46 protein-coding genes and 2 pseudogenes (2 of these 48 only partly in view) are annotated in these 57,671 nt (G+C 64.5%); 22 read left to right on the plus strand and 26 right to left on the minus strand.

Annotated features, from left to right (window positions below; genetic code table 11):
- From merT to EV671_RS00785, 11 genes and pseudogenes are all read left to right on the plus strand, one after another.
- Positions 1-267 carry the 3' portion of a mercuric ion transporter MerT gene (gene merT / locus EV671_RS00735; RefSeq protein ID WP_132569104.1) on the plus strand. It extends 84 nt beyond the left edge of the window, so 267 of the gene's 351 nt are visible here — the last part of the coding sequence; its start codon lies beyond the left edge, outside the window; its stop codon occupies positions 265-267.
- Positions 268-279: 12 nt separating this feature from the next.
- Positions 280-555, plus strand: coding sequence for a mercury resistance system periplasmic binding protein MerP (merP, locus tag EV671_RS00740; RefSeq protein WP_003131987.1), 276 nt, complete (start codon positions 280-282; stop codon positions 553-555).
- Between the two features lie 71 nt (positions 556-626).
- Positions 627-2,312 carry a mercury(II) reductase gene (merA, locus tag EV671_RS00745; protein ID WP_003156770.1) on the plus strand — a complete coding sequence of 562 codons (1,686 nt, stop codon included), beginning with the start codon at positions 627-629 and terminating at the stop codon, positions 2,310-2,312.
- Positions 2,313-2,329: 17 nt separating this feature from the next.
- On the plus strand, positions 2,330-2,695 hold the full coding sequence (gene merD / locus EV671_RS00750; protein ID WP_000995360.1) for a mercury resistance co-regulator MerD: 366 nt from the start codon (positions 2,330-2,332) through the stop codon (positions 2,693-2,695).
- Positions 2,692-2,928: a broad-spectrum mercury transporter MerE gene (gene merE, locus EV671_RS00755; protein ID WP_003132004.1), complete on the plus strand. Its 237-nt coding sequence runs from the start codon at positions 2,692-2,694 to the stop codon at positions 2,926-2,928. Before merD ends, merE begins: the two co-directional genes overlap by 4 nt.
- Positions 2,925-3,914, plus strand: coding sequence for a DUF3330 domain-containing protein (locus EV671_RS27145; protein ID WP_003132006.1), 990 nt, complete (start codon positions 2,925-2,927; stop codon positions 3,912-3,914). The genes merE and EV671_RS27145 overlap by 4 nt, the downstream gene beginning before the upstream one ends.
- Before the next feature lie 130 nt (positions 3,915-4,044).
- Positions 4,045-4,605 carry a recombinase family protein gene (locus EV671_RS00765; protein WP_003124096.1) on the plus strand — a complete coding sequence of 187 codons (561 nt, stop codon included), beginning with the start codon at positions 4,045-4,047 and terminating at the stop codon, positions 4,603-4,605.
- A gap of 2 nt (positions 4,606-4,607) precedes the next feature.
- Positions 4,608-7,573: pseudogene (locus EV671_RS00770) on the plus strand (Tn3 family transposase).
- A 20-nt stretch (positions 7,574-7,593) separates the two neighbouring features.
- Positions 7,594-8,841 (plus strand): Y-family DNA polymerase, encoded by a 1,248-nt coding sequence (locus tag EV671_RS00775; protein WP_338139927.1) that lies wholly within the window; start codon positions 7,594-7,596, stop codon positions 8,839-8,841.
- A gap of 8 nt (positions 8,842-8,849) precedes the next feature.
- Complete coding sequence (locus EV671_RS00780) at positions 8,850-9,218, plus strand: hypothetical protein (protein ID WP_132569105.1); 369 nt, start codon at positions 8,850-8,852, stop codon at positions 9,216-9,218.
- Between the two features lie 92 nt (positions 9,219-9,310).
- Positions 9,311-10,207, plus strand: a pseudogene (locus EV671_RS00785) (DUF72 domain-containing protein).
- Between the two features lie 29 nt (positions 10,208-10,236).
- Here EV671_RS00785 and EV671_RS00790 read toward each other — a convergent pair.
- Positions 10,237-11,577 carry a hypothetical protein gene (locus EV671_RS00790; RefSeq protein WP_132569106.1) on the minus strand — a complete coding sequence of 447 codons (1,341 nt, stop codon included), beginning with the start codon at positions 11,575-11,577 and terminating at the stop codon, positions 10,237-10,239.
- Positions 11,578-11,637: 60 nt separating this feature from the next.
- Here EV671_RS00790 and EV671_RS00795 point away from each other — a divergent pair, with 60 nt between their 5' ends.
- The 4 genes from EV671_RS00795 (at position 11,638) to EV671_RS00810 (ending at position 17,612) form a co-directional block, all read left to right on the plus strand.
- Positions 11,638-11,847, plus strand: coding sequence for a helix-turn-helix transcriptional regulator (locus EV671_RS00795; protein ID WP_165917430.1), 210 nt, complete (start codon positions 11,638-11,640; stop codon positions 11,845-11,847).
- 385 nt (positions 11,848-12,232) lie between these two features.
- Positions 12,233-15,076: a DDE-type integrase/transposase/recombinase gene (locus EV671_RS00800; protein ID WP_132569108.1), complete on the plus strand. Its 2,844-nt coding sequence runs from the start codon at positions 12,233-12,235 to the stop codon at positions 15,074-15,076.
- On the plus strand, positions 15,076-16,209 hold the full coding sequence (locus EV671_RS00805; RefSeq protein WP_132569109.1) for an AAA family ATPase: 1,134 nt from the start codon (positions 15,076-15,078) through the stop codon (positions 16,207-16,209). The genes EV671_RS00800 and EV671_RS00805 overlap by 1 nt, the downstream gene beginning before the upstream one ends.
- Complete coding sequence (locus tag EV671_RS00810; protein ID WP_132569110.1) at positions 16,206-17,612, plus strand: TniQ family protein; 1,407 nt, start codon at positions 16,206-16,208, stop codon at positions 17,610-17,612. Before EV671_RS00805 ends, EV671_RS00810 begins: the two co-directional genes overlap by 4 nt.
- A 226-nt stretch (positions 17,613-17,838) precedes the next feature.
- On the opposite strand, the gene EV671_RS26625 is transcribed toward EV671_RS00810, so the two are convergent.
- Positions 17,839-17,985, minus strand: a complete 147-nt coding sequence (locus EV671_RS26625) for a hypothetical protein (protein WP_165917431.1) — start codon at positions 17,983-17,985, stop codon at positions 17,839-17,841.
- Positions 17,986-18,149: 164 nt separating this feature from the next.
- Between EV671_RS26625 and EV671_RS26630 the strand changes: the two genes are divergently transcribed.
- The 4 genes from EV671_RS26630 (at position 18,150) to EV671_RS00825 (ending at position 21,365) form a co-directional block, all read left to right on the plus strand.
- Positions 18,150-18,323, plus strand: coding sequence for a hypothetical protein (locus EV671_RS26630; RefSeq protein ID WP_165917432.1), 174 nt, complete (start codon positions 18,150-18,152; stop codon positions 18,321-18,323).
- Between the two features lie 183 nt (positions 18,324-18,506).
- Positions 18,507-19,421 (plus strand): DNA-processing protein DprA, encoded by a 915-nt coding sequence (locus EV671_RS00815; protein ID WP_132569111.1) that lies wholly within the window; start codon positions 18,507-18,509, stop codon positions 19,419-19,421.
- A complete protein-coding gene (locus tag EV671_RS00820) occupies positions 19,405-20,052 on the plus strand; it encodes a hypothetical protein (protein WP_132569112.1) in 648 nt (215 codons plus the stop codon). Before EV671_RS00815 ends, EV671_RS00820 begins: the two co-directional genes overlap by 17 nt.
- Positions 20,053-20,159: 107 nt before the next feature.
- Complete coding sequence (locus EV671_RS00825; protein ID WP_165917433.1) at positions 20,160-21,365, plus strand: Druantia anti-phage system protein DruA; 1,206 nt, start codon at positions 20,160-20,162, stop codon at positions 21,363-21,365.
- On the opposite strand, the gene EV671_RS00830 is transcribed toward EV671_RS00825, so the two are convergent.
- Positions 21,349-26,799, minus strand: coding sequence for a DEAD/DEAH box helicase (locus EV671_RS00830; protein WP_207911061.1), 5,451 nt, complete (start codon positions 26,797-26,799; stop codon positions 21,349-21,351). The two genes, EV671_RS00825 and EV671_RS00830, sit on opposite strands and share 17 nt — an antisense overlap.
- Positions 26,800-26,957: 158 nt before the next feature.
- On the opposite strand from EV671_RS00830, the gene EV671_RS00835 reads away from it, so the two are divergent.
- Entirely contained in the window at positions 26,958-28,403 is a 1,446-nt protein-coding gene (locus EV671_RS00835) for an IS1182 family transposase (RefSeq protein ID WP_132569115.1), read from the plus strand.
- Positions 28,404-28,616: 213 nt separating this feature from the next.
- Here EV671_RS00835 and EV671_RS00840 read toward each other — a convergent pair whose 3' ends face one another.
- The 22 genes from EV671_RS00840 to EV671_RS00945 all read right to left on the minus strand — a co-directional run bounded on the left by EV671_RS00840 (position 28,617) and on the right by EV671_RS00945 (position 55,700).
- Positions 28,617-29,690 (minus strand): hypothetical protein, encoded by a 1,074-nt coding sequence (locus tag EV671_RS00840; protein ID WP_132569116.1) that lies wholly within the window; start codon positions 29,688-29,690, stop codon positions 28,617-28,619.
- Positions 29,678-32,548 carry a hypothetical protein gene (locus EV671_RS00845; protein WP_132569117.1) on the minus strand — a complete coding sequence of 957 codons (2,871 nt, stop codon included), beginning with the start codon at positions 32,546-32,548 and terminating at the stop codon, positions 29,678-29,680. The genes EV671_RS00840 and EV671_RS00845 overlap by 13 nt, the downstream gene beginning before the upstream one ends.
- Positions 32,549-33,059: 511 nt before the next feature.
- Positions 33,060-34,733, minus strand: a complete 1,674-nt coding sequence (locus tag EV671_RS00850) for a GTPase domain-containing protein (protein WP_132569118.1) — start codon at positions 34,731-34,733, stop codon at positions 33,060-33,062.
- A complete protein-coding gene (locus EV671_RS00855) occupies positions 34,730-36,976 on the minus strand; it encodes a GTPase (RefSeq protein ID WP_165917434.1) in 2,247 nt (748 codons plus the stop codon). Before EV671_RS00855 ends, EV671_RS00850 begins: the two co-directional genes overlap by 4 nt.
- 253 nt (positions 36,977-37,229) lie before the next feature.
- Complete coding sequence (locus EV671_RS00860) at positions 37,230-38,414, minus strand: potassium channel family protein (RefSeq protein WP_132569120.1); 1,185 nt, start codon at positions 38,412-38,414, stop codon at positions 37,230-37,232.
- A 474-nt stretch (positions 38,415-38,888) separates the two neighbouring features.
- Positions 38,889-39,296, minus strand: a complete 408-nt coding sequence (gene flgB, locus EV671_RS00865) for a flagellar basal body rod protein FlgB (protein ID WP_132569121.1) — start codon at positions 39,294-39,296, stop codon at positions 38,889-38,891.
- A 150-nt stretch (positions 39,297-39,446) separates the two neighbouring features.
- Positions 39,447-39,755 (minus strand): flagellar hook-basal body complex protein FliE, encoded by a 309-nt coding sequence (gene fliE / locus EV671_RS00870; protein ID WP_132569122.1) that lies wholly within the window; start codon positions 39,753-39,755, stop codon positions 39,447-39,449.
- A gap of 87 nt (positions 39,756-39,842) precedes the next feature.
- Entirely contained in the window at positions 39,843-41,468 is a 1,626-nt protein-coding gene (locus EV671_RS00875) for a methyl-accepting chemotaxis protein (RefSeq protein WP_132569123.1), read from the minus strand.
- A 24-nt stretch (positions 41,469-41,492) separates the two neighbouring features.
- A complete protein-coding gene (locus tag EV671_RS00880) occupies positions 41,493-43,592 on the minus strand; it encodes a putative bifunctional diguanylate cyclase/phosphodiesterase (RefSeq protein WP_132569124.1) in 2,100 nt (699 codons plus the stop codon).
- 281 nt (positions 43,593-43,873) lie between these two features.
- Entirely contained in the window at positions 43,874-44,203 is a 330-nt protein-coding gene (locus EV671_RS00885) for a hypothetical protein (RefSeq protein ID WP_132569125.1), read from the minus strand.
- A 57-nt stretch (positions 44,204-44,260) separates the two neighbouring features.
- Entirely contained in the window at positions 44,261-44,692 is a 432-nt protein-coding gene (locus tag EV671_RS00890; protein WP_165917435.1) for a CzcE family metal-binding protein, read from the minus strand.
- 40 nt (positions 44,693-44,732) lie between these two features.
- Positions 44,733-45,089 carry a CzcE family metal-binding protein gene (locus EV671_RS00895; RefSeq protein WP_132569127.1) on the minus strand — a complete coding sequence of 119 codons (357 nt, stop codon included), beginning with the start codon at positions 45,087-45,089 and terminating at the stop codon, positions 44,733-44,735.
- Positions 45,090-45,161: 72 nt separating this feature from the next.
- Positions 45,162-45,635 (minus strand): hypothetical protein, encoded by a 474-nt coding sequence (locus tag EV671_RS00900; protein ID WP_132569128.1) that lies wholly within the window; start codon positions 45,633-45,635, stop codon positions 45,162-45,164.
- Positions 45,636-45,756: 121 nt separating this feature from the next.
- Positions 45,757-46,161 carry a hypothetical protein gene (locus EV671_RS00905; RefSeq protein WP_132569129.1) on the minus strand — a complete coding sequence of 135 codons (405 nt, stop codon included), beginning with the start codon at positions 46,159-46,161 and terminating at the stop codon, positions 45,757-45,759.
- 194 nt (positions 46,162-46,355) lie between these two features.
- Entirely contained in the window at positions 46,356-47,522 is a 1,167-nt protein-coding gene (locus tag EV671_RS00910) for a hypothetical protein (protein ID WP_132569130.1), read from the minus strand.
- 113 nt (positions 47,523-47,635) lie between these two features.
- A complete protein-coding gene (cueR, locus tag EV671_RS00915; protein WP_132569131.1) occupies positions 47,636-48,100 on the minus strand; it encodes a Cu(I)-responsive transcriptional regulator in 465 nt (154 codons plus the stop codon).
- A gap of 82 nt (positions 48,101-48,182) precedes the next feature.
- A complete protein-coding gene (locus tag EV671_RS00920; protein ID WP_132569132.1) occupies positions 48,183-48,404 on the minus strand; it encodes a hypothetical protein in 222 nt (73 codons plus the stop codon).
- Positions 48,404-48,751 (minus strand): copper-binding protein, encoded by a 348-nt coding sequence (locus tag EV671_RS00925; RefSeq protein ID WP_132569133.1) that lies wholly within the window; start codon positions 48,749-48,751, stop codon positions 48,404-48,406. The genes EV671_RS00920 and EV671_RS00925 overlap by 1 nt, the downstream gene beginning before the upstream one ends.
- 93 nt (positions 48,752-48,844) lie before the next feature.
- Positions 48,845-49,195 (minus strand): CzcE family metal-binding protein, encoded by a 351-nt coding sequence (locus EV671_RS00930; RefSeq protein WP_132569134.1) that lies wholly within the window; start codon positions 49,193-49,195, stop codon positions 48,845-48,847.
- A gap of 414 nt (positions 49,196-49,609) precedes the next feature.
- Positions 49,610-52,786: an efflux RND transporter permease subunit gene (locus tag EV671_RS00935; protein ID WP_132569135.1), complete on the minus strand. Its 3,177-nt coding sequence runs from the start codon at positions 52,784-52,786 to the stop codon at positions 49,610-49,612.
- The gene (locus EV671_RS00940; protein ID WP_132569136.1) at positions 52,783-54,432 is read right to left on the minus strand and encodes an efflux RND transporter periplasmic adaptor subunit; all 1,650 of its coding nucleotides are present in this window, start codon (positions 54,430-54,432) and stop codon (positions 52,783-52,785) included. The genes EV671_RS00935 and EV671_RS00940 overlap by 4 nt, the downstream gene beginning before the upstream one ends.
- Positions 54,429-55,700 (minus strand): TolC family protein, encoded by a 1,272-nt coding sequence (locus EV671_RS00945; RefSeq protein WP_132569137.1) that lies wholly within the window; start codon positions 55,698-55,700, stop codon positions 54,429-54,431. Before EV671_RS00945 ends, EV671_RS00940 begins: the two co-directional genes overlap by 4 nt.
- 40 nt (positions 55,701-55,740) lie before the next feature.
- Between EV671_RS00945 and EV671_RS28095 the strand changes: the two genes are divergently transcribed.
- A complete protein-coding gene (locus EV671_RS28095) occupies positions 55,741-56,214 on the plus strand; it encodes a hypothetical protein (protein ID WP_481404365.1) in 474 nt (157 codons plus the stop codon).
- Positions 56,215-56,321: 107 nt separating this feature from the next.
- Here the strand turns inward: EV671_RS28095 and EV671_RS00955 are convergent, their stop codons facing one another.
- Positions 56,322-56,714 (minus strand): hypothetical protein, encoded by a 393-nt coding sequence (locus tag EV671_RS00955; protein ID WP_132569138.1) that lies wholly within the window; start codon positions 56,712-56,714, stop codon positions 56,322-56,324.
- A gap of 335 nt (positions 56,715-57,049) precedes the next feature.
- Between EV671_RS00955 and EV671_RS00960 the strand changes: the two genes are divergently transcribed.
- Positions 57,050-57,671: the start of a copper-transporting P-type ATPase gene (locus EV671_RS00960; RefSeq protein ID WP_243655526.1), read on the plus strand. 1,661 nt of this gene lie beyond the right edge of the window; only the first 622 of its 2,283 coding nucleotides appear in the window; the start codon lies at positions 57,050-57,052; its stop codon lies beyond the right edge, outside the window.

The following is a 57,671-nucleotide window of genomic DNA, read 5'->3' on the forward strand; positions in this document are numbered from 1 at the left end:
TTGGTTCTGATCGCCTTGGGGTTCAGCGGCGCTTGGATCGGCAACTTGGCGGTGTTGGAACCCTATCGCCCCATCTTTATCGGCGTGGCGCTGGTGGCGTTGTTCTTCGCCTGGCGGCGCATCTACCGGCAGGCAGCGGCCTGCAAACCGGGTGAGGTCTGCGCGATTCCCCAAGTGCGAGCTACTTACAAGCTCATTTTCTGGATCGTGGCCGCGCTGGTTCTGGTCGCGCTCGGATTTCCCTACGTCATGCCATTTTTCTACTGATCGGAGTTCACCATGAAGAAACTGTTTGCCTCCCTCGCCCTCGCCGCCGTTGTTGCCCCCGTCTGGGCCGCCACCCAGACCGTCACGCTGTCCGTACCGGGCATGACCTGCTCCGCCTGCCCGATCACTGTCAAGAAGGCGATTTCCAAGGTCGAAGGCGTCAGCAAAGTTGACGTGACTTTCGAGACACGCCAAGCGGTCGTCACCTTCGACGATGCCAAGACCAGCGTGCAGAAGCTGACCAAGGCAACCGCAGACGCGGGCTATCCGTCCAGCGTCAAGCAGTGAGTCACTGAAAACGGCACCGCAGCACAACGGACGTCATTGTCTGGCGCCACAAACGATAAAGGATCTGTTGCATGACCCATCTAAAAATCACCGGCATGACTTGCGACTCGTGCGCGGCGCACGTCAAGGAAGCGCTGGAAAAAGTGCCAGGCGTGCAGTCGGCGCTGGTGTCCTATCCGAAGGGCACAGCGCAACTCGCCATCGTGCCGGGCACATCGCCGGACGCGCTGACTGCCGCCGTGGCCGGACTGGGCTACAAGGCAACGCTAGCCGATGCGCCACTGGCGGACAACCGCGTCGGACTGCTCGACAAGGTGCGGGGATGGATGGCCGCCGCCGAAAAGCACAGTGGCAACGAGCCCCCGGTGCAGGTAGCGGTCATTGGCAGCGGTGGAGCCGCGATGGCGGCGGCGCTGAAGGCCGTCGAGCAAGGCGCGCAGGTCACGCTGATCGAGCGCGGCACCATCGGCGGCACCTGCGTCAATGTCGGCTGTGTGCCGTCCAAGATCATGATCCGCGCCGCCCACATCGCCCATCTGCGCCGGGAAAGCCCGTTCGATGGCGGTATTGCGGCAACTGTGCCTACGATTGACCGCAGTAAGCTGCTGGCCCAGCAGCAAGCCCGCGTCGACGAACTGCGGCACGCCAAGTACGAAGGCATCCTGGGCGGTAATCCGGCCATCACCGTTGTGCACGGTGAGGCGCGCTTCAAGGACGACCAGAGCCTTACCGTCCGTTTGAACGAGGGTGGCGAGCGCGTCGTGATGTTCGACCGCTGCCTGGTCGCCACGGGTGCCAGCCCGGCGGTCCCGCCGATTCCGGGCTTGAAAGAGTCACCCTACTGGACTTCCACCGAGGCCCTGGCGAGCGACACCATTCCCGAACGCCTTGCCGTAATCGGCTCGTCGGTGGTGGCGCTGGAGCTGGCGCAAGCCTTTGCCCGGCTGGGCAGCAAGGTCACGGTCCTGGCGCGCAATACCTTGTTCTTCCGTGAAGACCCGGCCATCGGCGAGGCGGTGACAGCCGCTTTCCGTGCCGAGGGCATCGAGGTGCTGGAGCACACGCAAGCCAGCCAGGTCGCCCATATGGACGGTGAATTCGTGCTGACCACCACGCACGGTGAATTGCGCGCCGACAAACTGCTGGTTGCCACCGGTCGGACACCGAACACGCGCAGCCTCGCGCTGGACGCAGCGGGGGTCACTGTCAATGCGCAAGGTGCCATCGTCATCGACCAAGGCATGCGCACGAGCAACCCGAACATCTACGCGGCCGGCGACTGCACCGACCAGCCGCAGTTCGTCTATGTGGCGGCAGCGGCCGGCACCCGTGCCGCGATCAACATGACCGGCGGCGATGCGGCGCTCGACCTGACCGCAATGCCGGCCGTGGTGTTCACCGATCCGCAAGTGGCGACCGTGGGCTACAGCGAGGCGGAAGCCCACCACGACGGGATCGAGACCGACAGCCGCACCTTGACCTTGGACAACGTGCCGCGTGCGCTCGCCAACTTCGACACACGCGGCTTCATCAAGTTGGTTATCGAGGAAGGCAGCCATCGGCTGATCGGCGTACAGGCGGTCGCGCCGGAAGCGGGTGAACTGATCCAGACGGCGGCTCTGGCCATTCGCAACCGCATGACGGTGCAGGAACTGGCCGACCAGTTGTTCCCCTACCTGACGATGGTCGAGGGGTTGAAGCTCGCGGCGCAGACCTTCAACAAGGATGTGAAGCAGCTTTCCTGCTGCGCCGGGTGAGAAAAAGGAGGTGTTCAATGAACGCCTACACGGTGTCCCGGCTGGCTCTTGATGCCGGGGTGAGCGTGCATATCGTGCGCGACTACCTGCTGCGCGGATTGCTGCGCCCGGTGGCGTGCACACCAGGCGGCTACGGCTTGTTCGATGACGCCGCCTTGCAACGGCTGTGCTTCGTGCGGGCGGCCTTCGAGGCGGGCATCGGCCTCGACGCGCTGGCGCGGCTGTGCCGGGCGCTGGATGCGGCGGACGGCGACGAAGCGGCCGCGCAGCTTGCCCTGCTGCGTCAGTTCGTCGAGCGTCGGCGCGAAGCGTTGGCCGATCTGGAAGTGCAGTTGGCCACCCTGCCGACCGAGCCGGCACAGCACGCGGAGAGTCTGCCATGAACAACCCCGAGCGCTTGCCGTCCGAGACGCACAAACCGATCACCGGCTACCTGTGGGGCGGACTGGCTGTGCTGACTTGCCCCTGCCACCTGCCCATCCTCGCTGTCGTGCTGGCCGGCACAACCGCCGGTGCTTTCCTCGGCGAGCATTGGGTCATCGCGGCGCTCGGTTTGACCGGCCTGTTCCTTCTGTCCCTGTCGCGGGCGTTGCGGGCATTCAGGGAAAGAGAATGAGCGCTTTCCGGCCGGATGGATGGACGACGCCGGAACTGGCCCAAGCGGTCGAGCGCGGGCAGCTTGAACTGCACTACCAGCCCGTCGTCGATCTGCGCAGTGGTGGGATTGTCGGCGCGGAAGCCCTGTTGCGCTGGCGTCATCCGACGCTTGGACTATTGCCACCGGGCCAGTTCCTGCCCGTGGTCGAATCGTCCGGCCTGATGCCTGAAATCGGCGCTTGGGTGCTGGGCGAAGCCTGCCGCCAGATGCGTGACTGGCGAATGCTGGCATGGCGACCGTTCCGGCTGGCCGTCAATGTTTCGGCGAGCCAAGTGGGACCGGACTTCGACGGGTGGGTAAAGGGCGTGCTGGCTGATGCCGAGTTGCCCGCCGAGTATCTCGAAATCGAGCTGACCGAATCGGTCGCGTTTGGTGATCCGGCGATCTTCCCCGCCCTGGACGCCTTGCGGCAGATCGGTGTGCGCTTCGCCGCCGATGACTTCGGGACGGGGTATTCCTGTCTGCAACATCTGAAGTGCTGCCCAATCAGCACGCTCAAGATCGACCAATCGTTTGTCGCCGGGCTCGCCAACGACCGCCGCGACCAAACCATCGTGCACACCGTGATTCAGCTTGCGCACGGGCTGGGCATGGATGTGGTGGCTGAAGGCGTGGAAACATCGGCGAGTCTTGATCTATTGCGACAAGCGGACTGCGACACAGGACAAGGCTTCCTGTTCGCGAAGCCAATGCCGGCGGCGGCATTCGCCGTCTTCGTCAGTCAATGGAGGGGTGCCACCATGAATGCAAGTGACTCGACCACCACCAGTTGCTGCGTGTGCTGCAAGGAAATCCCGCTCGATGCCGCCTTCACCCCGGAAGGCGCGGAATACGTCGAGCACTTCTGCGGGTTGGAGTGTTATCAACGCTTCGAAGCGCGTGCCAAGACAGGGAACGAAACCGATGCCGATCCGAACGCCTGCGACTCGCTACCGTCAGATTGAGGCATACCCTAACTTGGCGTCAGACCATCCGGCGCTAAATCGTCAGAATAGAGTTGCCTTCCGAATTGATTGACATACGCCGTCAAGGGTCATAGATTTCTTCCTGACACATTTCCCTCAGGAGGATACCTTGCACGGTCAGCGCATCGGTTACGTCCGCGTCAGCAGCTTCGACCAGAACCCAGAACGGCAGCTCGAACAGATCCAGGTGGATAAAGTGTTCACCGACAAGGCGTCGGGCAAGGACACACGGCGGCCCGAACTGGAACGGCTGCTCGCCTTCGTGCGCGAAGGCGACACGGTCGTGGTGCACAGCATGGATCGTCTGGCGCGCAACCTCGACGACCTGCGCCGCCTGGTGCAGGGCCTCACCCAGCGCGGCGTACGCATCGAGTTCCTTAAGGAGCATTTGACCTTCACCGGCGAGGACTCGCCGATGGCGAACCTGATGCTGTCGGTAATGGGCGCGTTCGCCGAGTTCGAACGCGCCTTGATCCGCGAGCGGCAGCGCGAGGGCATCGCGCTCGCCAAGCAGCGCGGGGCCTACCGTGGCAGGAAGAAATCCCTGTCGTCTGAGCGTATTGCCGAACTGCGCCAACGTGTCGAGGCTGGCGAGCAAAAGACCAAGCTGGCTCGTGAATTCGGAATCAGTCGCGAAACCCTGTATCAATACTTGAGAACGGATCAGTAAATATGCCACGTCGTTCAATCCTGTCCGCCGCCGAGCGCGAAAGCCTGCTGGCGTTGCCGGACACCAAGGATGAGTTGATCCGTCACTACACGGACGCGAAACCGACCTCTCCATCATCCGGCAGCGGCGCGGCCCGGCCAACCGGCTGGGCTTCGCCGTGCAGCTCTGTTACCTGCGCTTTCCTGGTGTCATCCTGGGCGTCGATGAGCCGCCGTTTCCGCCCTTGTTGAAACTGGTCGCCGACCAGCTCAAGGTCAGCGTCGAAAGCTGGGACGAATACGGGCAGCGGGAGCAGACCCGGCGCGAGCACCTGGTCGAACTGCAAACGGTGTTCGGCTTCCAGCCCTTTACCATGGGCCACTACCGGCAGGCCGTCCAGTTGCTGACCGAGATGGCCTTGCAGACCGACAAGGGCATCGTGCTGGCCAGCACCTTGATCGAGCACCTGCGGCAGCAGTCGGTCATTCTGCCTGCCCTCAACGCCGTCGAGCGGGCGAGCGCCGAAGCAATCACCCGCGCCAACCGGCGCATCTACGATGCCTTGGCCGAACCGCTGTCGGACGCGCATCGCCGCCGCCTCGACGATCTGCTCAAGCGTCGGGACAACGGCAAAACGACCTGGCTGGCCTGGCTGCGCCAATCGCCCGTCAAACCGAATTCGCGGCACATGCTGGAACACATCGAACGCCTCAAAGCGTGGCAGGCGCTCGACCTGCCTTCTGGCATCGAGCGGTCGGTGCACCAGAACCGCCTGCTCAAGATCGCCCGTGAGGGTGGCCAGATGACGCCCGCCGACCTGGCCAAGTTCGAGGCGCAGCGACGCTATGCCACCCTGGTGGCGCTTGCCATCGAGGGCATGGCCACCGTCACCGACGAAATCATCGACCTGCACGACCGCATCCTGGGCAAGCTGTTCAACGCCGCCAAGAACAAGCATCAGCAGCAATTCCAGGCGTCCGGCAAGGCGATCAACGCCAAGGTGCGGCTGTTCGGCCGCATCGGCCAGGCGCTGATCGAGGCCAAGCAGGCGGGCCGCGATCCGTTCGCCGCCATCGAGGCCGTCATGTCCTGGGATGCCTTCGCCGAGAGCGTCACCGAAGCGCAGAAGCTTGCGCAGCCCGAGGACTTCGATTTCCTGCACCGCATCGGCGAAAGCTACGCCACGCTGCGCCGCTACGCGCCGGAATTCCTTGCCGTGCTCAAGCTGCGGGCCGCTCCCGCCGCGAAGGACGTGCTCGACGCCATCGAGGTGCTGCGCGGCATGAACAGCGACAACGCCCGCAAGGTGCCCGCCGACGCGCCGACCGAGTTCATCAAGCCGCGCTGGCAGAAGCTGGTCATGACCGACACCGGCATCGACCGGCGCTACTACGAACTGTGCGCGCTGTCGGAGATGAAGAACGCGTTGCGTTCCGGCGACATCTGGGTGCAGGGGTCGCGCCAGTTCAAGGACTTCGAGGACTACCTGGTGCCGCCCGCGAAATTCGCCAGCCTCAAGCAGGCCAGCGAATTGCCGCTGGCCGTGGCCACCGACTGCAACCGGTACCTGAACGACCGGCTGACGCTGCTGGAAACACAGCTTGCCACCGTCAACCGTATGGCGACGGCCAACGAGCTGCCGGACGCCATCATCACCGAGTCAGGCTTGAAGATCACGCCGCTCGACGCGGCGGTACCCGACACCGCCCAAGCGCTGATCGACCAGACGGCAATGATCCTGCCGCACGTCAAGATCACCGAACTGCTGCTGGAGGTGGACGAATGGACGGGCTTCACTCGGCATTTCGCGCATCTGAAATCGGGCGACCCGGCCAAAGACAAGAACCTGTTGCTGACCACGATCCTCGCCGACGCGATCAACCTGGGCCTGACCAAGATGGCGGAGTCTTGCCCCGGCACGACCTACGCCAAGCTGGCTTGGCTGCAAGCCTGGCACATCCGCGACGAAACCTACGGGGCGGCGCTGGCCGATCTGGTCAACGCACAGTTCCGCCATCCCTTCGCCGAGCACTGGGGCGACGGCACCACCTCATCGTCGGACGGCCAGAACTTCCGCACCGGCAGCAAGGCCGAGAGCACCGGCCACATCAACCCGAAATACGGGAGCAGCCCAGGGCGGACGTTCTACACCCACATTTCTGACCAGTACGCGCCATTTCACACCAAGGTCGTGAACGTCGGCGTGCGCGATTCGACCTACGTGCTCGACGGCCTGCTGTACCACGAGTCCGACTTGCGGATCGAGGAGCATTACACCGACACGGCGGGCTTCACCGATCACGTCTTCGCCCTGATGCACCTCCTGGGCTTCCGCTTCGCGCCGCGCATCCGCGACCTGGGCGACACCAAGCTCTACATCCCGAAGGGCGACGCCGCCTATGACGCGCTGAAACCCATGATCGGCGGCACGCTCAACATCAAGCACGTCCGCGCCCATTGGGACGAAATCCTGCGGCTGGCCACCTCGATCAAGCAGGGCACGGTGACGGCCTCCCTGATGCTCCGAAAGCTCGGCAGCTACCCACGCCAGAACGGCCTGGCCGTGGCGCTCCGCGAGCTGGGCCGCATCGAGCGCACGCTGTTCATCCTGGACTGGCTGCAAAGCGTGGAACTGCGCCGCCGCGTGCATGCCGGCCTGAACAAGGGCGAGGCGCGCAATGCGCTGGCCAGGGCAGTGTTTTTCAACCGCCTGGGTGAAATCCGCGACCGCAGTTTCGAGCAGCAGCGCTACCGGGCTAGCGGCCTCAATCTGGTAACGGCTGCCGTCGTGTTGTGGAACACGGTCTATCTGGAACGGGCTGCGCACGCGCTGCGTGGCAACGGCCATGCCGTTGATGACGCGCTGTTGCAGTACCTGTCGCCGCTCGGTTGGGAGCACATCAACCTCACCGGCGATTACCTCTGGCGCAGCAGCGCCAAGATCGGCGCGGGCAAGTTCAGGCCGCTACGACCGCTGCAACCGGCTTAGCGTGCTTTATTTTCCGTTTTCTGAGGCGACCCCTGCCAGTCGTTGTACTGTCCAACAACGACGGCTGTGCGGTGGCCAGGAGCGACGAGGCTCGAGCCCTTGGCGTCAAGATGGGTCAACCGTTTTTCCAGTTCCGGCACTTGGAAGAAGACGCCGGCCTGGTGGCGCTGTCAGCCAACTTCGGGCTCTACGGCGACATGAGCGACCGCTTCATGAGCTTGGCTGCCGGCCTGGGCCCCGATCAGGAGATCTACAGCATCGACGAGACCTTCATCTCGCTGGACGGGGTGCGCGGCGACTTGGTGGCCCGGTCTCGAGCGTTGCGCGCACGCGTGCTGCAGTGGTTGGGTCTCCCCTGCAGCGTCGGCATCGGTCCGACCAAGACGCTGGCGAAGTTCGCGAACCACGTGGCCAAATCGGCTGAGCGCAAGCCGGGAAGCTACCCCGCCGAGTTCGCTCAGGTCTGCCACCTCGGCAAGCTCTCCCAAGCCGCCCTTGATGAGCTGCTGGCGGCAACGCCCGTCGGCGACATCTGGGGTGTCGGGCCTCGCATCGAGGAGCAACTGCGCGCGTCCAGCGTGACGACGGCCAGTCAGTTGTCGAAGCTCGATGCCAACACAGTGCGCTTGAATTGGTCCGTGGTGCTCGAGCGCACGGTCCGCGAGCTGCAGGGCACGCCGTGTATCGAATTCAAAGATGCGCCGGAGCCGCGCCAGCAGATCGCGTCGACGCGGTCGTTCGGGCAGCCGGTGCGCGAGTTGGGGCCGCTGATCCAGGCGGTGAGCGAGTTCGCCACGCGTGCGGCAGAAAAGCTGCGTTCGCAGCAGAGCCACGCGGGCCGAGTGATGGTGTTTGTTCGCACCAGCCCCTTCAGGAAAAAGGACGCCCAGTACTCGCGCTCCGTGGTGATCCCGCTGCGCCGACCCTGTGCAGATACCGCCGCCATCGTCCGTGCAGCGATCGACGGGCTCCATGGCATCTACAAGCCAGGCTTCAACTTCGCCAAGGCAGGCGTCATGCTGATGGATCTGCAGCCTGCGGCGGAGGGACAGCTCGAGCTGGATCTCGAATCGGATGAGCCAGCTCGCGACCGCGACCGGCTGATGACTGCGGTCGACGTCGTCAATGACAAGTTCGGCAAGGGCACCCTACGTATAGGCTCTGCCAAACCGCGGAGATCGCCGCAGGGGCTCTGGGAGACCAAACTCGAGCGGCGCACGCCGGCCTACACGACGGAATGGAATGCCATGCCGGTCGTCAGATGTTGAGAGAGGCCATGGCAACGATCCAGGCGACGAAATTGCCACCGGTCAAGAGTGGGCAAGTTGCACCGGCCATCGACACCGTGTTCATCGACCACCCGATCGTGCGGCGGGCCTTCGAGCTCGCCGGGAAGCATCCTGATTGGACAGGCCTTCAGGTGCTGGACGTCGCCATGAACGGCCACGTGGAGACCCCTCCGGACTTCGAGACCATGTCCAACGACAACGGCTACATTGACTGGTTGAGCCCCCCATCGCCGTTCGCTCACCTGCTCAAGGCGGCGTTTGCGCCCAACCTCACTGAAGAAGCGTTCGACGCCCGATCCGACGAGTGGCACGAGGTCATCGACGCCTTTGGCTCAAGGTACCGCCTTTGGAGATAGCCATGGACGACCTTTTCGGTGATGCCGATCCCAACATCGCGCTGCTCGCCGCTCCTAAGGCGGTCGGGCCACGGCAGAACGTGGTCGTCGGCATGGCGTCCTGGGCCGATCCCTCGCTGGTCAAATCGAAAAGGTTCTATCCCAAGGGCCACTCGGCGCCCGAGAAGATGCTGCGCTACTACGCGAGCCAATTTCCCATGGTCGAGGTCGACAGCAGCTTCTTCGCCATGCCGACAGCGAGCAACGCGGCGCTGTGGGTGGAGCGCACACCCAAGAACTTCAAGTTCAACATCAAGGCGTTCAGGCTTCTGACCGGGCACCAAACGGCGCCCAACGTCTTCCCGCCCGATATCCAGCAAGCTCTGCCGCCGCTGACCGGCCGGAAGAAGAACTGGTACTACGCCGACGTACCGGGCGAGATCGTCGACGAGCTGTGGCGGTGATACAAGGAAGCCATCGAGCCTCTCAGGGCGGCCGACAAGCTTCGCGCCGTGCACTTCCAATTCGCTCCTTGGGTCACCGGCGCGCCTGAGTGGAAGGCCCATGTCGAGGAATGCGCCGCCCGGATGGGCGACTATCGGCCGGCGGTTGAGTTCCGCAACAAGTCCTGGTTCGGTGACGGACGGGCTGAGAGCACGTTGGCTTGGGAACAAGCCATGGGCGTCACGCATGTCATCGTTGACGAACCTCAAGGCGTGGGCAACTACGCCCACGGCGTGTGGGCGGTAACTACGCCCGACTTGGCGCTCGTGCGCCTGCACGGGAACAACGAGGACACGTGGTCCGCGAAGGGGCTGTCTGCCGCGTCTGAACGCTTCAACTACGAATACAGCGATGAAGAGCTGCAAGAGATCGCGCGGCGCACCGCCGCCATCGCTTCAGTCGCGGAAAATGTCCAGGTCGTGGTCAACGTGAACTTCGAAGACCAGGGCATCCGTGCCGGCCGGCGCCTGACGGACTATCTGTCCAGGACCCGATCGGCCGGCTGACCAACGGCCTCCGCCTGACGGCTGACTTTTCACCCATGCCGGCTCAGCTTCGGCAGCACTCCTGCGTGCCATTGCGCCATGCGGTCTGCGCGCCGTCGGTGATCCGGGCGCGGCAAAGCCAACGCCGCGGTGAGGCGCTTCGCCAGATCGTTGAGCGGATGCACCGGATCAGCGTACCTCCGGAGCCAGAGACCGATAGCCGTCGGCGTGATGTCAATGGCCTCGGCGATCTCCTGGCGATTCATGCCCGCCTCGGCCAACTGGCAGGCCTGCAGCATGACCCTACGAGACCTCACGCCGACGCCGCGATGGCCCGTCGCAGAGGCCTGAACTTCCAGCCAAGCGTGTGCGGCCTGCAGCGTCGGCCCCCATGCGGCCAGGTCGAATTCAAGCGGGTCAATGCGCGCCTGAAGCTGTCGCAGTAGTTCATGGTCGGGACGGTCGCTCTCCGGACCGATCACCTTTTTCAGATGCGCGCTCGCTCTGACTGCACGTTGGAGTGCGTTGCGCGTCTTCTGCTCGTCCAGCGTGCGCAGGCCCCACAGGATCCGCCCCACCACGATGGGCATTCGCGCCGGGTGGATGCTGGGTGCCAGTCCATGGCTGTTCGTCAATTCCGGGTTGCGACGCTTGAGCCGCGAGTCCTGCTGGCGGCGAGCATCCCGTTCATGCAAGGCGCCATGGGCGGCGCCCGACTGGCTGTGCTCATGGCAGTAGGTTTGGCCAGGAATAGCCCAGCGAAAGCAAATACCGCAGCGGCGCACTTTTTGAAGGCCCCGCTCAGCAATGCCGATCAATGCCAGTGCCATCAGGTGAGCTTGCCCGGGCGTGCCTAAGCGGCGAGACATGGCCTCTAGGACCGCGTATGCGGTGCGCATCAAGGTGACGGGCGTGCTCAGGTCCACCGGCGCGGCGACGCCGTGCCACCAGGTGTGAGCCTTGGTCAGTTGATCAACGAAGCCGGACGGCGTGACCGTGTTGAGGTCCCATGAAAGCTTATTGGCTTCCCGGCGCAACCCGGCGACCAGCGCTTTGACCAGCTGCTCGGTCCCAGGGAAGACCTTGACGTCTATGTCCAACCTGTTGGGCAGCGCCGCGAGTCGTTGTTCGAACGTCGTGTCGCGCGCCGTGCCGTTGGGCAGGCGGCCACGTGTCTGCCGCCGGAGCGCCGCTCCTGATTCCGCCGCGAGCACGAGAACGTCGACGCCACTTGTCCACGCGTGACGATACGACTTGCTTATCACACCAGAACAATAGAACCATGCAGGTAAACGCTTCCTGCGCTCACCCGTATCGAAAGACGTTATCCCAGTTTTCCTTGTCACACCAGTGGCTTGTTCTTCTTCTGGAAGAACTTTTGTTGTCTGCAATAGTTTGCATGCCAATGCACGTAGATGCAGAAACTGCCTCCACGAAATGGAGGAATTTCTTTGGAAACGTTGCTGAGTGCACAGGAAGTTGCGGCCTTGCTGAAGGTCTCGCTGCGCAAGTTTGAGCAGATGGTGAAGGACGGCAAGGCGCCGCCTCACATCCGGTTGGGCCGTTTACGCCGGTGGCCGGTGGAAGAGGTGAACGAATGGATGGACGAACGTCTGCGTGAAGGCGCGGGCGCACCACATGTCGGAGAGGAGGAGAACTGAAGCGCGCGACCTCACGTCGTGACGCTCTGCCTGGGGTCCGCACGTAGCCCCCGGCAAAAGTCAGATCAGCTGATCTGACCACCAGCGGGCCAGGTCTTCACAACCATGGACCGCCTGGGCCGGCGCCCAGATATTCACTGCCAAAAAGCAGAAGGGCCTGGGAGCGATTACCAGTCGCTGTCCAAGCCCTTTGACTCTGCCCGACTAAAACATGCACGCGTCGTCGTCGTTGGGCTGATTCTACTCTGCACCGTGGGCCTAGCGCAAGTGGGTCTGGTCGCGGCGTACCTGCTTTCCTGTGAGCTGCTTCGATGCGACGTTTCGCGAAGAAGCGGGCGCCTGCCTTTGCCTCAACTCACACAGGCGCCACGCGCCAAGGAAAGCTATGAAAGTCAGACCCGCCGGGCATTCACACGCGCCCATATCCACGCCACTGCGCACCAACGCGGCTTCCTACAACAGCGAGATCGTCGATGCGGTCCGCGAGGTCCTCGAAGAGCTCAAGATCCCGAAACTCGGGCGCACGTTCGTCGAGCAGGCGCTGCTAGCGCCATCGCGCATGACCGGCGCGGCGCGGCGCAATCTCAGCGGCCGCTATCCGAGCACGCGCATGGGCGTCACCATCCAGTTCGAGAGTGGCACGCTGGAACTTGCAACCATCGACGAGCTGGAGCACGACGAAGCTGTGATCGCGTTTTGTGACCAGACGCCAAAGATCAAGCTCGCGTATCAAGCCGCCAGCGGCAAAACCAAGTCCTACTTGGTCACTCCTGACTTCGTGGTGATCTGCGCGTCACGCGTCTTCTTGATCGAGTGCAAGCCCCTTGACGTCATCCGCCGAAAGGCTGAGGCAGAGCCTGAGCTTTATGCCTACGCCAACGGCAGATGGACATGCCCGCCTGCCCAGCGCCAAGCGGCGGACATGGGCTTCGAGCACGAGCTGTGGTCGGAGGAGCGCTTCAACGCGATACGGCGCGGCAACCTCACCTTGCTGTCCGACTACGTATTCATGCGGGACGGATCCCCCGCTCATGAGTCACTGCAGCCGCGGATAGAGGAGATTTGCGAATTGGTGCGTGGCGCCGGCGTGATCACCATTGCATCGCTGTTGCAGGCACGCCCTGGGCTGACGATCGATCACGTCTACGCATCGATCGCTTCAGAGCGAATCGCCGCGGATCTCGGTGGAACTTCCCTTTTGCGTCATGAGACCTGCAGTCTGTACCCCGACAAAGCGACCATGCAGGCGATGAAGGGAAGCGCCGACGGCATCGGACTTGCCGCGAGCTGGGTTGGACCGACGGTCGTCGACTTGAAGCCCGGTGCCGTGGTCGAGTGGGATGGTCTGAGCGCCGAGGTCGTCAACGCAGGCGCAGAACAGATTCATTTCAAGCGCGAGGATGGGAGTCTGCTTTCCTTGAATCGCGGCGTCGTGGCCGAGCTGATCAGAGCCACAAAGCTGGTGCAGCACAGATCACTGAGCGCCGCCGTCGACGACCGTGTCGCCGCGGCTCAGAAGTTCATCCTCAGCTGTCGCGTCGAGGATCTCGAAGTGGCCAACGAGCGGCTCGCCACCATCTGGCCGGTGATCAAGGGCTGGACCATTGCCGAGAACCGAACAGTGCGGCGGTGGGTCCATTCATACCGCGAAGCCGAGGCGTCGTTTGGCTACGGATTCCCCGGACTCGTTCCTAAGTTCATCGCCTGCGGCAATCGCCAAAGGAGGCTGCTTGAGGACCAGCTGAAGATCGTTACCAAGATCGTCAACGAGCTGTGGCTCAACGATCGAAACATCAACAAGAGGCGCGTCCACGAAGCTATTGCCTTGGAGTGCAACGAAGCAGGCCTGCCAGTTCCAGGCTACAGCTGGCTCTGTCGATTCATCGAGGAACTGCCTCAGTACGAGGCCAAGGTGGCACGCCAAGGTCGGAAGGCGGCATATGGGATTTCGCCACGCGAATCGGAGGACCCGGACGTCCTTCTGAACAGTGAGCCTGTTCGAATCTGGGAACGCGCCCACATCGATCACACGCAGATCGATCTGGAGCTCATCTGCAGTTCGACCGGTGTGAACCTGGGTAGGCCGTGGGTGACTGTGATGATCGACCACTTCTCTCGGCGCATCGTTGGCTTCTTCCTGACCTTCGACCCGCCGTCCTACCGCTCGGTGCTCATGACCTTGCGGGACTGCGTACGCCGGTATGGCCGGCTACCCGATGCCATCGTGGTCGACGGCGGCAAGGAGTTCCGCAGCACCTGGTTCGAAGTGGCTTGCGCGTTCAATCAAGTCCGCATCATGCGGCGTCCGCCTCGACAGGGGCGCTTCGGGGCGCAGATCGAGCGGTTCTTTGGCACCCATAACACGATGCTGCTGCACACCCTTAAGGGCAACACGCAGCTCAGAAAGAACGTGCGACAGATGACACCCGAGGTCGACCCATCAAGGGCTGCCATCTGGACCTTTGGCGAGCTGAACGAGCTGCTCTGCGACTTCTACTACCAGATCTACGACCAGGCCGAACACTCCTCGATCCTGTGCTCACCTCGAGTTGCGTTCGACCGCAGTCTGGCGCGCCACGGCACACGCGACATGCGCCGCGTGGTCTATGACGAGGCCTTCCAGATCATGACGTGCCCGAGTACGGACAAGGGTCACGCGAAGGTCCAGCCCGACGGTGTCAAGATCAACTACTTCTACTACAACAGCCCCCGGCTCAAGAAGCACCTGGGCACCAGCGTCCAGGTGCGCTACGAGCCCTTTGACATTTCGGTGGCTTGGGCGTTCTTGGACAACCAGTGGGTGCGCCTGCGGTGCCGCTTCGAGAGCTTGCTGCTGGGGTTGGGCGAACGCGAAGTGGCGATGGTTACCGAGGAATACCGGCGTCTGTATGGCGCGGCCCGGCGTCGCCGGCTGAACGACACGTCGCTGGCTGAGTTCCTGAGGGAAGTTCAGAAGAAGGAACTGCTTCTGACGGAGCGCAAGCGGGCCATGGAGCAGTACCTGACGTTCGGTACGCCGCACGCCCGTGCTGAAGCCGACAGCGACTCGGCGCTGCCGGCGCCTGCTCCCGCTGTGCCGAGCCCGGAATCGCCTGCGTCCGCCGTGCCCGCAGCTCCCGCGGCGCCGGCGACGCCCGCCGCCCCGGCAGAGCCGGTGGGGGCTGCCGCAGTCCCGGCGGCTGAGCTGCCCGTTGACTTTGACGAGAACGAAGAAATGGAGACGTTCTGATGAGTACGGACGAACGCCCGCTCGTTTTCGCAGCGCCTTTGCCCTCCATCGACGAGCGGCTAGCAAAGTTCCATGGCTTGCGCATCAAGCACCCGAAGCAGCACGTTGCGCTGAATCGCATCAGCTTCCTGCTGAACTACTCACCGAGCGTGGAGTTGGTGGTTCTGGCTGGACCAAGCGGCGCAGGGAAGTCGACGTTGCTCATCCATCTCGTCGAGATGTTCGATGCCGCAAGCGGCCGCCAAAGGGATGACGACCCGGCCCGAGTCGTCATCCTCTACTCAGTCGCGGTTGCCTCGGGACACCGGGCCTTCGACTTTCGCCGCCTTTATCGAGACGCACTCAAGGCGCTGCGTGACCCCTTCGCGGACGCGCGTGGTCGCGGCAGCGATGAGCCACGAGTGGTGCTTCATGGCGAAACCCGGGGGTCTGCCCGGTTGCGGGAGGATCTGGAGAAGGAGTTCCGCAGCCGCGGGGTGCTGTACTGGATCATCGACGAAGCCCATCACATCGTGCGGGGCGGCAAGAGCGGCGCCCCTGGGGACCAATACGACATCTTGAAGTCGCTCGCGCAGACCACGGGCGCGAAGCTGGTCCTCTCCGGTACCTATGACCTTCCGGAGTATCTGGCGTCGTCGGGCCAACTGGCCCGGCGCAGCGAGACTGTGCAGATCGCCCGTTATCACTGGAGCGTTGCCGCTGACCGTGAAGCATTCCTGAAAGTCGTGAACAAGCTGTTCCGGGAAATGGGTCTTCGCGAAACGCCGGACGTCAAGGCCAACGCTCCGACGCTCTTCGCCGGCGCCATCGGCTGTGTGGGCATCTTCAAGGATTGGGCCGCTCGCGCCCTTGCGCTGGCTCTGCAGCAGGGCTCGGACACGTTGACCATGGACCACATGCACGCCACGCGCCTTAGCCAGCAGCAACTCAGCACGATCTTGGAGGACGTCGAGGAGGGCGAAGCGTTCATGGCGCTTTTCGGGCAAGACGAATTTGACTCGTCGCTTCTCAACCGCATCCTGCGCGGACCCGACAAGGAGCGGCCGCGCCGTGCGGCGCCGTCGAACAAGAGTGGCGCGAGGAAGCCCGGCGAGCGGGCATTGGGGCGTGATGCCGTGGGGAGCCCCCAATGATGGTGGATGTGGAAATCACCTCGCATCACCCTGCGGAGAGGTCCGAATCAGCGGTGCTGATGCGTCTCGCGCCTGCGGGTGTCGGTACACCGATGGTCGAGTCGCTGAGCGGCTACGTCCGCAGGCTGGCCGGATTGCACAGGGTCACGTCGATGCAGGTCGAGCGCCTGGTCAACGACGCCGGGGAGCGGATTTTTCGGGACGTGTCTACCCAACCGTTCCGACTCGATTTGCCCACGGCAGGGGCGTACCAGTTCTCGCGGCGCCTGGCGGAGATGGTCAGGGAACCGTCTGTGCACCGGCTGGGCTCACCTTGGCATGAGCACTGGGCGCCACCCCAGTCGTTCAAGCTGACCAGAAGTTGGTGCCCGGATTGCCTTGACGAAATGTCCACGCCCTACTCACCGCTGGTCTGGTCGTTGAAGGCCTACACGGTGTGCCATATGCACCAAGTTGCTCTCGTCGACGCTTGCCCGTGCTGCGGCGCGACGCAGTCCGAGCATCGGGTTGGGTCTGCGGCCTTGACGTCTTGCAATCACTGCGGCGGGTCCCTCAAGCGAGACGCGACGGTGGAGCGACGCCCTAAGGCTTCTCCTCCTGTTAGGTGCGACCAGTCCACCCTTGCAGCAGAGCTGATCGGCGATCTGCAGAATCATGGCGATGACGTCCGAACGCCGCCCGACGTCAATCGCATGGTCCAGCAGGCTATCGACCTGAAACACATCCGCAGTGCTTCAGAGCTGGCTAGCTTGGCGAAGATCAGCAAGGGTACGCTCCATCGGCATTGCACATCCGAGTCAAATCTGACCGCTGACGTGCTGCTGCGCTTGTGCGTAGCCGCTCGGATCGCTCCTGGGTCGCTATTCGGACTTCGAGCTCCAAACGATCCGAGCTCCTTCGCTGGTCGGGCATCGGCCTATTTCCTTCCTGAATCACGCGTGCGTCTGGCGCGGGACTGGGAAGCCATCCGCCGCGCACTGGCAGCCGCGATGGAGGAGGAGAACATTCCTTCGGTGGCTGAGTTCGCGGCACGTCATGAAGTTGGCGCCCGGGAGCTCAAGTCGCAGTGGGGAGCCATGGCACGATCGCTGACCGCGCTGCGCCTGAAGCAGATCGAGGAGCGGCGCCGGGCTGCTGTTGCAGCCTTGGCCGATCAGATTGAGGACAGTACACGCGCGCTGTGGTCCAACGGCGTGCGGCTAAGTGGTCGACGCATCGCCCGCACGGTCGCCGTTCGCCGTGAATCGCCTATCTTCATCGCAGCGATGGGACAGCTTTGCACAGGCGTGCAGCCCAGCACGACCGACGAGGAAGACGCCGTGCCCGATGTCGACAGCGCGATGCCGCTTGCCCACGTCGCCCGCCGGTCCGACCCGCTTGCTGGCGAGGGGTCAAGGAGTTGATGGCCACTTGGCGGTGCGCACACGCTCGCTCTAGCCACCCACCTGCGAGCGCGCCTACGTCAGTCGGTCACGGCGGGCGTCGTCGCTGCCGTATCGGCTGCGCTTTCCCGCTCCCGGGTACAGCAGGTGGCGCCTCCTGGCGGCACGCTGAACCATCTTGTTCATAGAGCTGACCTGCGGCGTCGCCCTGGACGGGAACAAAGAAAAGGTCCGCCTGGCTTGCGCATCAGGCGGACCGATAACCACCGCTGTCGATGGCCTCGCTCAGGGAGGAAAAGCGAGGGAACTTGCGTTCGGCGATGACTATATCGGTCGCGCGCTCGGGCGACCCGCCATCGGGCAGTCGGAAACTGACCAAGAGACGACGATTCATGACTGAAGGTCATGGCCACCGAGCATGGAAGGATTAAGGTTGGTCCTCGGGATTAGAGGAAAACCCCTAGGAAAACGGACGAGATTTCGGAGGCGCGCTGCCTATACGAGAAACAGGCCGCATCGGCGCTGTTCATCTCTAACCCTCTATCTCAAGGAGCTCGAATGAAGAAGTACATGAAATCTCTCGTCCATCTCGTCCAAGCCGCTTCTGTCTTCGCGAAGGCTATCCGCGGCCGCGACATCGACGTCGGCGCGTATCTTGTGGCGCTGGCCGCCGTTGAAGCCACGGCGCGCATCGCGGTCCGCTTCCTGGAACTGAAGTCCGGCGGCGTCTAAGCGACCCAGCCGCCGTAAGGGGCGCCGAGCGCAAGCTCGTGCGCCCTTTTTTGTCTCCGCACCTGGCTTCGACGATCAAGCTCGAAGCAGTTCACCGACCACGCTGGGAGTCCGTCCGGACATGGGGCGGCGCTAAAATCGCCCACCCAGCTCCTGCCCGAACAAGCCGCCCAACAGACCGCCATGAACCTCGATGCGTCCCTGAACGCCTTGGACTCAAGCGCTGTCTCGCCGATGCTTGAGCTGGGAGCTTATGAGTGGCTGTGGGCCCGCAGCGACGGACGCGTGAAGCCCTCGTTCAGGGCCATTGCCCAGCTCTTCCGCGACAACCCCGGCTTGTTGCCGTCTGAACTGGTTCCTCCCGACCAGGCCATGGCTTGCGCTCGAGAAGTGCTCACCCGCTTTCGCAAGCGCGACGTCGGCCCCTTCGGCTTCCGAATCCGTGGACTCGAGGATTACCCGTCGCCGCTTGAAGACGCCGAGAACCCACTTGAGTTTTTGTACTACCAGGGCAACTGGGACCTCGCCTACTCGCCGAAGCGGGTGGCGATTGTGGGCACGAGGGAACCGAGCGACGAGGGTCTCCGGCGCACGCGAAAGCTAGCGTCCCTGTTGGTCAAGGACGGCTACACCGTGGTCTCGGGTCTCGCACGCGGTGTGGACACTGCGGCGCATGAAACGGCCATCGAAGTGGGTGGCGAGACCATCGCCGTCATCGGCACGCCGCTCGACCAGGCCTACCCCAAGGAAAACGCAGAGCTTCAACGGCGCATCGCCAGGGACTACCTCCTGGTGAGTCAGGTGCCGGTGCTGTGCCACGCGCAACGGCCGCCAACGGTCAACCGCTTCTTCTTCCCCGAGCGGAACATCACGATGTCTGCACTGACTCAGGCGACGGTGATCGTCGAGGCAGGCGAGACGTCTGGCACGCTCATTCAGGCGCGTGCGGCCCTGGCGCAAGGTCGCAAGCTGTTCATCTTGGACAGCAACTTCCGCAACCCCAAGCTGACCTGGCCAGCCCGCTTCGCAGAGATCGGCGCCATCCGGGTCAAGGACTTCGAGGACATCAAGTCCGCGCTCGATGACCCGACTGCTTAAGGTCGACGACAGCAATCGCTCTGACCATTGGTTCCTGACCGCGGGGGACCGGTGCTACTACTTCTACGAATACACGGCGCACAAGGGCTTTGGCTTCAGCAAGGTCAACAGCTTCATCTCGAACCTGAAGAAGCCTCCGTCCCAGCGTTATGAAGGGCACTACCGATACAAGGGCAGCGCGATCCAGGAAGCGGCGAGCCTCATCCGCGGCGTCCTTGAGAAGTCGCCTGGCCTTGTGACCTCTGCCACCCTGGTGCCGATCCCGCCGTCCAAGCCCCCCGAACACGTCGACTACGACGATCGCATGGAGCAGGTCGTTAACAGGGCCTGTGCCGGCCTGCAGGCTGATGGACGGTGCCTGATCGCCCAGAAACAGGCATACGAGGCGTCGCACCTGCAGGGGGAAGGCGGCTCTCGGATCAAGCCGGTTGACCTGCAGGCGCTATACAGTCTCGTGGCACCCAAGCCTCGCGGTACCGTCATCCTGATCGACGACGTGTTGACCACTGGCGCGCACTTCGTCGCTGCCAAGGGCGCGATCTTGGCTGAGTACCCCGAAGTGCAGGTCGCGGGCATCTTCTTGGCACGGCGAGCGATCCCCGCGCCGGCGGATGACGATCTGGAAATTTAGACAGTAGCCCCCTGGTGAGCCCCTTGGCACGAATGGGGCTCGAAGACGGTTTTCGCGGTGAATTTCCCCTTGCGGTGTTGGCCAACCAGTGGCCAAATAGAGGTGTGATGAACGCCCCCTCGAAGACCCCGATCAGGACAGCAAGGACTGCGTCTGCCGCCGCTGGCAAGGCGCTCGTCGTCCCCCATCCAGCGCACATTCAAGCCGCCGCCGAGTCCCTGCGTGAGCAAGTGCTGGCCGCCTGCGGCGCCATGGACTTGGCGGTCGCATCGGGCGACAAGGACTTTCTGCGCGCGATGCACATCGGGGCCAAGCAAATCACCCAACAGAGGGAGAAGGCCAACGCGCTGTTCAGGCGGCACCAGCGTCATTTCAAGGTGGGATCGCAGATCGATCCGGCCCGGATCGATCCGGTGCTCCAGCCTGCCGAGACGACGGGTCTGTGGTCGGAACTGTTCTTCGTCACACGCTGCATGTGGTCCATGCCCTACAACAAGGGTTATGGCCGCCGGCTGCGCTACGTTGTCTACGACCAGTACCACGAGTCCGTGATCGGCATCATCGGGCTGCAGTCGCCACCGGCGGATCTGGCAGTTCGCGACGCGCTGTTCAAGAGCCCTGCAGAGACCAAGCTCTCGCTGGTCAACGCCACGCTCGACGCCTACGCCGTCGGCGCGGTGCCGCCGTATTCCTTCCTGCTCGGTGGGAAGTTGTGCGCGGGCATGATCTCGACGGACACCATCCGGCGCGGCTATTGGCGGCAGTACGTCGGCAAGCAAACCGAGATGAGCAATGCGCAGATCTCACAGCCCTTGGTCGGTGTCACTACGACGAGCGCCTTCGGACGCAGCTCGCAGTACAACCGGCTCAAGTACAAGGACCGCCTGCTTGCGGAGCCTATCGGCTACACGCAGGGCTATGGAATGCTCCATCTCGAGCACCTCTACGAAGAGGCTTGCTCATTCCTCAAGCTGATCGGCAAGTACACCGACCCCGGCTACGGCAACGGGCCCAAGGTGCGTTGGCAGAACATGACGAAGACGCTGCTGGGCGTGGGCCTGCCCAGCAGCATGCTTCGCCATGGCGTCCTTCGTGAGGTGTTCCTCTACCGATTCGTCGAGGATTTCGACAAGGGCATGGCCGGTGGAGAGTTCGGTGCGCCCATCAACTTGAGCGAGCAGGACTTCGGCAGTTACTGGCGCGAGCGATGGGCGATGCCGCGGGCCGCGCGCTTCCCTGACTGGAGCCAGGGCGACGAGCACGCGACCATCCAGCGAGCGCTCAACGCCGAGTTCGCTACTCCCGCCCCGTGATTGCCCGAAGAGCCGCCTGAGTGGCCTTTGGAAGGCTCTTGCGGATCTCCAGTTCGCTCACCGAAGTCACCGAGGACCAAGGGCCAGGAAGAGCTGAGGCGGTGTCGTACTGCAGGTTCACGACGGGGTTGCGAACGATGAGGAGGTGCCTGGCACCCGAGCTGTCGTTCACCTCGACGCCTTCATGCGTGTCACCGTCGTCCAGAAATTTTCCGGTGGTGACGGTGACGCCCCAACCCTCACTGACCTGACGACGCAGATCCTGTGCGAGAAGGTCAGCTGCGACTTGCAGCCGCGCCCGATCGAAGCTGACGGTCGGGCGGTCGAGGACCGCTCTGAGAAGCGCAGCCCCTGCGTGACGGTCCAGCGCGCTGTGGTCCATTCGGTTGCGGAATGTCCGCAAGCAGCGATAGCAGGAAGAGTCGCAGCCGGAGTTGGGGCACTCCTCCATCAGCCGCAGCGCTTCAACGAAGAGCGACGTGCCGCGCTCGGCTGCCGCCTTCGCGAAGCCGGCACCACCTGGCAGCGTGTCGTACAGAAAGATTTCCGTCTCGAGACCGGCCACACCGTCTTGAGACAAGGCGCCCCTGAACTCGGCTTGGATTTCACCTGGATCGATCTGCAGCTCGTTGCACGCCGCCCTGGCGAGGGCCTCACTGACCGTGCGCAGCGCGATCTGCGTGATCGTCTCGCCCGCCTTCAGGCGATAGGGATCGTCGAGCCGGAACGAGAAGAGCGCAACGTCGGTCACGAAGTCCGTTCCCAGCACGATCCCGTCCGGCACGAAGCCGTGGGTGCACTTCGGCTGCTTGTCGTCGGGATAGGGCTTGAGGTGCGCCCTGAGCAGCTTGCCCGTGGCCTCGGCCGTCGCCTCGATCCGCCCGCAGGTATCGCAGTAGGTGTACCCCTTTCGCTTAGGCCCGGTGTTGGACACCAAGAGGTGGGGCCTGGCGGCAAAGAAGCGAATACGGTCGCTCACAGTCGTCCATTCGGTTTCGTCTGGGCTCTTGAGGGTCAAGCGCGCACGTGTCGCGTAGCTGGTCAGCGGCATGTCGTCTGGCGACGTGACGGGCGGCTCGTCGATTGGATGCGCGAAACCGGTGGGCCGCATCCAAAACGCGGCCGGACCCAGTGTCAGGCTTCCCTCACAAGCCGGACAGTTCAGCCGCGAGCCCTTCTTCACCTCGCCCTCCGCGTCGGTCGTGTACGCGTAGCCGCACTGGCCGCACTCCAGGTAGAGCTTCCGATTCACCCACTGCTGCTTGCGGTCCCGCTCGAAGGGCGAGTAGATGGCGCCAGACGTGTAGCACTTGCCTGAGATCCAGACCTGCTTGCCTGGGGCGTACTGACTCAGGGCGACGTTGAGCCCCTGGGACGGCACGAAATCGAACTTGGGCCTGAACTTGTTGGAGTCAGGCGCGAAAACATGGAAGGTCGCCACGTCGGTCGGGAAGGCGTAGCGAGGCAGCACACCCTTGTACAGGAGCGTGTCCAGCAGCGCCGGTGACGCGCTGGACAAGGGCGGCTTTTCTTCGTCGGCTTCGGCCTGCGCTTCCAGTTCGTCAAGCGGATCGTCATGCTGCTGCCTGGGCGCTTTAGGCCGCGGTTCATCGATCCGAGCGATGACCGCCTTCTCGATCTCGCGCGAGGTCTGACTCACCATCTCGGCGAGGAGCCAGTCCCTGTCACCGGGCGACAACTCGACGGGCATCCACGTCTGGACGCGAGCGCGCAGAGCTTCCTCGTTGGCTTGGAGCCACTGCTTGAAGTCGTCGAGGTTCAACGGCGATCCCGGCATGAGGAAATCAGCGACGTTGCCGAGGACCGAGAACAGGCTGCCGTCTTTGCTGCTGTCGACCGAGGGCAGCCTTTCACGGTGATAGGCCTGCAGCAGGAACGCGCGCACGTGGCGCATCGCAATGTCCCTGTTGTCCAACGTCAGCGTCGGATCGACCACCGGCCCAGAGATCATGTCCTTGGGCTTGGAGAAGAAGTGCTCGTCGTGTGTGTCGGAGCCACCGAAGGCAACAACGGTGGCGATCGAGTTGCCACGGCGGCCGGCACGGCCTGCGCGCTGTTGGTAGTTCGCACGTCCAGGCGGCATGTTGCGCAGCGCGACGGCCGACAGCTGGCCGATGTCGATACCAACCTCCATCGTGGTGGTGCTGGAGAGCACGTCGATGGCCACGCGCGGGCGGCGCTCGTCGTCGGGCGGCAGCTGCACATCCTGGAACAGCAGCTCGTTCACTTCCGACTTCGAGAACACCCCTTCATTGCCGGCCGCATTGAGCTGAGCGGTGTGCTCGGCGGCGATCAGCGCCATGGGCACTTCGGGATTGGGGCCCAGGGCAGCCTGGATTGATCGGCGGTAATAGCCCTTGCGCTTGGCAAAGACGATGTCGGTTTCGGGGTCCATCGGCTCGACGGCTTCGTGACCGCAGTCGAGGCAGAACTTGATGTTGCCGACCGGACGATGTACCGACTTGCAGTCCGCGCACCGCACCCACTTGCCGCCCAGCGCCAGGCTGACGTTGTTGCCGACCAGTCGGTACTCGGTCTGGGACATCGGCTCGCAGAAGGCCTTGAGCAAGGCCGGCAGCCACTGCTGCTTGAACTGCTTCTTTGCTTCGGTGGTCCGGAGCCAGCGCTCCAGCTTGCGGAACGTGCCGCTGCGCGATTCAACGCGCACCTTGCGGTCGGGATGGTGCTTGTACCAGCGGCCCTTCATGCCGTGCATCCAGCACCCAGCCGTCGTCCACTGTCGCAGCCATGCCCGCGCGAGCTGCACTTTCGTTTCCGGGTCCGTGGCGATCCCTGGAATGTCCGGCAACTTCTCAATCGTCGACCGCCTGTCCGCACGTTCGACCACCGACGCGATAGCGAGGGCCTCCAGCCCAAGCAGGCGGTCACGCATCGTCGACACGATGTCCGCAAGGAAGGCTTCCGGGGCGCCGTCCCCAGACCGAATTTCCATGCACAGCTCGATGAGGTCGGCATCGTTGTCGAGAACGCCCTGCTGGACCTTCTCGATCACCGTCGCGTACTCGGAGAAGCTCTCATGCTCCGAGAGCTCAGGGCGAAGTCGCACGCCCAGCTCAGCCGCAGCCAGCAACACCGCTGCGTAGATGTCATTCAACCGGAGCGTGTACCCCTTCAACTGCTCGAGGCGCTGCCAGCCGCGAACCATGAGCGGGCGCAGCGCATCCCGTGCCGCGTACATCTGCAAGTTCGGCGCCAGTCGAGCCGCGACCTGTCGGGAGTCCGAGAACGCCAGGACCTTGCGTCCACGCAGCGGCGCGAACGCCGTGGCGGGCTTGTTACCGGGTGGCTGCACCTGGAGCTGCTTCCCAAGGAGCACTTGGAAGGGCTGGTCGCCCTTGGTCTCATGATCCTGGACAGGAGAGTCCTGGTGGGTACTGCCCATCTCGCAGATCCCGCAGCGCCTGAACTTGCCGGCGATCTGTGGCTGATCCTCGCCGTCATCGTCCTCGTCCTTGGTGCCCGCTGGCAGTCGGGAGGGGGGCAGGTACACCGTCCGAGTGCGCCCTCCCGGTGTGTCGGAGTTCATCTGCAGCGTCCGCAGATCCAGGTTCCAGGGCTCGGCAAGCTCAGGGTTGCCCGGCTTCACCAACAGCATGTCGAGCGGGTTCAGCGGATCGATCTCACCGCCGGAGGTGCGCAGCGGCGTCCCGGGCTCGTTCCAGACGCTGTCCGGAGACTCGGGGTTTTCGCAGTAGCCCCGTGCGTAGGGTGAGCCACAGACGCGGCAGGTGTAGAACTCGAGCACCCGCGAGCCGCACCCGCAGATCTCCCTGGGCTGCGCGTAAAGCTTCCCTGTGGCGCTGCGCTCATCGGGCGACAGCTCGCTGCAATCGGGATCCAGGCAGGCCCACAAGCCGCGCAGCCCGCGGAAGAACGAATGCACCCGGCAGGGGAGCAGACTGGGATCGTCAGCCTTCTTTCGTGCGTTGGTCGCCAGCGCCGCGAGGTTCGTCACGGCCAGGTCAGCCAGCCGCTGCTCGACCCGAGGGAAGATGAAGGCGCCGAGCTCGCTGACCGGGCGCGCCTGCCCCATCGTGTGGTTGACCAGCAGTGACAACGGCGCGTAGGCCTCCAGTGCGGCGTGCAGGAGCACGCCGAGGTCTCCGGGCGGCTTCAAGCCCCGCGAGCGGAGGAACGGCGCGGCTGCGGCAGCTTTGATCGACTCGTCGGCGCTGTAGAAGCCCGCTTCCGTCATGTCGATGTCAGCAAGAAGTTGAGCTTCCGCTTCGCTTCCGGTGCCGGCGCCATCGCGATAGAGCCTGTCGCCGACGATGGTGTCGAACAGCTCGACCGGCACGCCAGCGAGCTTCGATGCGAAGGACGGTGCGTTCTCCTCGCTCTCGAAGCTGGCCGTCGCGCAGATGACCTGGAAACGATCAGGGGTGATGTCGAGGCGATCACGGAGTCGACGCAGCAGCAGGCCAACTTCGGTCCCTGACGCGCCGCGATAGAGGTGGGCCTCATCCAGGACGATGAGGAACTTCTCTTTGGGGTTGGCCTTCAGCCAGTCCCGCGTCTGGTCAAAGATGGGCCGCTCGACGGGTCGCATCAACATGTACTCGAGCATCGAGTAGTTCGTGACCAGGAGGTCAGGCGCGGCTTGCTGGACTTCATGGCGGGTGACCAGTTCGGTGTCGTCCGGCAGCGTCACGGCACGCACGAAGTTCTTGTCGGCGTCCTGCCAGTGCGCTGCCTTGCCTTTGCCCTTCCCGTAGTACCAGCGCTCCATGTCGGGTTTGCCTGGCCACTTGCCCCGGCTCTTGAGACTCTCGATGAGCGAGCTGGAATTCGCGCTCTTCTCGGGGTCATCGCCCCGTGCCTGTTCCAGGTGATTGACGTAGAAGGTAGAGAAAGCCTTCAGCTTGCGGCCGTCCTTGTCTTTGGTTCGAACACCTGCGTAAGGCGTGCGGCTTGTGTAGCGTGCGAACCGTGGCGGCCGTCCGCCCCACTTCTTGAATAGCGCGACGACGCGGGCATCGCCGAACATGGCCCTGAGACGCCCCAGCTGATCGTTCACCAGGGCGTTCATCGGATACAGGATCAGCGCCCGCATGGCACTTTGCGCGAAGACGGCCGGACGGTGCTTCGCCTCGGTGGCAAGCTTGGCCATGATCGGCATCACGAAGGACTCGGTCTTGCCGGAACCGGTGCCGGTCATGATGACCGCATTGCGCCCGTCGACGGCCACCGACTTCAGCGACTGAGCCTGGTGCGTATACGGCGGGTCGAACAGCAACTGCTTGCCGGTCGGGTCCGGTTTGCTCATCACTTGCAGCAGCTCCGCCGCGGCGGCATCAAGGCCGTCAATCTTGCCGAATGCCTTGCCGGGCTTGTACCTGGGCGTTGATTCCAGGTACGGCGCCTGGTGGATGACGCCTTCTTCCTCCAGCAAGGTGCGCCGCTGCAGCAGGAGCGGCGTGTCGGCGATGTGATACGTCGCCTCGATGTACTCGATCAGCGACTGCTTCAGGTCGAGACTGTGTGAAAACCCTCCTTGGATAGCCCGCGCCGCAGCCTAGATTGTGGGAACGCCACAGCACGGGTCTGCCCATGAAGCGATTCATCGAGGGAGAGGATCGACACCAGGTCACGCTGCTACCCGAGTCCCTCGACGACTTCGTCGGCGCAGACAACCCGGTCAGGGTGATTGATGCGTTCGTCGAGGAACTGGATCTGCCAGGACTTGGCTTTGATGGCGCAAACCCTGCCGCGACTGGTCGACCGTCCTATCACCCGGCCGTGCTGCTGAAGATCTACATCTACGGCTATCTCAACCGCATCCAGTCCAGCCGGCGCCTGGAACGCGAATGCCAGCGCAACCTTGAGCTGATGTGGCTGACCGGCCGCCTGGCGCCGGACTTCAAGACCATCGCCGACTTCCGGCACGACAACGGCAAGGGCATCCGCAACGTCTGTCGACGCTTCGTCATGCTGTGCCGCGACCTGGACCTCTTCTCGCAGGCCATCGTGGCCATCGACGGCAGCAAGTTCAAGGCGGTCAACAACCGCGACCGGAACTTCACTGCTGTGAAGATCGAACGATTCCAGGAGCACATCACCGAGAGCATCCAACGCTATCTGGACGGTCTTGAGACAGCGGACCGGACACAGACGGCTGGACTGCAGGCCAAGACAGAACGCGTGCAGGAGAAGATCAAGAAGCTTCGTCAGCGCATGCAGCAGCTCGACGCGCTCAAGGCGCAACTGGCGTCTGAGCGCGATGGGCAACTGTCAACGACTGATCCCGATGCACGCGCCATGGCGACCAGCCGACCGGGCTCGGCGGTCATTGGCTACAACGTCCAGACGGCCGTGGATGCAAAGAACCACTTGATCGTCGCGCACGAGGTGACCAACGACAGCAGTGATAGAGCGCAGCTGAGCAAGATGGCGGTGGTCTCGCGCGAGGCCATGGGCGTCACCGAGCTGCAAGCCATTGCAGACCGCGGTTACTACAACGGTGTGGAGCTCAAGGCCTGCGAAGACGAGGGGATCGCGGCGTACGTGCCCAAACCGCTGACTTCCAACGCCAAGGCCGAAGGACGCTTCGACAAGGCCGACTTCATCTACATCGCCCGCGACGACCAGTACCAATGCCCGGCGGGTCAGCGCGCCGTTCACCGCTTCACCACGGACGAGAGGGGTCAACAGATACGCCTGTACTGGTCGAGTGCATGTCCGCGTTGCCCGATGAAAGAGCAATGCACCACCAGTGCGTACCGCCGCATCAGGCGCTGGGAGCACGAGGCCGTCCTGGAATCTGTTCAGCAGCGATTGGATCAAGCGCCCGATGCCATGAGGGTCCGACGGCGCACCGTGGAACACGTCTTCGGAACGCTCAAGCATTGGATGGGCTCAACGCACTTCCTGACGCGACGGCTCGCGCATGTCGGCACGGAGATGAGCCTGCACGTCTTGGCCTACAACTTGAAGCGGGTGATGCACATCTTGGGCATCGGTCCGCTGATCCAAGCGATGAGGGTGATGGGCGCGTGAGCGCCCTCAGCGCGCCAAACCAGCTCTGCGAGCCCTACAAGGCGCCCAAACGCAAATGCTCGCCGTTCGGGACAATGCGATCACCTGCGGTTGCAGCGGGTTCAACCAGCGAGGCACACGCTCGTCAGCGTCTCGTTGACGCGTTCTCACACAGTCTCGGTCGTTGGCGGTTTCGTCGACGGTCTTGGACATCTTGCTATTCCTCGATCCTTGTCAGGCTACGAGCTCTCGCAGCCAGAGGCGTTCTTCCAGATAGCGCCGCTCGGACGCTTCCTCGTTGGCCGGCACCACGAACGCATTGGGGTTGTCTTCGCGAGCCATCGACCCGCCCAGAAAAAGAAGGCGGCGTCGGGCGAAAAGGGGCAGCGGAAAGTCCAGGCGCAGGATCGCCTCGGCACCCCGGCGTTCCACCGAATAGCCCGCGGGGCAGCCCTGGCTTGCATCAATGGCCAGCTGCGCACGCCAGGCCTGGTCACAGCCGCGGTCGGTGTCGAGGTGGAAGGGCAGAAGCAGCGATCGCTTGCAGCGTCCCGACACAAGCTCGGCGAAGTACCAGAGCGGCGCGCCATGGGGCTGTTCCACGCGCACGATGTGCAGGCCGGTGGCGGTGCTGTCCTCGGACCAGCGGCGTTGGTAGGGCGTACGCGCAGAGGTCTGGTGAGCGAGGGTCCGCATGCCGGGCAGATGCCCATTCGTTCCGTGCCGCTGTAGCCGGTCACGGAGAACGTCAAGGTGCTGGGCCGCTGTTTCCGTGCGTTCAAGACCCAGCCATTCGCGCTCATCCAGTTGTCGAAGGCCGAGAGCCTGCAGCGAGGCCGGCGAGAGGGCGCCAGGCTCGTCCAGGGCTAGGAAGCGAGCGGCCCCGTTGAGCTGAAGATGCTGCCGGTATTCGCCAGGCAAGCATGGCGCGTTGTCCGGGGCGATACCGAACAGGTAGGCACGGTGACCCCGCAGCACGAATCCGGGCGGCGCCGGGAACAACCACTGGGACCGGTCTTCATCCTGTGCCACCGTGACGCGTGCGAGCTCGACGACGTCGCCGCAGGTCTGCAAGTCTTCCAGCACGTCGCTGGCGGCCTTGCCGAGGGCATCGGCGTCCCAGCCCAGCCCGCTGAGCGCTCGGCGAGTGGCCGCCAACAGGGCGTGCGGCGGACAGGGATACATGCGGGCAAGCTGGCTGCGCATGACACTCGCCAGCAGCTCTGCCGACATCTCGCGGCCGGTCAGACCATGCTCGGCGACTAAGCCTTCCAGTGCCTGCTGGGGCGAAAGCGCTACGACCTGCATGCTTCCTCCACTTCGGCCGTCACGCGCCCGCGGTCGGCGTACAGCCGCAGCAGCCGCGCGCCGCGCATGGGTCGTCCGAGGGCGCCGTAGAACTTCTCGCAGGCGTTGGTGACATCTTCAGGGCGAAGGTCGTGGAAGCCGCCCGACAGCCGCCATGCGCACCTGGCCACGGCCGGGTCGTCGGCCATGCGCAACCGCATGGTGACGTTGACGAACCGCTCCTCGAGTGCTTCGCCCGACTTGTCGGAATTGGCCCAGACCCTGGAAAGCATGATTCCGTAGCTTGTCTGCCACTGGCAGGACGCCTCGAGGCGCTCCCAATCCTCTTCCGTCGGGTGCTCGCTGAGTGTCTGCTCCAGCTCGCGCCAGCGACGGCCTGCCACCATGCCGATGCCGTGATCCTGCAGGGCCTGCAGCACGTGCCGCTGGCGGTAGCGCGAGATCAGCCCGCACACCCGGGCGCTTGCCCACAGGCGGTAGGTCTCCAGCGTCTCCAGGAGCGTCCCCGGCAGGTCGGTGGGGTTGATCGCGACACGGAACAGGTCGAAGCCCTTGCCAACGCGCGGCGGGCTGACGACGACGCATGCCTCCACCGTCGCGTTGGTGGCCACGTACAGGCCATCGCCGGCCGCCACGTCGATGCCGTTTGTCGCTTGGCTGGTTGAGATGACCCGCCACTGCGCGGGCCGCTCAAATGAAGCGGTGCGGACCCGCACCACCGAGTTCTCGAGGTCATCGAGCAGCTGCAGCGTCGCTTTGGTCTTCTCCTGCAGGTACGTCCACCGCAAGGGCTGAACCACCTGCTGCAGGATGATTCGGCGCAGCCCGAGGTCTCCGCCGTCCACCACGATCTGGGCCGCCTCGAAGTTCAGGAGATCGAACTCCTCGCTGCCATGGTGCAGCGTCCTGCCAACCGCTTCTCGCAGGTCCTTACCGCCGATCGGCAGGTGCTGCTTGCAGATGGGGATCGCGCTGAGGACTTCGCCGGCGGCGTCTAGCAGATCCAGCCGCACGACCACTTCCCGGGTGGCATCGCCGTCCACCCTCAGCGACACGCGCCCCGAGATGAACTCGGAGAACGTCGGAGCCGCCGGCGCACAGGTCACGAGCATGGCCTGCAGCGGCTGCCGGCCCGGCGCGAAGCTGGAGGGCTGCCGCACCACGATGGCCAGCTTGGCGCTACCGATGCGCTTGGAACCCGCGCCGGCCCCTGGTGCGCCGGCGTGGGTGGAGATCACGACGTCATGCCGGCCCTCTCGCAGCCCCACGAGAGACACGATCTGCTCGGCCGCGGAACTGCAGGCAATCACGGTCGAGGGCTGCCCTTCGATGCCGACGCTGTAGTGAGTGAACTCGTGGTCACGATGCAGCCTGAAGGATGGCGTTTGCGTGGACAACCACTCGCCCAAGCTCTGGGGCGACCAGCCCACCGGCACGACACCGACCGGAGAGATCGAGACGCCGTAGACGGCAGACAGCCCGGCTTGCTGGAGTCGAGCCTGAAAGGCGGTGCCGACGGGATGCGGAATCTCGACGTAAGCCGCGCTGACGCCTTCGCACGCGATCCGGTGGGGATGCCACAGAGCGGGGAGCTTGCTGGCGTCACGCACGATCACCACATAGCGCTCGCCCGGGCGGACCGAAGTGCCGATCACATGAGCCGCGCGCCCATCGCTGCCGACACGGAATAGCCAGAGGCTCGCCGGCCGCAGCTGGCAGCTCATCTTCACGATTTCGTCGACGACCGGCAGTGCGCGATCGAACCTCACGACGCATGTCCGGTCTGCGGGCCAGCTGGTGATGGTCCGCTCGAGCCCGGCGGGGGAAAGCAACGCGGTGGCTGGGCCCATCTTGGACCCGTGGCAGGGCACGCCGACCCGGTTCGTTTCGAGGTGGTCGAGCAGCTCGTCGTTCCCCGTCGCCAGGTGCACGAAGGTCGGGATGGTGATGACCGGCGTCCATTCGTCGGCGGCCGTGCGGATCAAGGACAGCCGCGGCTCGAGTTCCGGCTCGCGCCGCGTCGCAGTTGCCGCCTCATCGCGGAGGCGGCCGAAGTCGGGCAGCCACGGGCTGGCCGGCATGCCAAGGTGTCCGCCCTGCGGCCTGACCGAGTGCTGCTGGTATACGCCGCGCGACTCCGTGAGCCAGGCCCGTGCGTGGCCCTCGCTCTTTAGATCCTTGACGATCCTGGCCAGGGCTGTGGGCTCCAGGCCGCTGGCCACGTCTTCGCCTCTGAGTAGCGTACGGACGATCCAGCCGGCCAGGCGCTTGTCCCGCAGGAACAAGACGAAGCGGTGCGTCGGGTAGTAGGCGAAATGCGCAACAAGCTGCCCCAGATACTCGTCCGGCTGTCGCAGCGCAATGTAGAGGTGGTGCCGCGCCCGGTAGACGGCCTGCATCAACTGCACTTGCAGGTCGCGCGGCAACAGCGCGTGCGCGATGGGCCAGCAGATGTACTTGTAGTGGTGGGCCCACCCGCCCGAAGGGCGGACGCCGCGATACCGCTTCGAGAACGCCTCGAAGTAGTCTCTGAGGGTTTCGCGATTCCCGTACGGCAGCCAGCCCGGTGTCGCCTGGGCGAAGGTGTTCCAGTACTCGAGGCCGGCGAAGTTATAGCCACGCTCTGCCGCGTGTACCACCCACGTCAGCTGGTGCTTGGGCGACATATAGCCCAGGTCGCGTAGGCTGGAGCCCAGACGATCGCCCAGCGAGGCGACCGTTTCGCCATCAAGCCCGTGTTCGATGGCGAACAGCGGAGAGGCGTCCGCGCCGCGGCCCTTGCTGTCGCTGAGGCGCTGGAAGTGGTCCTGTAGCGCTGCTTCGATGCTGGCGAGGCGTGTCGAGGACGATGGCGTCATTTGCACTCCGACCACGGTGTCAGCACGTAGGCGTGTCCTACGCAGCCAGTTTGGCTGTCCGAGCCGCTTGAATGCAGCATGGCACCTCGACGACCACCGGCGCCGGGTCACCTATACCGACTGCGCGCCGATAGGCCGGATCTTGCAGACCTACTTTGCGTGACTGCCAGCCGGCGAACGCCTCGGGCTCCGCGACGGCCGCTGCCGAGATGGGCGCAGCATCCAATGACATCTCCCTCTACCTTTATTGTCATCCCTCTAAGGGGCTTTGCCTCATGATGGCCCGCCTCCTGCTTGCCAGGTAGGGGAGCTTCCCTATGCGAACTGCGTTATTCGTCTGGGGAGATGCGCTCTACGCACCGCCCGCTCGGACTGCAGAACCGACTGTGAACAGAGTCGACCTCGAAGAGTGCGTACGGCTCATGCACGAACGAATGGGCCTGCTTGCGGTGAGTTGGTTCTCTTGGTCATGAGTTATCCGATCGCGCAGACAAGGACGGCGCTGGCAACTTTATGCAGGGCTCGCGGCCTCGAGCTGAATGCGCACTTCCTCCACAAGCCCAGACAACCGCTGCGCAAGCGCTGTCCTGTGGTCGCCGCCGGCCACGATTTCACGGGCTAGGACCGAAGCATCTTTGAGAGGGTTGTCGTAGAGCTGGGCAAGCAGCACGTCACCCTGCTCGTGTAGCACGGCATCAAACTGGCGGGCGATGTCATTGAAGCTGGCGCGCATGTCGGCGCGCAGCGTGCGAAGCTGCCTTTCGGCCTTTTCCTTCGCCTCCTCCTCGCGGTAGTTGAAGTAGGCCTCGGCGATTGCCACCAGGGGGCCGGCGACTTTGCTGCCAGCACCTACCCAGCGATCAAGCTTGACCTTGCCCCACGGCTTGAACTTGCCACCGAAGAACTTGAAGATGCGGGCAAGCACCTCCGTCACCTGCTTGGAGTTTTCGTTGACTGCCTTGGCAGCCTTTCGCACGCCCTCGGCCACGGCCTTGCGCGTCTTGGGCGAAAGGCCTGCCCCTCCGCTGCCTACGTCCGGCCGCTTGAGGTCGACCTCGAACTCCGCGCGCACCTGCTGCGCCAGCGCCGAGCCATCGATGTCGTCGAGCCGAGCCATCAGATCGCTGGCCAGCCGCCCGTGAAGAACGTTCAGCTTGTCGCTGACCTCTTGCACGATGCGCTGCAAGGCTTGCTCTGCATCGGCTGCCGCGACGTCCATTTCTTCCATGCTGGCACGGTCGTCGAGCAGCTTCAGCAGCTTCTCTGCCGGCTGCACAAGACGCGCGCGCGCCTCGCTGCGCAGATGGCCCAGTTCTGCACGAGCCCGCCCGCGCTCCTCGTTCAGCGCGAATATTTGCCGCCGCACCAGGTCAGTCGCACGCGAGCGCGACCCGTCGTCGACGAGCGCTCGGCTGACAGCGTCGTTGAGGATTTCCAATAGCTGCTGAAGGGGACGCCGCTGCTGCGCGATGACACCGTGCCGATCGCAAAACGCATCGATGGCAGCAATCAACCCCTCGAAGCGCGATGAGGACAACTTGCGGGCGGCCTTCTGCGGATCCTCTGCCTTGCGAGACGCCAGGTACTCCCGCGTCGAGACAACCACCGGACCGAAGTCGTCGATCGACAACGGCTGGATCTCCTCAGCCAGCACACCCGAGATGAACTGCGCCGCCTCTTCCGGCGTGCGGCCCGCCAGATTGAAGCGGTCAAACTTGTTGACCACCAGGAGCATCTGCTGACGCTTGCCCAGGTCGACCGCGGCGCGCATGAAGTAGGGCAGGCTTTCAGGGTTGAACAGCTCGTTGGAGACCACAAACAGCAGCAGGTCCGCGTCGGTGATTGCCTGCCTGGCGATCTGGTCGTGGTCGGCATGCCCGGACAAGGTGCCTGGCATGTCGACCAGGAGCAAGTCGCCATAGGGGTACTCGTGCACCTCTGTCGTGGTGACGCCACCGCCAGCAGGCACCTCCAGTCCAGTCAGCGCTTCGACCAGGCTGCTCTTGCCAACCTCATACACGCCAGCCAGCGCCAGCTTGAGCCGTCCAGGGTCGATGGTCACGCGTGTATCGACGGCGTCCCTGAGGTCCACGAACTCGGTGCCGGCGGCGTCCAGGGTTGCGAGGGCCTGGGCCTTGAGCGAGCGAGCGGCCTGTTTGGTCTGTTGGTAGCGGGTCTGGGTCATCTGGATCCTCGGTCAAGTGCGTCCCCGGCTCGCAAAACGATGGGCGTGCCGAGGACTTCTTCTGCAAGCATCAGGTTGCGCCGCTGGCGGCCGTAGACAGCGCCGGCTTCGCGATGGGGAAGCGTGACCTGCACGCCTTTGCTGGAGGCAACCTCGACGCCGCTGGGTGGAACCCGGCCAGGAGCCAGTGCCTCGCACACCATTCGCGGCGACAGCCCACTGCCATCGTCCTCGATGACGTCTACCGGATGACCCGTGTGTTCCCGCAGTGTGCGGATGAATTCGCCGCCGCGCCCGAGCACGAGGCCCATAACGGGGCGTCGCCCATCGCCTCGCACCAAGATCTTGGCGCGGTACTGCATCCATTGCGACGCATCGACCAGCGTGGCCCGACCTTCCTGGAAGGCCGGATGCATGGAGCGCAGCAGGGCGTCAAACGACTGCCGGGCGAGCGCGTGACGGGCGCGGTGCAATTCGCCCACAAGCGCGCGGCCTTGCTGTGAAACGGCCTGCAGCGCTTGCGAGTACGCGTCCAGCAGCTGCTCCACGCCGTCTCGGGTGGGCCTGACGAGCTCGAGCACCCAGGTGGACAACTCTTCATGAAGTGCCCGGTGGCGCTCCCACAGGACGTCACGCATCTGCTCACGCAGGCCACGCTGGGCGCCCTTTCGATCCTTCAAGCCGCTGGATGTCACAAGGTCACCGGCCTTGCTCGCCACGCGGTTCGCGACGTACCCGCCGATCAGCCCGCCAAAAAGACCGAGCAGACCACCGATGGCGGCCCCAACCGGGCCGCCGATGGCAACACCCGCGGCCGCACCGAGTTCAGCGCCTGCCCAGGCGCCCCCAAGGCTGGCCGCAGCCGTGCCGACCGTACGGATTCCCTTGCCCAAGCGCAACTTCCATGCGCCGGTGTTTAAGTCGGTGTCGCCAAGGCGGAAGTCGCCCTGATCCTCCGCCGCCGCAAGCGACACCGCCGCAGTCAGGTCTTGCCCCAGGGAATCCCGGAAGTACTCCAGGTTGCGGCGGGTGCGGTCGATCACATCCTGCTGAATCTCTTTGCGGCGCCTCTCCACCTCGTCCCAGCGACAGGCCTGTTTGAACGCTTCATTGACCGAGCCGGTACGGTCTTCGCGGGCGAACGCCCAAGCCAGCTCATGAAGCTCATCGTGGACCCTGCGGAAGTGATCCTTGAATCCCTCCAAGTCCCGCTGCGAATCCAGGACTACGCGGGCGAACAGCCGCCCGGCCTCCTGGCGCTTGCGCGACAACTCCGCAAGCTGCCGCTCGATTGCTGGCAATTCAGCCTCAAGGTCCGCAGCAATGCTTTGCGCGTAGTGCTGCAGCGAGTCGAAAGCCGCGGTCGCCCGGATCGATACGCCGCGCTGGTCGATGGTGCCGGCGATGTAGCCGATGACATCGTCGATGCGGCTTTCGCGCCAGAGGTACTCGCGCGCTATCGGATCCACGGCGCGCTGCGCCTCGAACGCCGCATTGGCGCAATACGGGATGACTGTCGCCGGGTCGCCGGGGAATACCTCGCGCAGGCGGTCGCGGATGAAGGAAATCCGCTGCTCCATCTCTTGTGGATCGAAGGCGTCCTCTGCCTCGCCCAACAGAATGGGATTATTCGCCGCCTTCACGTTCAGCAGCACCACCAGGTGCTTGTTCTGTCCTCGCACCTCGCGCATGCGCAGGAACAACTCAGGCTCGATAGAGTCGTCGGTGACCACCATGCAGATCAGGTCGGCTCGATCAACGTAGGCCTGTGCGACCCCGTGAAGTTCCTCCCTGAACCCGAGCAGCCCTGGCGTGTCGATCAGCGTGATGCCGTCCCAGCGCTCGCCGCGCACATTGCGGGTGAAGTCAGGATCCCCGGCGCCAATGGTGCTGCCGTCTCCGGCCGTGAGTGCCTCGATCGTCGTCGACTTGCCGGCCATGGTCTTGCCAAAGAACATGACCGTGAACTCGTCCAACTCTCGGCGCCGCTGACCGTGCGCCAGGCGTAGATCTCCGAAGCGGATGCGGATTCGATCGCGCTTCTCGGTCACCAGAGGCGCGATGGCCTCCTTCACTGCCGCGTCCCGCGTGTCGCTCATGGCCGCGTGCTGCTTCGCGGCCACGGCCAGTGCCTTGTCAAAGCGCTTCAGGGCCGCCTGGATTTGCTCAAAGACGGGCTCGGCCTCATCGAACTTCGAACGCGCCGCCTGGCTGCACCGCGCCAGCGTCTGGGCGAGGTTCACGCGACCCAGGCGCGGCGGCTTGCGCGCCGGCCCACCCTTGCGGACCGGGGCTTTGCGGCTCTCGATCGACGGCTCTTGGCCTCTGCTTGCCGGCCGATTGGGCATCGTCTTCGCACTCCCTCATGCGTTTATGGCCTAGTGTCGGCCGCCGCGAGCCGCGACCTCTGCGACTGGCGGGCAACCTGTCGAGCGTCACGTGCGCAGTCGCTAACGCCGTGAACTATTTGACATTCAATCTGCGCCGTGGCTGGGGCTATTCGATGTGGCGGCGCGTGAGGCTGACGAGGAGCGCGCTGGACAGCACGATCCCAAGCAGCCCTTCGAGCACCGCAAGGAATCGCGCGAAACCCATCGGCGTGATGTCTCCGTATCCGATCGTCGTAAACGTCAGGCCGGAAAAGTAGAGGGCCTCACGGAAGGTCTCAACGTGCTTTTGCTCGAATCTCAAGTCGCCGTAAAGGTACGCGATAGAAAAAATGAAGATCGTTGCCGCGGCCAAACCCACGATACGCATGGGCTTGACCAATGCTCCAGTCAGGAAGATCAAGGCAGTCCTGAAGTTGCCGGGACTTTCAGCGAGCGCCCGCTGATACTTCAGCTCCGCCGCCTGTTTTCGGCTGTAGCGGTCCTCGGAATGTTCCTGCAGGAAGTCCAAGGTCTCGCCGACGCGCCGCGCAGCCTCGCCGCGACTGATCTCATCGGCCGCTTCGTCAAACAACTGGCGCGGTGGGATGCTGAAAGGCTTGAACGCAGCGGGGCTACGGCGCAGCCATGTCCATGACTTGGGATGTTGCTGAAGGGAACGCATGTCCACCTGCCCGGGCGGGAACCGAACTGACTTGAATTTGCCATCGGTAACTTCCAGCGTGCCTAGCTGGTTGTAGGCCACTGACAGCGCATCACAGGTGAGTCGCATCAGCTGCGTGGAGGCGAAGGCACACCCATTCACTTGCAAATCGTCGCTCTGAAAATTGTCCAGTCGAAGCAAGGGCGAGCGCACGTCCGTCAGGCTCGCGGGAGACACCGGGAACTCATTGCCGGAGACGATCAGTCTCTCGCCGACGACGACCGTATCCAGGCTCAGCTTGATGGGACGTTCGATCTTGTTCCCAATGATCAAGGAGCCTAGGAACGCGCAGTCCAGGATGATGATGTTGGAGCTGTTCTGGAGGAGCACCTCGTCGCAATCGACGATCACTTCTCGAATCTTGAAGTCTGGGTGGTGCCAGCGGTTCTCATCGTCCAGTCCAAGATCCTTGGCGGTGACAACTTGGAACTCGGCCTCGCCGTGCTTGATGACCGAGCGCCCGGCGATCCAGTCGCGCAGGCTCTGCTGGTCATGAATTCCGTTGTCGCGCAGCAGCTCCAGCAAATGGCCCATCTGCTTGACGCGACCTGGACGAGTGCCGTCACCGTTTTCGAAGTACTGCAGTTTCATGGAATCTCCCTCCCACTGGCTGGCGCCGACACATGCTTGACGGTCCGCCGTACGTCGGCACCAGTATCTCCAACGGCGGCCCGTTCCTTGGGTGATTGGCAGGCTCTCAGCCCGTGACGAAGTGCAGGTCTCAGCGCTTTAAATCGCTCGGCAGGACAGCCTCGCTGCGACAAGCATTCAGCCTCGTGAAAGGCGAAGTCGGTACATTGGTATGTGAGACGCCGCTTTCGCGCGCCTCCCTGCTTTTCCTCCCTGAGCAGGAGCCAGATCTGCAAGACAGCGATTCGGCTTTCCGCCCCGGCCTTGCGCCGGGGTTTTCTTTTTCCGGCACGGGAGCGGCACCCGGTGGACGAAGCTTGCGTTGGCGAAATGGACCTTCGCGCCCGCCACCCTGGTGGCACGGCCACTGTGGCGCCCGTCGAAACGAGCGCGACCGCCCAGAGCATGAAGGTGCTCCCGCTCAGCTTGACCATCTCAGCGCGTACCTTTGATGATCTCCAGCATCATCTTTGCGTGACCACTGATGAACTGCAGAGTTGACTGGTACTTGATTGTGTTCTCGGCAAACGCGGCGCGCTCCCGATCCATATCTACAGTGTTGCGGTCGAGATTGGTTTGGCTCGGCATCGCGTACACAAGGTGGCGCTCGACGCGTGCTGCCGTGGCCTGAGCGCTGAGGTCGCCCGCCTTAGCTTGCGCCGCCCCGGCGGACGCAATGCCACTTGTAGCGTCGCGCAATGCTTCCGCGAAATCCAGGTCCCGCGCCACATAGCCAGGTGTGTCCGCGTTTGCGATGTTGCTCGCAATCAGGCGCTGGCGCTCAGCCCTCAAGACCAGAGCCTGAGCATCGAAGTTCATTCCATCGGTCAGTCGATTGATCATGGTGCACTTCCTTAGCGATCCGACGAACCTCGCCCTGCAGGGTCATCAGCTAGAGGTAGAGGATCTTTTCAAGACGGGCGCGCCGCGCGGCCTTCTGGCGATACGCAGATACGGCGGCCAGCCGCACTTAGCAGGTTGGCGAAGACGCCCCTACACCTGCATATTCATGATGTCGCTGTAGGCCTGAACGAGCTTGTTGCGGACCTGCAGCGTGGCCTGCATCGCGATGCCGGCCTTTTGGCCGGCAACCATCGTTTCCTCAAGACTGACCGTTGGGTTGTCTAAGGTGAACTCGTCCTGAAGCCTTCCCGCCTCCTTCCCTAGCGCGCTGGTTGTCTTCAGAGCGTCTGCCAGGGCATCCTGGAATCCCGTCTCGTGAACAGGCGTGCTCTTCCGAAGTAGCTGGCTCGCGCGAGTAGCTGACTCGATCGAATCCAGCGGTTTCATACTGAGCTCCATAGAACCTCCTAGGGTGAATCACTCCAGCTGTTGCGGCAGAGTGGGGTGGGATGGGGTTGCGTGCGACATTGCCGCCGGCGTTTGCGCCTAGTTGGCTGACGCAGCACCGTCCCCCAACTGGAAAGTCGCCACCAGGCCTTGCAGCGTTGCCGCCTGGTCCCTGAGCAGCTGGGCCGCAGCGCTGGCCTCCTCGACCAGGGCAGCGTTGCTTTGCGTGTCCCGGTCCAGGCCGGTCAGGGCCCCGTGGATGGCATTGACCTCGGACGCCTGCGACCGGCTGGCCGTGCTGATGCCTTGCATGTCCAGGGCAAGGCCGCGCGCGTACTCGAGGATCCGACCCATCTGGTCGTGCATCCGAGCAGCGCCCTTCTCGCCTTCCGCGATGGCTTGGACCGACTGCGCGACGACCTGGCGGATTTGCTCGGCCAGGGCCTGGCTGCTTCTGGCAAGCGACCGGACCTCACCGGCGACGACCGCAAATCCCCTGCCGGCTTCTCCAGCGCGGGCTGCCTCGACCGCTGCGTTGAGGCTGAGCAGATGACTTTGCGCTGCCAGCCCCTCGATGCTCTCCACCAGTTCCCGGATGCTCGTCGCTTGCCGGGCCAGTTCCTGCATCGTCACGCGTGCGGCGTTGGCTGTGTCGAAACCGATGCGCCCTGCTTCCGCTGTCTCGGCGGCCAGCCTCTCCACGGTGATGGCGCTCTGGGCATTGCCGTCCACGGCGTGGCGGATCCGCTCCACACTCGCGCTGGTGGTCTGCAGCGAGGCCGCCGCGGTCTCCGTTCGATGCGACAGCTCGGTGTTGCCAGCCGCAATCTGCGCGGCCGCCTGCGCCACACCTTCGCTGGCCAGCTGGATCTCCCCGACGAGCCGAGTCAGGCCGCCGCCGGCGCTGCTCAGAGACGCCAGAAGACGGTCACCGTCGTCACGGCTGCTGGCCAGCAGCGGGTCGGCCTGTGGAAGGCGCAGGTCGCCCTGGGCGATTCGCCCAGCCCACTCACTGGCCCGTTTCAACCGGCGGCGGATACCGATGGCCTGCAGGCTCGCTGTGGTCGCGGCGAGCAGGAGGCCCACCAGCCCGACGACCACCAGATGGGTCTTTGCGCCGTCGACGGCATCTCGGCTCGACTGCGCCGCCGCCTGCGCCCGTTGCCGCTCGGCTTGCCGCAGCTGGGTCACCTGTTCCTGCAGTCCTTGGAACTGCTGGTCGGCGGCCGTCATCAGGCGCTCGGCTGCAGGAAGATCTTTGCCGCCCGTATCGACGGCCTCCTGGGCCGCCTTGGCGAACGCGTCAAAGGACTGTGTGATGGCCTCGAATCGCCGGTGCTCCCCTTCGTCCCAAAAGCCGCTGTCGGTCTGGGCGTGAAGCAGGCCTTCGGTCTCCGACTTCAAGGCATGGACACGCCGCGCGCTTTCCGCGACCACATCGGCAGAGAGGCCGGCCGAGGCCTGCGTGAACACCTGATAGCTCGCTTCCCGAAAGGTCGCGATGCGGACGTCCAGCTCGCCCACGAACTCCGTCGCTGGAAGCCTTTCGTCGTTGAACTCGTCGGCGGCAGCCTGTGCGTTGGTCAGGCCATGCCAGCCTGCAACGCCCACGAAGGCCAGTGCGGCCGAGGCCAGCAGTGGCGTGATGGCGAGCTTGATCGCGAGAGGGGTGGCACGCCAACGGTGTGCGAGTGACGGCCTGCGGTAGGGGAGTTTGGGTGACATGGCAACGCTTTAGCGGCGGGTGAATCAAGCCAGTACGGACTGGCCGGCAAAGTCGTCCTCATTGATCGGCTCTGAGATCAGGTAGCCCTGAATCAGATCCACTCCGCAGCGCCTGAGGACTTGGAGCTCGCCAACCGTCTCCACACCTTCAGCAGTGACGGTGAGACCCAAGCTGTGACCCAGGTCGACGATGGCGTTGAGCAGGTTCTGCCTGCGGGTGTCGTGATCGACGTTGCTGACGAAGCTCCGGTCGATCTTGAGTTCCTGAACCGGCAGGCGCTGCAGGTAGGCCAGCGATGACTGGCCTGTCCCGAAGTCATCCAGCGCCAGGGTGACGCCGACCGCACGGAGCGCCGTGAGCACCTTCACCGGACCATTGCCAGAGGCCAGGAGTCCGCTCTCCGTCACCTCCAGCTGCAGTCGCGACGGATCGACGCCGCCCGCCTCAAGCTGGGTGGCAAGCCACGCCGGCAGATCGGTGTCCAGGAGATCAAGCGTCGATATGTTCACGGCGAGGTAGCAGCCTGGCGCCTGAAGGGCAGGCAGATGGGCCAGGTTGCGGATCGCACGGCGCAGCATCCAGCGGGTGAGGTCCCGAATGCGCCCCGTCTGCTCAGCGAACGGGATGAACTCGCCCGGGCTGATGAACCCGCGGGTCGGGTGCTGCCAACGAACCAGTGCTTCGGCACCAACGAGCGCCCCACTGACGGCGTCCACCTTGGGCTGAAGGAACTGGCGCAGGTGATCCTGTTCAACCGCCACGCGCAAGGCAGAGAGCAAGCTGAGGTGACTTTCCCGTGCCCGCTCCCAGCGCGGGTCAAAACGCATGCAACGGACCTTCGCTCGCTTGGCCTCGTACATCGCTGCCTCGGCGCGCTGCAGCAACAGGTCGATGCCAGATCCTTGCGCGGCGGGGTCGGCACAGTCGGCTGGGAACATCGCAGCCCCGAGGGTCACGGCGACATCCAAGGTATGCCCCCGCCAGTCCAGGCTGTGTTCCAGATCGGCCTGGAGCCGCGAGATTCGGGGACTCACATCGTGGTCAGCCTCGATGGGCAGCAGCGCGACGAGCGCGCCACCACTCAGTCGGCCCAGCACGGACTGCTGGTCGCACGCATCCCGAAGGCGCGACGCAAGCACCTTGAGCAGCGCATCTCCCGCCTCGAATCCCAGTACGGCGTTGATGCTCTTGAGCCGGTCAACGTCCAGACAGATCAGCAGCGCCATGGAGCCCTGCTGATCGCGTTGATGCAGCAGCGCCTGGCCCTCGCGCAGGAAGCGCGTTCGGCCCGGTAGCCGGGTGAGTGCCTCGGTCTCTGCAGCGTCGACTCGTGCCGCCTCGCGATCGGCCACCGCTTGCGCGAGCTGGTTCAAGGATCGGCTCAAGGCACCGACCTCGTCGCGCGCCCTGTCGTCCAGCCGATGCTCGTAGTGCCCGGCAGCGATTCGCTGGGCGCTGGTCTTCGTCAGCGCCAACGGCCTCACGATGCCGCGGGCGACAAGGGCGGACAGGGTCAAGCCGAGCACGAGCGCGGCGGTGCACAGGGCGAGCACGATCTGGCGGTCCCGCGCCACAAGCTCCTGCAACGCCACCGCGTTGTGGTCCAACTCGGCCTGCTCCGCTTCGTTGTACCTGCCCAAGGCCTCGACGAGCGCGGTGAGCGAAGCCTCGGTGCGACCACCGATGGCCCGCCGGGCGGCAAGCAGATCGTCCGCCTCGATCAGATCCACGGTGTTCGCGTAGTCCGCCCTGAACGCTCGCAACCGCTCTTCGACGACGGGAAAGACCGTGTGCACGCGCTCGGCGACGTTCGCGAGGCGGAGCATCGCCACGGCCTCATCCAGCCTGCGGTTTGCTTCGTCGATGGCCTTGTAGGCGGCTACACGACCCTCGCGGGGCGCACCGATCAGGACAAGAAGTTTGCGGGCTGCGATCTCCGCGTTCATGTTGACGCTTTGAGACCGGGCCAGCGTCTGCTGCCGATGTTCGACAGCCTCGCGCATGCTCCGCGACAGATCGTCTAGCCGCTTGATGCTGACGCCCGCCAGAGACAGGGTCAGCAGCAGCAGTGCCGCATTGCTCAGCTGAAGCCGAACACCGATTCGCAGATCGCCGAACCTCACGCTCTGCCTCGCCCCATCAGGCGGATGCCTGACATGCAGGCCTTGGGTTTCCCGCGCACCATTGGTACGTCTCCTCCCCGTAGTACAGATATGGCATTCGCGCCGCTGCTGCGACGTCTTAGCCGAGGCCCAGACAGTCGCCTAGAAAGAGGTCTTCCTTACAGCGCACATCCGGATTTCCAGCCCACCCCAACCGAGGCGAAAGCCGCCTCGATCGAGGGGGCGCATTGGCACGACGGGCACCGTCAACTTGGACATGCTGACGGCGCCGTCGCGCGGACTTACATCCCTGCGTCGCGGCATGCCTGCTGCGCGGCTTCGTACTCGGCCTGGCGCTTGGCCGTGATGTAGGGCGACGTCGTCGCGCGAGGGCCATGGTCGAGCTGCTTGGATGGCGCCGGAGGCGGGCAGGTCATGTGGTCATGCGCGGGCTGAGCGGTCGCCGGCGCGGACGCAGCCGCCGATGCGGGCGCCTCCGCCTGCTGCTGGACATAGGCCGTTTGCTTGGCCTTGCGAGCCAGCTCGATGGTTGCCCAATCGGGGCCGGCAAAGGCGGAGATGGCCGAGCCGAGCATCAGGCCGGCGACGAGCAGTTGGGTGAACTTCTTCATGATGAGCTTTGAATCAGGGTTGAACGGTGGGTCGATGAGGCGTTGGGCTGACCGGGATCAGTTGCCTTCGATGGCTGCATTGCGGGAGACGTACACGGTGACGCCCTGCGAGCCCGGCGTGCCGGCCGGTGCGATGCGATCCAACGTGAAGGGGCGCTGGGGCACACCGTCGAAGCGCCAGGCGAAGGCCTTGGCGTCGCCGCCGTCACCGACGACGAACCGAACGCTTTCCATCCGCGTGACATTGACCCAGTGCGTGTGGTCGTCGATGTGGATCGTGCGATCGGCTTGATCCAGCGACACCGGCACACCGAGAGGGTTCTTGATGCCGGAGGTGGCAGGTGCGGCAGCGGAGCCGGCATCACCAGCGCTGGTGCCGGTGCCAACTTGCGGATGGGTGTACTGGCGGGGGTTGATGTGGGCCTGGGCGCTAGAGAGCGCAAGGCCGAAAGCGACTGCGGAAACGAGGGTGCGAATAGCGGTGTTCATGAGTACTTCCTTGGTTCGTGTTGTGGGGTGGGACAGCGGCTTAGCGCCCGCCATCGACCTGTTCGTTGCGCGCCACGTAGACGATCACCTCATGGCTGCCGACCGCGTCGGCCGGTGCGATCTGGTCCAGCTTCACCCAGCGTTGGGGCAGGCCGTCGAAGCGCCAGGTGAAGGTCTTGGCGTCCGGGCCGCTACCGACTTCGAAGCGGACGGTCTCCATCCGCTTGACGTTGACCCAGCGTGTCTTGGCGTCGATGTGGACGGTGCGATCAGCCTGCTCTTGCGAAGCGGGGGAGCCGAGCAGGTCGTTCATGCGGGGCATGGCTTGCACGGGGCCGCTCGAGTAGGCAAGCGCGCTGATGGCGGCGGTGACGAAGGTGGCGACGATGGTCTTCATGATTGATTTCCTGTAGGTAAGAAGTAGCGAAAAGGTCTGGATGTCGGGAGTGCGGGGAACTGCTTGCAGGAGTCAATGAAGCCAACGACAGAAAGCGATGCGAACAGGCAGCGGCAAGGGCGGAGCGCTGGCGATAGCGCCCGAACAGCTGGTGTGGGGGATCGTGTGCAGGACCGCCAGGTCACAGGCGGCGATCGGCGGAACGAAGGTGCCGGCGCTCCCGGGCTCTGCGGTTTCGACGCAAGGACAGTCCGCGCACGGCGTGTCCTCGTTCACAAAGGCGGTAGCAGAGGGCCCCGGTGAAGTTGCTGCAAGGCCTTGGGTGTCGGTGCGCTTTGCATCGAGAGCGCTGGCCTGGACACCAGCACCGGACATCAGCAGCGCAGCCACTGAGGCTGCAGACAGCCGCTGCACGTACGAGACACAAGTCGCCGCCAGCGCGCGTGATCCGGCTGGAAAACGCAGCAACTGCGTGCGAGCTTTGCGCACGCCGGGCGACAGCGCGCTTGCCTGGCTATCGCCGGGCGCGATGGATTGGGGGTTCATGACTGCTCCTGCAGGGACCCGAGGGCCGGCGTCCTGCCCGCGGGGACGCGGGGCGATGGACGCGCTCGAAGAACGCGACGCGCACGGTGATCACGTGCCGCGCGTGGACGAGCTCAGGAGGTCAAGTGCGCAGTACGCAGTGCAGGATGGCGTGCGGCGGTGGCGGCACATCCAGGAGGGGATCCGTGGCAGCGACGGCTTGTGCGCCAGCAGTGTCGGCTTCAACACCGGTCAAGACGTAGAACAGGCCAGGCGTGGGCTGCGCGATCACCGGGGCGGGCGAGGCGTCGTTGGCCTGCTGCCCAGTCTTGCAATGCTCCGCGCACAGGTTCGGCGCCTTGTGATCCAGGTCACCAGCGCCATGAGAGGCCGCGTCGACAACTTGCTCCAGGGCGTGCACCGGGGCATGTGCGCTCCCGTATTCACCCGTCGGGCAGGCGTAGCTGGCCACCGCGAACTGCGCAAACAAGACCAAGCCGATCAGCACACGGCAGATCAGTTGGTTCAGGGCGCGGGTGAATCTCATATCAGAGCAAGGTTGTCGGCGACTGGCGAGGGATAAGCGGTGCCGAAGGGCGGGGCTTGGCTGCGATGTACGTAAGTCTTGGCCTTTCAACGGTGGCAAGGTCAAGTGCTTTTTGGAGTCGGCAGCAATTTCCTGAGAAATTTCACGGACGACGCCCGTCGCCGAGCTGGCCAAAATCAGCCAAGCGACGCCGCCTACCTGTCGAGCGACGGGCCGCCCTCGCGTTCAATCTGCGGCGGCAGGTCTTTGCTGAGCTGCTGACGGTGCTCGACCAGGCGCTGCTCCCACAGTGCTTTGGCCTGCGCCACCAAACTCTTCACCGGTACCACCTCTCTGCCAGCTGAGATTCCCAGCACAGTCAAGGGCACGATCGACTGCTGCGCCGCGAGATCGTCCACGAACTTCAGCACCGCCGCGCTCGTGCTGAATTCCCCATGCGCAGAGTCACCGGCCAGGCGCAACAGCGTCTCTTGAAACCGCGTCCCCCCATCACCGAGATCGATCTTGCAAGTCGAGGCGACTTTCGGCATGACCTGGGCCAACTTGTCCACGGTAGTGGATGCAAAGAACCAGAATGAGGCCGACCCCATTGCGTAGAGGCCGAAGGACCCAGATCCAGGGACGTGCACGGCCCTGAGTGCTTCGAGCTGCGTGCCCCCGGCAGCATTCGGCTCGCGGTAGACGTCCATCACCATGGAAGACGGATCGTCGGCCTGCTTCATCTGCACCCAAAACAGTCGGACGCCGCCACGTGGCACCAGGCCAGTTCCTGACACAAGGATCAGCAGGTCCGCACCGACGGAAACCTCCTTGAGCGCCGGCTTGCGGTTCTGGAAAATGTGCCCGACGGCAACGTTGACGACCGAGCCTATGTGCTTTTGGGCGTTCGCGAGTTCGGACTCCAGCGCATGGACGAAGTCAGCGGTCATGCCGTCCTCGTTCTTCGCTTGGTCGATCGCTTTCGATCCGCTGAGCGAGGCTTGGGTCAGCGCCCAGTACAGACCGGCGGGATGGATCCCGCCCCTGAAAAGTGCAGGATCGCCGAGACGGCCTCGCCGGCCTGTCATCGCCTGCCAGAGCTGCCAGGTGTTCAGCACGAACTGCCGTGGAAAGTAGACAGGTGACAGCTCAACGAGGTAGTGGTCAGTCCACTCTGCAAGGTCCAATTGAGCATTGGCATCGACAAGATCTTCCTTGGCAACGGTCAGCTTGTTCTGCAACTGCTCAGCGTTCTTGCGCGATTCCTCTAACTCGCTCGAAACCCCGGTGGCGGTGGTCTCACTGGCTTCGAGCTGACTGGCTGGAACTGCCCCCACCAGAGACAGCAGCCACACAAATATCCTCTTCAGTACGTCGACCATGACAGATGCCGGCATCAAGGGCCGGGCGAGTTGTTGTTGTGTCAGACGGAGGGTTTCCTCGGCACCTCCGCCACCAAACCTACCAATCAAGCGTACCCGGTGCCGAGCCGGACCTACTTCTTCCCCTCGCGCAGAAGCCCTTTGCGACCCGCGGGCGGACCTGCAGCGGGTTCTTCGTCGGGCTCACCTTCGCTTGAAGCAAGCTTCTTGAGGATGGGGCAATCCGGCCGCTCGTCCCCTTGGCAGCAGTCGAGCATCTCGCGCACCACGGCTTGCATGGCGTGGATCTCATCCAGCTTGGCCTGCAGCTCTGCAAGGTGCTTCTGGGCGACGGCCCGGACCTGTCGGCTTGAACGCTCACGGTTTTGCCAAAGGCTCAGCAGGTCGCGAATCTGCTCGATGGAAAACCCGGTGTCCCTGGCGCGCCGGATGAAGCGCAGCGTGTGCACATCCTGGCTCGAATACTGTCGGTATCCCGACGCCGCACGCGCGGCGGCAGGAAGCAGGTTGACGCTTTCGTAGTGGCGAATCATCTTGGCGGAAACGCCGGATGCGTTAGCGGCTTCACCGATGTTCATGTGGGGCTCCTCGATGGGGAGTTCGCAAGTTGAAGTTGACGGCTGTCGGCTGGGGCCATACGGACCTGACAGATGTCCAGGCTCACGGCCGTGCCCTCCGGCGGCGCTGCGTCTCTTTGCGTCTTCGGTCGCGGCGCTGGCGGAGTCGTTTTTCACGGCGGGCGATGAACCAGACCATCAAGACGAGGGCGGCCACCCCGATCAGCCAGAAGACCAGCAGACTCGTGACGAGCTGTCTGGGAACGCAGCGACCCGCCACCAGGATCAGGTCCGACGTCCCCGCGCAATCGGGGTGGATGGGCATCACTTCACGGCAGTGACCACGTAGCCAGCGCTGCCTTGCTGAAAGTCGAACTCGATGGCCTTATCGACCGCCGCCTTGTCCAGCAGCATCTTGTCCTTGACCAGGAAGCCCATCGTCATGGCCGGCCAGCCCAAGCTCTTGACCGGCCCGTGGGCGATGGTGAGCACGCCGGCCTTGGCGTCGATCTTCTTCACAACGCCGGTCGCGTGATGGGACTGCGACTTGGTCTGGCCCGCGGCAGGCATGCCGTCCATCGGCATGTCCTTCATCGGGTCCGATGCCCATGCGGCGGCGGCGGCAGAAGAGAGCGCGGCAATCAGGGTCAGTGTGGCGAGGTTGATCTTCATTGAGTTGTTTCCTTTGGAGGTTTGGGGCGCCGCGGCAGCACTTGTGACCGCGGCTGGACTACCGGCGTGGAGCTCGGTCTGGTGGGTGGAAGTTCAGTAGGCGTCGATCAAGTCGCTTCGGTCCATGTAGACCGTGATGTCCTGTGCGCCGATGAGGGCCGCAGCGGGCGGGATCCGGCTCAGCTTGAACGGCAGCTGCGGCGCTCCATCGAAGCGCCAGCCAAAGGACCTAGCGTCGTTGCCCTGGCCGACGACAAAGCGGATGGCTTCCATCTGCTTCACGTTGACCCAGCGCGTATGGGAGTCGATGTGGATCGCGCGCTGGGTCTGCTCGACGGGGACCTGGACGCCCGACGGATCGGTCGCAGGACTTTGGGCAGCAGCGCTGGACCAGGCAGCCGCGCATACGGCGATTGCGACGATGGATTGAGGGAGGGACTTCATGTGTTCACCTGTCAGTTGAATGGCGAGATAGCGGATGGGTTCTCTGGGCTGGCCCCGCCCTAGTGGAGCCACCGGCAGAACGTGACGCGCAACGGCTGACACGGGCGGTCGCCCGCCGCAGGCGCGTCTGCGTGCTCTTCCTGTCGCGCAAGGGCGTACCGAACGCCGGGAGGCGTGGACAACGACGGCGTGCTTTGAGCCGGCCCATCGGCGAGGCGCGGCGGCTGGCAGGCTGCGCACTGCCGACGGTCCTCGGCAGGAGCAAGCCCGGACGCCTTCGCCGCGGAGGATGTCGCTGCAACCGAAGGTCCCTGCGCGGTCGGACCATTGATGTCCTGGGCATCAGCCCGCGACCAGAGCAGCACCGTCAGCGCCATTGCGCACAGACCTCGCATGGCCGGAAGGCGCGTTGCTTCACGCATGGCGCTTCCACCAGCGTCGCGGTGACGGGGTGGCTACCGTTTCGACCTTCTTCCGCGGCCGGCGCATGAGGAGGTAGGCAGCCGGGACGACGAACATCGACAGCAACGGGGCCGTGATCATCCCGCCGACCATGGGACCGGCGATCCGCTGCATGACCTCTGAGCCCGTGCCCGTGCCCCACATGATGGGGAACAGGCCTGCGAGGATCACCGCAACGGTCATCGCTTTGGGCCGCACGCGCAGGACGGCGCCATCACGGATCGCGTCCAGCAGGTCGTCCAGGGAGTCCTTGCCTTCCTCCAGCCGCTCCTGCCACGCCTTCTTCAGGTACAGCAGCATGATCACGCCGAACTCGGCGGCCACGCCGGCCAGCGCGATGAATCCCACGGCACCGGCGATCGACAGGTTGTAGCCCAGCAGCCAGAGCAGCCAGATGCCGCCGACCAGCGCGAAGGGCAGTGTCGCCATGATGAGCAGCGCTTCACCCAGGCTGCCGAAGGTCAGGTACAGCAGCACGAAGATGATCAGCAGCGTGAAGGGCACGACGACCTTGAGCTTGGCCGTGGCGCGCTCGAGGAATTCAAACTGGCCGGACCAGGAGATCGAGTACCCGGGCGGCAGCTTGACCTGTTTGGCGACGGTCTGCTGCATGTCCTGTACTGCGCTGCGCAGGTCGCGGTCGCGCAAGTCGACGTAGACCCAGCCGGACAGGCGGGCGTTCTCGCTGCGCAGCATCGGCGGACCATCGGTGATGCGGATGTCCGCCACGTCCTGCAGGACCAGGCGCTGGCCGCTCTCGGTCACGATGGGCAGGCTGCGCAGCTTCTCGACCGAGTCACGAATCTCGCGCGGGTAGCGCACGCTGATCGGGAACCTCTGCAGGCCCTCGACGGTCTCGCCGACGTTCTCGCCACCGACGGCCGACGAGATCAGCGACTGCACGTCGGTGATGTTCATCCCGTAGCGAGCGGCGTCGGCGCGGCGGATGTTCACATCGACGTAGCGGCCTCCGGTCAGACGCTCAGCCAGCGCGCTGGTCACGCCAGGCACACCCTTGAGGACCTTCTCGATCTCGCCCGTGAGCCGGTCGATGGTTGCCAGATCGCTGCCGGCCACCTTCACGCCCACCGGGCTCTTGATGCCCGTGGCCAGCATGTCGATGCGGTTGCGAATGGGCGGTACCCAGATGTTGGCCAGGCCGGGCACCTTGACGATCCGGTCCAGCTCCTCGATCAGCTTGTCGGTCGTCATGCCTGGACGCCACTGGTCGCGAGGCTTGAACTGGATGGTCGTCTCGAACATCTCCAGCGGCGCCGGATCGGTGGCCGACTCGGCGCGACCGGCTTTGCCATAGACGCTAACCACTTCCGGCACCGTCTTGATCAGGCGGTCCGTCTGCTGCAGCAGCTCCGAGGCCTTGCCGGCGGACAGGCCCGGCAGGGCCGAAGGCATGTAGAGCAGGTCGCCTTCGTCCAGGCGCGGCATGAACTCGCCGCCGATGTGCTGCAGAGGCCAGAGGCTGGCCACCAGCATCACTGCCGCCACGGCGATCGTCACCTTGGGCGCCTTGAGCACGCCGTTGAGCAGCGGGCGATACAGGGCGATCAGCAGGCGGTTCAGCGGGTTGGTCTTCTCGTCAGGGATGCGACCACGGATCAGGTAGCCCATCAGCACCGGGATCAACGTCACCGACAGGCCCGCGGCCGCGGCCATCGAGTAGGTCTTGGTGAAGGCCAGCGGCGAGAACAGCCTGCCTTCCTGCGCTTCCAGCGTGAAGACCGGGATGAAGCTCAGCGTGATGATGAGCAGAGAGAAGAACAGCGCAGGGCCGACCTCGGCAGCCGACTCGGCAATGACCTTCCACCGTTCTGCCCCCTGCAGCGTTCCACCCGGGTTGTCGTGGGCCCAATGTTCCAGGTGCTTGTGCGCGTTCTCGATCATCACGACCGCCGCGTCCACCATCGCGCCGATGGCGATGGCGATGCCCCCCAGGGACATGATGTTGGCGTTCACGCCCTGGTAGTGCATGACGATGAACGCCGACAGGATGCCCAGGGGCAGCGAGACGATGGCGACGAAGGCCGAGCGCAGGTGGAACAGGAAGATGAAGCAGACCACCGCAACGACGGCGAACTCCTCCAGCAGCTTGTGGGTCAGGTTGTCCACGGCGCGCTCGATGAGGCTGGACCGGTCGTAGGTCGGCACGATCTCGACGCCGCGCGGCAGGCTGGCCTGCAGCACCTTGAGCTTGTCTTTGACCGCCGCGATGGTCTCCAGCGCGTTCTTGCCGGAGCGCATCACGATGACGCCGCCCACGGCTTCGCCCACGCCGTCCATTTCCCCGATGCCGCGACGCATCTCGGGACCCAGCTGGATGCGGGCCACGTCACCCAGCTTCACCGACACGCCGGCCGGCGTCGTCATCAGCGGGATCGACCGGAAATCGTCCAGCGACTGCAGATAGCCCGAGGCCCGCACGACGTACTCGGCTTCGCCCAGCTCCAGCACGGAGCCGCCGGCCTCTTGGTTGGACTTCTGGATGGCCTCGATGACCTTGGTGTGCGGGATCTTGTACGCGGCGAGCTTGTCGGGGTCGAGCTGTACCTGGTACTGGCGCACCATGCCGCCGATGGTGGCGACCTCGGCCACGTTCGGCACCGTCTTGAGCTCGTACTTCAGGAACCAATCCTGAAGAGCACGCAGCTGGGACGAGTCCTGGGTGCCGTTGTGGTCCACCAGGGCGTACTGGTAGATCCAGCCCACGCCCGTCGCGTCAGGCCCCAGCGAGGCCTTGGCCGAGGGCGGCAGCTTGGACTGCACCTGATTTAGGTACTCCAGCACCCGCGAGCGGGCCCAGTAGAGGTCGGTGCCGTCCTCGAACAGCACGTAGACGAAAGAGTCGCCAAAGAAGGAATAGCCGCGGACCGTCTTCGCGCCTGGCACCGACAACATGGTCGTCGTCAGCGGGTAGGTGATCTGGTTCTCGACGATGCGCGGCGCCTGGCCGGGATAGGTCGTGCGGATGATGACCTGCACGTCGCTGAGGTCCGGCAGCGCGTCCAGCGGCGTGCGGTTGACGGCGTACACGCCCCACGCGCCGAACATCAAGGTGGCCAGCAGCACCAGGAAGCGGTTCGTGATCGACCAGCGGATCAGGTGCGCGATCATTTGCCGCTCCCAGAGGCCGATGCCGTCGAGGCCGCGGCTGCGGGCGCAGGTTTAGACGCCAGCAGCGTGACCCACACCAGTGCCGGTGGGCCATCTTTGCTCTCGACGAAGGTGAAGGAGATCCGATCACCTTCTGTCATGCCGCGCGGCAGACCCTTGGGCGGGAGCTTGAAGTCCATCGTCATGGCCTTCCACTTCAGCGACGGGATGGCGTCGTGAGCGATGGTCATCGTGTCGCGACCGATCGCGACCACCTTGCCTTCGCCGTCGTTGCGAGGCCCCTCGATCTCAGCCTTCTTCGCCGGGACGTCGTTGAGCCGGGCCTCAAGGCCTCGCAGGCTCGCCTCGGAGTCGATGAGGAACTGTGACGACGAGACCACCCGTTGCCCGGCCTGCAGACCTTGCTTGATCTCCGTCTGGCCGCCCGTCTCGATGCCGGCGCGAACCTCGACCGGGCGGAAGTGCCCGTTGTCCTCGGCCAGCATGACCACCGTGCGCTTGCCGGTCTGGATGACGGCTTCGGACGGCACGAGCAGTGCCTTCTCGGGCCGCGTGTCCATGAAGTTCATGGACACGAACATGCCCGGGGCCAGGCGACCGCCCGGATTGCTCAGCTCCATGCGCGCCTTCAGGGTGCGCGTAGCCTGGTTGACCTCGGGCAGGATGGCCTGGACGCGCCCGCTGAAGGTCGTGCCCGGGACGGCAGGCGACTGCGCTTGAACTTTGGCGCCAGCGCGCAGCAGGGCAGCCTGGCTCTCAGGCACCTCGGCATTGGCCCACACGGTGCCCAAGCCATTGATGCGGAACAGCGTCGCGCCGGACGACACGGTCATGCCTTCCCGGGCCATCAGCTCGACGACCACGCCGCCGATGGGCGCCGTGAGCGTGAAGCGGGGCTGGGTCTTGCCGGTCTCCTCGACCTGCCGGATCAGAGCGTCGCTCATGCCCACCTGGCGCATGCGCTGGCGGGCGCCATCGACGAGCACGCCGAGGTCGGTGCCTTGCATGCGCCGCACGGACAGGAACTCTTCCTGGGCGGCGATCCAGTCCGGCACATAGAGCTCGGCCAGCGGCTGGCCAGCGCGCACCGGATCCAGGGTGGCACGCACATGCAAGCGTTCCACATAGCCGATGGCCCGCGCCTGGACCACGACCTGGTCGCGCTCATTGAAGGCGATGCTGCCCACGCTGGACACCTGCGGGGACAAGGTGCCCTCGACCACCTCGGCCGTGCGCACGCCCAGGTTCTGCTGCACGCGCGGGCTGACCGTCACCTTGCCTTCGTCGGCCTCGCCACCGGCGTAGACCGGCACCAGCATCATGTCCATGAAGGGCGACTTGGCCGGTGCGTCGAACTTGTTCCCCGGCACCATGGGGTCGTGGTAGTAGAGGATCTTCTGGCCCGTGACCGGGTCCATGTCGCCGGCCTTGAGGCCGGACTTGACGTGGCGTCGGGTGGCTTCCTCGCCTTCAGCGACGCTCTGAGGGAGTCCCCCGGTGGGTGCCCCGCCTGCGGGAGCGGCGCTGCTCGACTCAGGCATCGGCATGCCTGCCATGCCCTGCGACTTGCCGAACTGGTAAATGCCGAAGCCGCCAAGCGCCAAGGTCAGGACGCCGATGGCGATCAAGAGGGGTTTCTTTTTCATTTCGCGGACTCCATCGCGGCTTCGTGGCCGACAGGGATCAGGTAGTTCAGTTGGGCCCACAGGCGGGCGACGCTCATCTCGAGACGCAGTCGTTCCATGCGGGTGTCGATCTCGCCGCGCCGCGCGTCCAGGACGACGCTGAGCAGCGCAGTGCCGCCTCGATAGGCTGCAAGGGCCGCGCGGGTGCGCTCGGCGGCCAGAGGAAGCAGTTCCTTGTCGTAGCGGACCATGCGGTCGCGGTCGCTTTGCCACTGCTGCAGCAGCGTTCGCGCCTCGGCAACGTGCATGCGGGTCTGTTCCTCGCGCTGCGCACGCAGTTGCTCGACCACGGCGAGCTTGGCGCCGAGTTCGCGGTCCTGGCGGTTCTTCTGGTCCCATTGCAATGGGATGGAAACCCCGAACGAGACCATGTTGGAGTAGGCCGGCCCCCGCTGGCTGTACGACAGCTCCACGCTGACGTCAGGCCGCTTGTTGGCACGTGCGACGTCGACGTCCGCCTGTGCGGCAGCCTCCTGCTTGAGCAGCACGGACACCTCGGGGTGGTGGGCAATGTCCTGATCCAGGGATTCGTCGCTCAACCGCACGACATCGAGCGGCGGCGGTGCATCGAGGGCTTCCTCGGTGGCCACGCCGGTCCAGCGCGTCAGCATGGTCTTCGCGCTCAACACGTCTCGGGCGGTCGCCGCGATCCGGTCGTCAATCTGGGCCACCGCAGCGCGGGCTGCAAAGACGTCGGCCTGGGTGCCGCGGCCGCCGCGGTAGGCTGCATCGGCCGCCTGAACAGGCAATGCCGCCTCGTCCTTCTGCTGCACCAGCAGAGCGCGCATGCGCTGCTGGTAGTAAAGGTCCAGCCAGGCCACGGCCGTGTCACGCTGCAGGTTCGCAAGCGCGAGCTGGCGGCCGGCTTCGGCGGCCTCCGCCTCGCGCTCGAAGCGGGCGGACCTCAGGCGCAGCTTGTCGGACCGAGTCCATTCCTGGGACACGCCCACGGTGCGCATCGTCATGAAGTCGCGCGTCGTGCTGAAGCGGTCAGCGCCGTTGATGGGAAGGTTGTCGACACCTGCCTTCAGAACTGGGTCGGGGCGCTGGCCGGCAGAGACGGCCATCTGGCGTGCGGCATCGGCCGCGGCATCTTGTGCCGGCAGTTGGCGCGAGCGCTGCTCCGACAGGCGCAAGGCGTCTTGAAGCGAGAGTGGCTCCGCGTGCGTGGACCAGGCGAATGCCGCCAGCCCGAGCGCGAGCGCAGCACGTACAAAGGGGGAAAACATGAAGGCTCCTGATGGACCCAATGGACCAGCGCCGGGTCGCTTGGCAGCGACGGACAGGCATGCGCTGCTGGTAGTAAAGGTCCAGCCAGGCCACGGCCGTGTCACGCTGCAGGTTCGCAAGCGCGAGCTGGCGGCCGGCTTCGGCGGCCTCCGCCTCGCGCTCGAAGCGGGCGGACCTCAGGCGCAGCTTGTCGGACCGAGTCCATTCCTGGGACACGCCCACGGTGCGCATCGTCATGAAGTCGCGCGTCGTGCTGAAGCGGTCAGCGCCGTTGATGGGAAGGTTGTCGACACCTGCCTTCAGAACTGGGTCGGGGCGCTGGCCGGCAGAGACGGCCATCTGGCGTGCGGCATCGGCCGCGGCATCTTGTGCCGGCAGTTGGCGCGAGCGCTGCTCCGACAGGCGCAAGGCGTCTTGAAGCGAGAGTGGCTCCGCGTGCGTGGACCAGGCGAATGCCGCCAGCCCGAGCGCGAGCGCAGCACGTACAAAGGGGGAAAACATGAAGGCTCCTGATGGACCCAATGGACCAGCGCCGGGTCGCTTGGCAGCGACGGACAGGCGCGCTCAACGGGCGCAGCGGCACGCCGGGGCGTGCGACGAGCGCCTAAGAGCTCAGGAGATCAAGTGCGGAAGACGCAGTGAAGGATTGCGTGCGGTGGTGGCGGCACGGCCAGCAGGGGATCCGGGACATCGGTCGGCTGATTGGCCGTCACCAGATCCTCGGACTGCAGCACGTACAGCAGATCCAACACCGGCCCGCCGATGACTGGCGCCGGCGCCGTGTCACTGGACTGCTGCCCCACCTTGCAGTGTTCTGCACACAGATTCGGCGACTGCTGATCCAGATCACCCGCCCCACCTGTGGCCACCGCTTCCGCGGCCTGCTGCATGGCACCCGCATCCATCGCCATGCCGCTGGGGCAGGCGTAGCTCGCCACCGCGAACTGCGCGAACAGAACGACGCCGATCAGCACGCGGCAGATCAGCTTGTTCAGGGCTCGGGTCAGGCTCATGGTGGAGGAAGGTGCTCTCGAGGGGCAGTTGCGCAAGAGCCGCCGGATAGGCCCGGCAGCTTGTTTGACATTCTTCGGCTTACAACGGTGGGAATGTCAAGCAAATTCTGCGGCCAGGTGGTCGACATGCGAGCTGACGAGCAAAACCGTCACGCTTAGGCCTTGGTCGACCGCCGAGGGCTGCAGCCACAGAAGGCGACCGGCGAAGTCTGCGGCATGCCACGGCACTGCCCACCGCCAGCTGGAAGCCCACGCCGTCAACGGCGCTGGCCCCTCTCCCTAACGCGCACCAGCGTGCCCCTTGACCTTCTCACGGTGGCAAGGCCCAGACTGCAATGCAAGAAATGGGACTCGCCATGCCGTCGTCCGACCACGCTCCCCACGACCATCCTCATGTAGCCCCTAGGGGCAGACCGGCGACGTCCGTGCCCGACGGCAGCCACAGCCAGGCCGAGTACACCTGCCCAATGCACCCGCAGGTGCGTCAGATTGGGCCAGGCAACTGCCCGATCTGCGGCATGGCCTTGGAGCCCGTGCTGGTGACTGCCGAACAGGGAGAGAGTCCCGAGCTGCGCGACATGACGCGACGGTTCTGGGTTGGCACCGCGCTGACGGCGCCCGTGTTCGCCCTGGAGATGGGAAGCCATTTCTTCAACTTGCACCAACTCATCACACCGCAGTCGTCGAACTGGGTCCAGTTGCTGCTGGGCACGCCGGTAGTGCTCTGGGCCGGCTGGCCGTTCTTCACTCGGGCGCTGGCGTCGCTGAGAACCCGAAACCTGAACATGTTCACGCTCATCGCGCTGGGCACGGGCGCCGCCTGGCTCTACAGCATGGCGGCGACGCTGACGCCGAGCCTCTTCCCGGCCACCTTGAAGGGAAGTGACGGCGCCGTCCCCGTGTATTTCGAAGCCGCAGCCGTCATCACCGTGCTGGTGCTACTGGGTCAAGTGCTGG

This window comes from Roseateles saccharophilus (assembly GCF_004342485.1).
GTDB classification, from domain to species: Bacteria; Pseudomonadota; Gammaproteobacteria; order Burkholderiales; family Burkholderiaceae_C; genus Pelomonas; species Pelomonas saccharophila.

Coding starts and splice junctions, on each gene's coding strand:
- merP (WP_003131987.1), top strand. CDS start 280: ATGAAGAAACTGTTTGCCTCCCTCGCCCTCGCCGCCGTTGTTGCCCCC.
- merA (WP_003156770.1), top strand. CDS start 627: ATGACCCATCTAAAAATCACCGGCATGACTTGCGACTCGTGCGCGGCG.
- merD (WP_000995360.1), top strand. CDS start 2,330: ATGAACGCCTACACGGTGTCCCGGCTGGCTCTTGATGCCGGGGTGAGC.
- merE (WP_003132004.1), top strand. CDS start 2,692: ATGAACAACCCCGAGCGCTTGCCGTCCGAGACGCACAAACCGATCACC.
- EV671_RS27145 (WP_003132006.1), top strand. CDS start 2,925: ATGAGCGCTTTCCGGCCGGATGGATGGACGACGCCGGAACTGGCCCAA.
- EV671_RS00780 (WP_132569105.1), top strand. CDS start 8,850: ATGGCAACGATCCAGGCGACGAAATTGCCACCGGTCAAGAGTGGGCAA.
- EV671_RS00800 (WP_132569108.1), top strand. CDS start 12,233: ATGAAAGTCAGACCCGCCGGGCATTCACACGCGCCCATATCCACGCCA.
- EV671_RS00805 (WP_132569109.1), top strand. CDS start 15,076: ATGAGTACGGACGAACGCCCGCTCGTTTTCGCAGCGCCTTTGCCCTCC.
- EV671_RS00810 (WP_132569110.1), top strand. CDS start 16,206: ATGATGGTGGATGTGGAAATCACCTCGCATCACCCTGCGGAGAGGTCC.
- EV671_RS26625 (WP_165917431.1), bottom strand. CDS start 17,985: ATGAATCGTCGTCTCTTGGTCAGTTTCCGACTGCCCGATGGCGGGTCG.
- EV671_RS26630 (WP_165917432.1), top strand. CDS start 18,150: ATGAAGAAGTACATGAAATCTCTCGTCCATCTCGTCCAAGCCGCTTCT.
- EV671_RS00815 (WP_132569111.1), top strand. CDS start 18,507: ATGAACCTCGATGCGTCCCTGAACGCCTTGGACTCAAGCGCTGTCTCG.
- EV671_RS00820 (WP_132569112.1), top strand. CDS start 19,405: ATGACCCGACTGCTTAAGGTCGACGACAGCAATCGCTCTGACCATTGG.
- EV671_RS00825 (WP_165917433.1), top strand. CDS start 20,160: ATGAACGCCCCCTCGAAGACCCCGATCAGGACAGCAAGGACTGCGTCT.
- EV671_RS00835 (WP_132569115.1), top strand. CDS start 26,958: ATGAAGCGATTCATCGAGGGAGAGGATCGACACCAGGTCACGCTGCTA.
- EV671_RS00840 (WP_132569116.1), bottom strand. CDS start 29,690: ATGCAGGTCGTAGCGCTTTCGCCCCAGCAGGCACTGGAAGGCTTAGTC.
- EV671_RS00845 (WP_132569117.1), bottom strand. CDS start 32,548: ATGACGCCATCGTCCTCGACACGCCTCGCCAGCATCGAAGCAGCGCTA.
- EV671_RS00850 (WP_132569118.1), bottom strand. CDS start 34,733: ATGACCCAGACCCGCTACCAACAGACCAAACAGGCCGCTCGCTCGCTC.
- EV671_RS00860 (WP_132569120.1), bottom strand. CDS start 38,414: ATGAAACTGCAGTACTTCGAAAACGGTGACGGCACTCGTCCAGGTCGC.
- flgB (WP_132569121.1), bottom strand. CDS start 39,296: ATGATCAATCGACTGACCGATGGAATGAACTTCGATGCTCAGGCTCTG.
- fliE (WP_132569122.1), bottom strand. CDS start 39,755: ATGGAGCTCAGTATGAAACCGCTGGATTCGATCGAGTCAGCTACTCGC.
- EV671_RS00875 (WP_132569123.1), bottom strand. CDS start 41,468: ATGTCACCCAAACTCCCCTACCGCAGGCCGTCACTCGCACACCGTTGG.
- EV671_RS00885 (WP_132569125.1), bottom strand. CDS start 44,203: ATGAAGAAGTTCACCCAACTGCTCGTCGCCGGCCTGATGCTCGGCTCG.
- EV671_RS00890 (WP_165917435.1), bottom strand. CDS start 44,692: ATGAACACCGCTATTCGCACCCTCGTTTCCGCAGTCGCTTTCGGCCTT.
- EV671_RS00895 (WP_132569127.1), bottom strand. CDS start 45,089: ATGAAGACCATCGTCGCCACCTTCGTCACCGCCGCCATCAGCGCGCTT.
- EV671_RS00900 (WP_132569128.1), bottom strand. CDS start 45,635: ATGAACCCCCAATCCATCGCGCCCGGCGATAGCCAGGCAAGCGCGCTG.
- EV671_RS00905 (WP_132569129.1), bottom strand. CDS start 46,161: ATGAGATTCACCCGCGCCCTGAACCAACTGATCTGCCGTGTGCTGATC.
- EV671_RS00910 (WP_132569130.1), bottom strand. CDS start 47,522: ATGGTCGACGTACTGAAGAGGATATTTGTGTGGCTGCTGTCTCTGGTG.
- cueR (WP_132569131.1), bottom strand. CDS start 48,100: ATGAACATCGGTGAAGCCGCTAACGCATCCGGCGTTTCCGCCAAGATG.
- EV671_RS00920 (WP_132569132.1), bottom strand. CDS start 48,404: ATGCCCATCCACCCCGATTGCGCGGGGACGTCGGACCTGATCCTGGTG.
- EV671_RS00925 (WP_132569133.1), bottom strand. CDS start 48,751: ATGAAGATCAACCTCGCCACACTGACCCTGATTGCCGCGCTCTCTTCT.
- EV671_RS00930 (WP_132569134.1), bottom strand. CDS start 49,195: ATGAAGTCCCTCCCTCAATCCATCGTCGCAATCGCCGTATGCGCGGCT.
- EV671_RS00935 (WP_132569135.1), bottom strand. CDS start 52,786: ATGATCGCGCACCTGATCCGCTGGTCGATCACGAACCGCTTCCTGGTG.
- EV671_RS00940 (WP_132569136.1), bottom strand. CDS start 54,432: ATGAAAAAGAAACCCCTCTTGATCGCCATCGGCGTCCTGACCTTGGCG.
- EV671_RS00945 (WP_132569137.1), bottom strand. CDS start 55,700: ATGTTTTCCCCCTTTGTACGTGCTGCGCTCGCGCTCGGGCTGGCGGCA.
- EV671_RS00955 (WP_132569138.1), bottom strand. CDS start 56,714: ATGAGCCTGACCCGAGCCCTGAACAAGCTGATCTGCCGCGTGCTGATC.